The following is a 56,218-nucleotide window of genomic DNA, read 5'->3' on the forward strand; positions in this document are numbered from 1 at the left end:
CGCGGGCTGGAACGATAACTATCTGACCCGGCTCCTAACCTGCGCCCGCGAAAATAACCGAGCGGCTGCTCCCTAGATTTGATGCGTAAGCCCTGAGTTTACCGACCCGGCGTACCGGACGCCACTGGAACAACTAACCCACTGCTATGGGGTGCGCACGTTTGAGCGGGGGCTCAACTGGTTTGGCTTGCTTGGTCCCGAACCCCAGTCGGCGGTACTGCACCGACCGGACCAGCAACTGCGGGCATCTCCGCAGCTGGCCCAGCTCTTTGATGTGCTGCAAGGGCCTGCGTAGGTCTTGCTCGCCAGATGCGACTTTCGGACCACCCTTTTAACCAAGGTCAGCACTGGTAGCCATGTAACATTTGGACCAAACTTTTAACCAAGGCCGGCGGTGAAGGATAGACGGGTGGTAAAGAATTGCTGGTCACGCATCGGTGCTACGACTTCGGTTTAAGGGTTTTTGTGGTTTGTCAACTTACCCATTCACCGTTGGATTACGGGGGGGCAAGGTAGGTAAATCCGGTGTCTGCCGCGCGCTATGCACCGGATTAAGCTATGCACCGGATTAAATGGACTCTATCAAGCGCCCTGCGAGGGGTGGTAGCGGGAGCCAACGTTCAGCAAAAGGGCCCTCCGGCAAAGTGGTTAGTAGTCCAGCCGTCACGCGCGATATTTTCCACGGATTTGGGCGGTGGAGGCAACTTAAGAACGCGATGGGAGTACTACTACTGACCAGTCATTCTTTCCACTTTTTAAAGCGTCTTCCCATGTTAGCAATGGATTTCCGGGGCCCCAGAAGGGTCCGCGCCGTTCAAAAACCCATGCCCGAAATTTTGCATCCCGAGGATGCGATTGTGAAGGTTTTGCGCACGTGCATTTGCGGGTCCGACCTGCACTTGTACAACGGCAATGTGCCGGACACCCGCGTCGGCATGACGTTTGGCCATGAATTCATTGGGGAAATCGTGGAGATTGGCTCCGAGGTGACCGAGGTGAAAGTGGGCGACCGGGTGATGGTGCCGTTCAACATTGCCTGCGGGCGGTGTATCTGCTGCAAGCAGGGCATGTACGGCAACTGCTACGAATCTAATTCCGAGTCTACGGCCGGTGGCGGCTTTTTGGGGTATTCGCATACCGGGGGCGGCCACAACGGCGGCCAGGCCGAATACGCCCGGGTACCCTACGCCAATTTCGGCCCCACGGTGATTCCGGCGGGCATGGACCTCGACGACGCCGTGCTGCTCACCGACATCACGCCAACCGGCTACCAGGCCGCCGAAATGGCCGGCATTCAGCCCGGCGATACGGTGGTGGTGTTTGGCGCGGGGCCGGTGGGCATTATGGCGGCGCGGTGCTGCTGGCTGTTCGGCGCAGGCCGCGTCATCATCATCGACCAGTACGACTACCGGCTGGAATTTGCCAAGAATTTCGCCAAGTGCGAAGCCTACAACTTCCGGACCGACATGGACGACCCGGTCATGTTCCTGAAGAAAATCACCGATTGGATTGGCCCCGATGCCTGCATCGATGCCGTGGGGGCCGAGGCCGAAGGCAACGTCATGCAAACCATCACCGGGCGCAAGTTGCTGCTCCAGGGCGGCTCGGCTACGGCGCTGCACTGGGCCATCAACGCGGTGCGGAAAGGCGGCGTAATTTCCATTGTGGGCGTGTACGGCCCGACCGACAACCTCATCCCCATCGGCAACGTGCTCAACAAGGGCCTGACCATTCGGGCTAACCAGGCCTCGGTGAAGCGCCACCTGCCCCGCATGATTGACCACGTGATGAACGGCATCCTCAAGCCCAGCTTGTTAATAACCCACCGCATTCCCTTGGAGGAAGTCGCCGAAGGCTACCACATTTTTTCGGCTAGGCTTGACAATTGCATCAAGACGGTCCTCATCCCCCCCACTGCTAATCGCTAAGCCGCGCCTCATGAAAAAGACCGCACAAGATTTTGCCCACATCCCCGGCTGGGGCATCGATGCCGACCCCAAAAACGACCCCACGTATCCAAACCGGCACCGCACCGGCGAGGAACACGACGGCCGCTCCTGGGAGCGGCCCACCCAACAGGTCCTCGACCGGGAAGTGCTGCACTCCATCGAGCGGCCCGATTACACGGCCGTGGTCGGCAACTCAGTGCCCCCTTCGGGCCTGAGCGGCATGATTCGGCGCTTCGCCTTCAAGTACAGCGAAAACAGCTACCTCCACTGGCTGCCCCTGGTAATGGCCGACAAGGTGAATGTGGTGGAAGGCCTGCTGGATGACCTAGCGCATGGCACGGTGCCCAACATCTGGGCCGAGAAGGGGTACAACTCCGAATGGAAACACGACAAGAAGAGTCTTTTCATTAAGCTCGGTACCGTGGCCGCCCTGACGGCCGGCGTGGTGTACTTAATGACCTCAAATAACAAGGGTTCAAAGCCAAAGCGGGGCTAGCGCGTGGTCCGCTCGGGCGACCACCACAACCGAAACCGTGGATAGTAATCCTTGCGATTGGTGAGAAAACAGAAGCGCCAGCCCCAAAGGACCGGCGCTTCTGTTTTCATGAAGTCAGGTTTATCCGTTTAGTAAAACGAGGGTGGCTGTTGCAGAACTCTTGGCAATGACCTAAAAAGCCGACTAAGGGGGCGGCAAGCGAATGGAAAGGCCCAGGCAGGGCTCTTTTTGGCCTTCTTATAGCAGCGGGGGGATAAAATTACTCTAAGCCTACTGCCTGTTGAAATAGGTGTCCATCAATCTTGGTCGTCACGCTACTGAGTAACAGTCGCTAGGTTCAGAAACTGCGTTCATAGCTGAGGGCTGGCAGAATGGGAAACAAACTCAGCTGATAAAGCCGCCGCTGCCCCTTTGTGAAATAGCTGTCGTTCTCGCCTGAGCTGTAGTAGATGTAGTACGGATTGTGCCGGCTGTAGGCATTATAGGCCCCCACCCGCCAGATTCGTTCCCCGTACTTGACGGACTTGGTAAAGGTGGCGCCCAGGTCCAGGCGGTGGTAGGCCCGCAGCCGGTAGCTGTTTTTGTCGCCGTACACCTCGGCTTCGGGGTAGAGGTAACGGTCCGATGGGGCCCCGGCGATGAGGCCGTAGCTCTGGTCGATGACCTGGTAGTTGCCCTGGGCCAGCGTTAAGGCATTGCCAGTCCCATAGGTCCACGTTGGGTGTTGTTAAACAAATAGGGGAAAACCTCCGACCCAGGCGCACAGCTATCTGGTTTTCATGATTAGTATTCTGTTTGACAGTGTGTTACCCGGTATGTGACCAAAACGACAGTGTTAATGTTCGTTTTCGCTCGTCTTTTCCGATTGGGTTAAGGAGCGTGTAAAACTATCATCCCTCGCTACTCTTACGGCGCATTTGAACCTTATCACTAGCAGTCAAGCTAATTGGCATCCGAGTCGGAGGTTTTCCCCTGTTTGTTTAACAACACCCCTTCTACCGGGGCAATGCGCTGCTGATAAGCATCCTCGCGAGCCTGCGCCTTGGCAGCGGCTACGGCGCGCATATGCGCGAGACGGTCAGCGGGAATGCGGCGGGCGGGGCGGTACGTGCGTTTGGCTTTCATTGGGGCAGTTGGGGAAAAATGAGTGGTGGACATATCGGATTAGAACCAAGGGTCAGCCTCCCACGCCGCTAGCTCGTCGGCCGTGAGTGTCGCGGGCTGCTGCAACTCCTCATCAGCGGGGTCATAGCAGTCAGCTAATACCTCGCCGGGCGCAAGCTCAAAAGCGTCGTGATGCATGGTTTAGGGGTGATTTTGAGTTCGTTTCCCATACTTACAAAACATCATTACCACCAATTTATTTGCATTTTATACAATTATTATTTGTATTAAATACATTATTTTGTCCGTGTGAAAGTGCCAATGCTAGTCGAGTGAGCCAGTAGCATTGCGCTGCTGCCAGACCTTTTTTTTCCATTGCCCCCTGCTGTTTGAGGTGTATGGCCTGTGCAGCGAAATGGACAAGGCATCCAGAGGATGGAAGCCTATTCTGCTGGCCATTGCCGCTATGTTAGCTTCGCACCTGACAATACCTTATCCGATTCTTTCCTAGACAGCATGAGTCCTGACCCCTATAAGCAGAGCTTAACCGATGCCGCCGCTAGGCTGGTACATATTCGGGAGCTACTATTCGACGCTACTTTTCAGGTCGCCATCGCCAACGAATTGAGAGACTGGTCGGACACCGTGGAGGTGGGAGAAGTCCACACCATCTCGAAAGAGCTATTGGAAAGCTGCAGCGACCCAAATGTTCAACTGCTGACCAAGCTGCTTACCAATGTGGAGAGAACCTGCGACTCACTGCTGAATCTCAATAGCCTGGAGTTGGAAGAGGAAGACCCTGACTAAGGATGCGCTAACTATTCTCAGCGAGGTGCCGCAAGCGAAATCGTTAGTCTTTATTATTGCTATTACAGCAATTTAAAAATTTATAATTACTACTAATACAACTACTTATCCCATTTTTAAAATGCTTGCAATTCGTTAGGAGCGGATGAATTCGCGGTGTAATGTTGTGGCATCTATTACCAATCAGCCCAGTGTTACGCATGCTCTCTTCCCACCAAATCGAGACTTTAAAAGCCGGCAAAGCGGCCCATCTACCGGCCAGCCGTGTCATCATCGAGGCTGAATTGCCTTCATCGACTTATACCAACTTTCTGTACGACGAGTGCTGGCTCACGGACCAGGCCTCGCTGCCCGAGCTGCTAGAAGGCCTACGCGTAGCGGGGTCACCTGAGCTGGGAGGATTCATCTGTCATTACTATCACACTGCACTGGCAGGGCGGCTGCCGCAAACCCGTTACCTCATTGAGCAGCGGGTGCCTTTTGCCGCTGAGTTCAGCGAGTACCTATTGGCCGCCGACCGCCGCAACTATAGCCGGCCGAAGGAATGGCTTCAGTACCTGACGCAGCAGATTCACGAGGCTCAGCCCGAAGACATCAACTACTTCTTCACGGAGATAGCCGCCACGCTTCAGCATCACCTGGTGGTGCGGACAGAAACCAAAATCTTCCGCATCACGGAGCTTGAGTTTTACTATCACAGCCGAAACCACCCCGACCCTTACGTACACAGAGACGCGGAACAGCTAAAGCCTCTGCACTGGTATTTCAACAAGGCTACCAGTCTAGACCTTACGTTTGGCGACCGGGACAGCAACAGCTTTGGTGGCATTCTGCTGCGTGGGCTTCAATTGCTGAGCATTGCCCCTTCTGACGAGGTAACGCCTTCCTACCCCTACATCATGGGCCCGCAGCTCCTGACCAGAGCGCTGGTGGCCAGTTGGGGCAGCGCGCTGAACGGCGCGACGTACCTTTCCCTGGAGGAGAATCCTACCCCGACGGAAGCACCGCCTGCGGCCTGGCGCACGGCCCGCGTAGGGCTAACCTTTCGGCCTGACGAAGAAGACACAGTGCTTCCCTACGTGACGCGGCCTTACCGCTTTCTGGCCGATGAAGGCTACTTATCTCGCCTCAAGAACAAGGAAAGTATCTGCAAGCAGCAGCGCATGGATGCTGACACAGTGCGCCGCATCCTGGGCTATAAGCCAGGCTGGCTATGATTGCGGCCAGCCCAGTTGCCCGCTTCTACCTGGCCGATACCCTCGCCCAGCGGCACCCCGCTACCGCGAAGGCCCTCATTGATGCGCTGCTTAAAAGTGGGGCGACAGTCGCTACCCTGCCCGGAACCCGGGATATCTGGGCACGGGATTTTATGCCCGTGCTCACTGCCCGCGGCCATTTGATGCAGTTTCGCTACTTCCCGGATTATCTGCGTCCTAAGCGGTGGCATACAACCATCACCGATGGCGCTACGGTAGTACACCAGCTGGGCCTGCCGTTCCAGCGTAGCCCGCTTATAGTCGACGGTGGCAACGTGGTCAGCCAGTTCGGCCGGGTACTTATGTCGGACAAAGTGTTGTGCGAAAATCCCACGGTGCCCCGCTCCCACCTGCTGCGCATGCTGGCCGATGCCTTGGAAGTAGATCGGATTGACTTGATACCGGCTCACCCCGACGACTTCACCGGCCACGCAGACGGATTAGTGCAATTGCTCGATGAGCGAACGGCCCTAATCAACGACTGCCGCCGGCATGAGCCCATCATCTGGCAGCACCTGCAGAAGGCGCTACGACGCGCCGGCTTCGACTGTGTACCCTTGCCCTACAATCCCTACCAAAACGCCAATTACACGTCGGCAGTGGGCGAGTACATCAACTTCCTGAGTGTAGGAAAGACGTTGATTATTCCTATCTACCACCAAGCAGAGGATGAGTTAGTCATGCGCCGCCTGCAGGAACTTTACACCGACTTTGAAATAATCCCGCTCGATGGCAGAGCGGTGGCCAAGCAAGGCGGAGTATTTCACTGCGTGACGTGGGATAATCCCATGTAGCTGACGATTTTCAATTTCTGTTTCTGCGCTGGCTTATACTGTAGTAGTTGGCGGAGCGAGCTTATTCAGTAATGATAGGTAAGAAGGTCTGCCTGGAAGACGTCTTAGCTTAGCGGCAACAATCGCCTCCCGAACCTCACGACGAGTGTAGGATTTACTCTGTTGCAAACCCGTAGCAGCGCAGAACGCAGCAAAACAGGCCGCATCCAAGCTTAGCTGCTGCACTGCATCGTTAGAGTTTAACATATCTCCCTCCCGTTCTTGATATGCATTATCCAATTGCCGGAGAGCAGCGAAAGCGGCAGGTAAATGGTCATTGCGATGAGCTTCAGCGTATTGATTGCGAAAACGAATCGCATAGAAAGGCCAAAGATTCCCCCCCTCACCAATCTTGGCCACGGCACAGGCACCAATTTGATGAACAACTCTAACTGAGTAGCCAATGAGTCGGTACTTGGTGAAGGCAAACCTATTCTTCATATTGAGTTAGAACGACTGCGAGGTCACTTCGAGAAACAGAAATGGCATTTGACAAGGAAGGATTCCGCGAATGGTTGAGCACATTTTCTTATAAGTCTGCTCCTGAACAATACCCCTATTATTTACAGATACTTGAGGACCAGTACCAGTGGGATACAGACAGCTTATCTCTAGAGGAATTCGCAGTTGCAGACGCAAGATTATCTCAAGAGATTGATAGCCGAAAACAGGCCGGAGTGTACGATAAAAAAGACACAAACAATCTCGCTAGCTACCTATCTGCCTTCCGCAGCTATAGAGAATACCTGCTCCAGCGCGACAAGCAAAATGCTTAATGGCAGCGAAGACCGTCATTTTGGTCTAATTAAGGGAAAGCTCACTTTTTTTTGAGTTTTCGTGGCTGCTCGTTTTTCATAATAGAGCCTTCTCTTTCAACTGGTTCAGCCGAAGCTCCCGCTTCTTCAGTTGCTTCCGCCGGCCGGTTCTGATACTCGTCGCGGATGAGGTCGATAAGCTGCTGCTCGGGCACTCTTAGCAGCGCAGCCAGCGCCAGCAGCTCCTTTATGGTCAAGGTTTCGGGTTCCTTGATGCGGCGCTGAGCCGTGCGGTGGTTGATATCTAGCCCCTCCGTGAGCTGCATAATCTTGGTACCTGTCTGCAGCAGCAGTTCGGCGAGAGTACTGGCCGTAACAGTGGCAGCCCGCGCCTGGATGGAAATGAGGTGACGTGTCATGAGCAAGGCTACTTTCTGCTGGGAAGGGGAAGCAAAGGATTTTTAATGGCTCGGAATGAGCGTTGGGGCGGCTCGCCGGCCCGCACCTGGGTCAGTAGCGCTTCTACCTGCTTCGGTTCGAGTGGCTCGCGCATGGGGCCAATGAAGGTGAATCCTCCGAATATGCTCTCGTCGCCGTGCACGAAGCGTAGCAGGTAGTAGCGGTCGTCATACGGCGCAGCGTATCGCACCAGCATTACCAGCGCCGGCGGAGCAATGGCGTACTGCTCACAGAGCTTACCGGCCAGGTCTACGACGCCTAACGCAATACGGTCCCAAAAGAACTGGGGCAGGTCAAGGGCAATGGCCCACCCGTGGGCCGGGTGAACCAGCACCTCACACCGGGCCGATTGGGCCTGGTCATCAAAGAAATAGAAGGGCTCGGCTTGTTGAATACCGGGGATGCGAAGCAGGCTTTCCAATAGTACGGGGTCAGGAGTGAGAATGCAGGCGTTGTGCCTGGCTTACGTACAGGCGCGCCGTTAGTAGCAACAGAGCGGGAAAGCCGGACGGCCGACCTGCGCTTTCTCGCGGAGTAGTATCGCGTCCTCCCACCGCTCACTCTCCAGCAATGCCAGCGCGGCCCACCGGCAGACCTGCCTGGCATCCGACGCGGCAGCCATCAGCTGGCCGGCCTTCTGTCGGCGTTCGGCAGAAAAGGCCGGGTGCTTGAGTACAAGCGCCAGCCAAGCCCGGGCCTCTTTTAGCGGTAGCGGGTCAGTTGTAAAGTGGTCAATGGGAACGGAAACAGCCATAGCTATTCTATGCACAATGTACGAAGCATAATTGCACTTATTGCGAAACCAGTAGGTAGTGGCCTATTTGCCAAACATCCCGGTCGGCCACTGGCCAACCGGGATGCTGCAGGCATTACTTCATCATCTCCGACCTCATGAGCAGAACCGGGCCGGCTACCACGTCCACGGGGGAATATTGGTCGAGCGGGTAGGTTTCGTACCACAGGGCTGTGGCCAGCGGGTTAATGGGTCGCTCCTTGAATTTGCCCTCGTCGTCGAAGACCAGAATCCAGTCCTGATAAGCGCCGTGCTGGGGATGGTGCACGTCGATGTAGTCACAGTCGAGAGTCGCATACAGCTGCGCCAGCTTGAATGTCCTACCCTTCACGGGCCGGACTTCCCGGATACTGCCGTCGATGCCCAGCAACATGGCCACGCCCTCGGCCGGGAGCATGGCGTGGTGCTGGCGGGCGAAGTATTCGCCCAAGGCCTTCACGCTAGCCAGTCGCTGCCCGTCCGCGAGTTGAAAAGGGCCGTGCTCGTAGGCATGGGTGATAAACCGCTTGCCGGTGGTGCCGCACAACGCCACGATGCTCGTTTGGTCGGGCTGCTCGGCTTGCACCTGCACAAACAGGCGCGGTGGCAAGGGTTTCCAAAACGGCTGCTCCTGCTCGTCTCCGGCCAGTATCTGGCTACTGTGTAGGCTGAATAAAAGCGGTTCAGCCGCCACGGCTGCCGCCGCTGGCGGGGTAGGTTCGTCGTCCACCCCATACAGCAATGCCTCCGCCACTGGCCCAGAACCATCCTTGAATTGGTAGTGCCAAGCACCCTGCACAAAGTCGCGGGCTGCTACCGTCAGCGGCTGCCCTACCCCAAAAAGACGCACGGCCTGCCCGGGATTAAAGCGCGCCGGCGCGGTTCCGGCCGGTACTGGGTGAGTTAGACCTTTCACCCAGCGCAGGCCCTGTGGGCCACGAAACCGCACCTGCTCGCCCGCCGCCACCGAAGCAGCCTCGGCCCTATCGTCGGTGCGGTTGAGGTAGCCGTTCAACTCTGCGCGGCAGTAGGCTGCTGCCTCAGCTATGGTAGCGAACAGCGCCGCGGGGAAGCTGTCCCCGTACCGGCGGAGAACTTCAAATTGATAGCTGGCAAGATGGGTGTTTTCCATGCTACAAAGGGTATTTTGGGTGATTATTGATTCTAAATGGTCAACATTCGCCCTCTCCCCTAAGTTGCATTTTATACAAATTTTAATAGTATTTTGTACAATGTTTTATTGTCTTCTTGTGTCTCTGATTGCCACGCAAAAACTCAAAAGCCTTTCCGGCCGCGTGACCGAAAAGGCTTTTGGTAGCTCTGTGCTACAGGAAGGGCTTCTACTGCGCTAAGACGTGGCCGGGGCTAGGATGCTGATAAGCCGTTCAATAGGAAGTCGGGGGGGTGAAGGGATGCGTGCCGCCCCACGCGTGAACTTTGATACGGCGCACATCTTCGTCAGAGAGACTCACATGGCCAAGCTCGGTTTGCCCCCTGAATACATGGCAATGATTGCCGAACATATTCAGGGTGAAAGTAAAGGGAACGTGTTCGTCGAGTAGGTGCAGAAGCGGGTAGTATGCGGTTGACATGGAAACAGAGAGAAATGGTACACCTAGAATTTACAACATAAATGTCATACTTCCTCTGCTTCCCTTAGTTCTCCTGACCTTTCGGCTTGGTCGTCGTCCAGTCCATCCACTTCCGCTCAGTTTGGCAGTGGGTGCATTGCATCAGCAGTTCCGTTCCTACGGGGTAAACTTCCAGCACTTCCAAATGGGCGTGCAGCGTATCCTCTCCGCACGTCACGCAAGCCAGCAGCTCGGTGCCAGCCAGCTGCTCTTCCAGAAAATGTAGTTCGTCGTCCTGCATAGCAGCAAGGTACGAGGCTTAGCGTTCGATACCACCGCTGCTACGGCCGGCACTGGGGCTACTACGCTCCTGCACCGGGGCAGTGGCCAGCACTTTGGCTGAGCTACGCAATTCATCCAAGTGCTTGCTGCTGCCAAGCCCCGGCAGTTTCTCGGCCGCGTCGAGAGACCGGCGGAAACTCTCCGCGTTGGGCCCGACAATTACCGGGTTACGCGCCACGTCCTTCGCTACCTCGAGCAGGCTGGCCCCGGCGGCGGCCTGGCCATGGGTATTCAGCACCTTGGCCACCTCGCGGGCGGCAGCGGCAAATACGGGCTGAGCCTCGGCGTGCGTTCTGGGGGCTACGGGAGCCGGCTGTTCGGTGCTCCTTGCCGCTGAAGCCGCGGGCTGCAGCTGTATTGGCGGAGCCACCAGCTCCTTGCCTTCAGCAAGCTGAAGTACCTGCACCGAAGCGGATTTCAGGCGCTGGGCGTCGGCCAGGTCGAGCGGGGTATCCTTCATGGCCGGGTGCTTCAAAATCTTATCCGCTGCCTGCTGAAACTCGGTAATGCTTTTGCCCTGGATGGCCTTGGGGTCAAGGTTCACGGCCTCCACCTGCTGCCCCAGCCGGATTCCCTGCTCCCGGTTGCCGGGTCCGGGCATGTTGGCCACCACACTGGCTACGCGGTAGCCGGTCACCTCCAGCTCCCGCCGGGCATCCATTGCCTTCATTGCTGGGCTTAGCTCCGGGGCGGGTGTTACCGCCTGGCTGGGGTTGCGCAGTCCCTCCCCTATTGCCCCGGCCGTGGGCGTAATGATTTGCTGAAACATCTCCTTCAGCGGCTGCAGGTTCTTGGCCGCCTCGGTGGGCGGGTACTGCCGCACGATGGCCAAGTCGCGGCTGCGGTTCAGAATCTCCGGGCTGGCCCGGTTAAAGTCCACATCGTAGCCTGCTTCCTTGCCCAGCTGGGTGAAGGTGGCCTGAATGGTCCGGCCGTTGCCGTCCCGGAAGGCATGGGCATGGTTGTACTGGTCGAGGTAGTAGGCCGCCCGCTCGGCAAACTTCTCGGCCGACAGACCTTTCAGGTTGTTCTCGCGGTTGAGCTGCGCCCCGATAGCATCCAGCCGCTCAGGGATTTCTTTATGGGGCGCGTACGTCATGGTTTCACGAAAGCCGGTGACACGGGTGTCCTTGTGGCCCTGAAACTCGCGGTCGGCCCGAGTTTCGCCGGCCCACTGGTATACGCCGCTGAACAGCCGCTCGTGCACCTGCTTCAGGTGGGCGTGGTCGTACCTCCCACCCTGGATGCCGCCTTGCATGTTGAGCAGCTTCAATCGTGGAATGGAGGAATCTGACTCAGCCTGCGCCAAATCCTCCTTGTTGGTAATTCCGATCTTGTTCAGCCGCACGCCATTCTCGTCGCTGAACCGGTCATTGAGCACCGCCATTATTACACTTCGCTGGTGGGCGTGCCGGCTACCGATTTGGCCGCGTAGCGGGCCCTGAGCATCTCGTCGGTTAGCTCGATGACCTGCTCAATCGTCAGTTCGCCGTCGACGTGGCGCTGCATCAGGGCCAGGGCCTCCGGGCTGGGCGCGGGGCCGTTGCTCATCATCGTGGCAATGGCGTTGTTGCTGTCGTGCTCACGCTGCTGGCGGGCGGCTAACTCTTCGGCAGTGAGGCCGGCCGGGGCGGGCGCAAAGAAGGTCTTGCTCATGGCTTTTCAGAAATGGGAAGTGGTACTGGAAGTGGTACTATTACAACGCTTAATCGGCCTTATTCGTCGCTTTTGGGCGGTTTTAAGCCTCAGTTTTTGTCCCTGCTGCTAAGGTGTTTACATGCTTGGCCAAGGTTTCTTTCACCTCCTGGCGTACCCGTAGAAAGTTCTCCTGCACCGTGCGCGAAAGGGCGCTGGCCGGGACCTCACCGGGGCCGCCGAAACTCACCATCGGGTGCAGGGGGAACTTCTCTTCTGTGGCATCGGCCCGGGAGATTACACCCTGGAAAAAGGTGCGTTCGGTTTCCACAGTCTGGCCGACAAACTCGCCCTGTTGCAGGCCGATGGCGTCCTGCACTCGCACCAGACTGCGCTCTTGGTAGCTGGTGCTCAGGTTGGTGGAGTTGTTGCGCCGACTGGAACTCACCTGGCTCGTGCCGACGCTCGTGCTTACTATTTTCTTTTCCTCCCGGCCTACCAGCTCGGAAATAAACTTGGCCGTTTCCAGCGAGTTCACCTTGCCGAAAAACTGGTTGTTGAGGTTACTCACCATCACCTGCATCTTCTCCTTGCCGTAGGCGTCCGTCATCTGGCTCAGGTCCTGGGTCATGTACACCATCGCCACCTTGTTGCTGCGGGCCGTGGCCGGAATCACCTCCAGACCCGGCACGTAGAGCGTGGCAGCCTCATCGAGGAACACGTAGCTACGGTGCTTATTCTGCTGGTTCATCAGCTTGAGCGCCACCGTAATCACGCAGCTGACCACCGGCGAAAACGTATCCTTCAGCGTCGGGTCGTTGCCGATGCACAGCAGCTTGGGATGTTGCTTATCGTTCAGGTCGAGCGAAAAGCCCTCGCCGTTTGCCTCGTCCGGGGTCAGCACCCACACCACCTCGGGGCTGTTAATCTTGGTCAGGTTCACCTGCAGAGTGCCCAGCACCGCGCCCACCTGCTTGTCAGCGCGGGTCTGCACCGCTGAGATAAGGCTCCGGGCCTGGTCGCCGCACTCTAAATCGGTTTCCAGCATGCTCAGGACGTGGGTGTAGTCCTTGTACATGGCCGTGGCCACGACGTGCGGAATAGTGCAGTACTGCGGGTAGTGCTTCTTGTAAAACCAGATGATGCCGGTCAGGTAGGCCACTGAGCTGGTGTCGAAGAATTCCATTTTGCGAATGCTCGACGGGTTCAGGTTGTTGATGATGGCCTTGCTGTACTCCTCGGCGAAGGCTACCACCGGCATATCCGCCGGCCGCAGCGGGTTCACCCGCTCACTGCGGGTCAGGTCCCGGAAGTTGATGATGTGCAGCTGCACGGGCGGCTCCGCCGCCGGTTGGGGCGCGGGCTTGGTGAGTAGGGTCGTCAGTCGGGCCTGCAGCTGGCCCTGGAAGCTGGCCGCGTAGCTGGCGGCCTGCTGCTGCTCGCGCTCCTTGCGGCGCTCGGCCAGTACCAGGGCTTTCTGCATCGCCTCGGCCAGCACCGGAAACTTGAAGTCGTACACTAACCCGGCGAAGTTCTTGTAGGCAAACTGCTCAATCAGCGGCTCCCCTATCGAGTAAGTCTTGCCCGCGCCCGCCCCGCCCAGCACCAGGGTGCCCCGGTACGGGTTGGCAACGGTAATCCAGCCCCCATCCGCCGTGGGGAAGTAAACGGCATCCGGACTTTCCACTTTCCGGCGCTCAGTGCTCAGCCCAAAGGCCGGCTTTTTAGTCGTTGCCCACAATAGGCCTACCAATCCCCCACTGCCCAGCACGGCCACGGCCGCTCCCGGATAGCCAAACTCGATAAAGCCCGGCGAGTAGTGGTGCATGTTCAGCAGCACGTAGCCAGCTACCAGGAATAAGGCCCCGCACAGGCCCGCCACGACGCGCAGGGCCTGCCGGTTAATGAAGTTGCGCCTGGCCTGCCCGGACTTTGCCTGAGGGGCTTTCTGCACGAATACGAGCACCAGCCCGGCCAGCAGCAGCAGCGCCCGCAGGTACACCCCGGCCGGGCCGTAGAACCGGGCGGCTTTTACCAGCAGCTTGCCCCCCATACTGCTGCCGGCTTTTGCCAGCGCGTCGGTCCCGCCTTTGGTTTTGGTAAGCGCTTGGTCGGTGGAGTGCGTTATGGCCACCGCACCGCTGGCCGCCCCCTCCCCTATCACCGGGCGGGCGGCAGCTTCGGCCTTGGCAAGGCGGGCCTGGCGCTGCCGCTCGGCAATGCGCGCCGTGGTAGCCGCCAGTCGCTCCCTGGGCGTCAGGCTGTCCACGGGTACCCCTGCCGCTTGGATGAACTGCACCCGGCGGGCCTCGGCAATCTCGGGGCCGTGCAGAAGCACATAGTAGTCGCCGCCGATGATGGCCAGCAGCAGCAGAACAATGATGAGGCCCGCGCCTTGGGTGCCGGCCACCGGCCGGGGTGCTTGACTGGTCATAGGTTGAAAGTTGATTTGGTTGGGTAGGATGATGGCGAAGGGCAGAGCAGGCACGCTACATTTCAATGTCCAGCTCGGCGCTGTTGCGGCCCCTTTTCTCGCTGAGGTGTTCGGTCTTATCCTCGCGGCCGGTGCTGGAGCGCACCGCCTGCTGCACCGCGTGGAGCATGGTACTGGCCGCGTGCTGCGGCTCCGGCCGCTCGCGGCCCGTGCTCAGCAGGTGGTAGGCGTTATCAATGGGCTGACCCAACTGCGCCCGCCGCTCAACGGTGGCCAGGGAGCGGTAAAACGTTTTGTCGTACTCGCGGCCCTGGGCAATCTGCTGGACCCGCTGCGGGTCCAGCCGCTCCTCCTTCATCACACGCAGGTTGAGGGCGGCCACCCGCTCCCCAATCCTGGCTTCCCGGCCGGCATCCCGGCTAACATCTCGCTGCTTGGGCCGGAGTTTTTCGTGGGCCTGGGCCGTGTAGCCGAACTGCTTTTCAAACTGTCGGCCGGCCGCCGCCTGCCACTTCATCAGGTCGAAGCGGCTGCGGCGTCCGCCGGGGTTGAGCGTGATTTGCTGCTGCGCGTCGCGGGCACTCACGATGACGTGGATGTGCGTCTGCAGGCCCGGACGCTGCCCTCCTATCTTGGCCTTGCCAGCGCTCACCTCCGGGTCGGTGCCCCGGTAGCTGCGCTGCTGGTGAAGCGTAGCTCCCCACACCAGGTCCTGGCTGCCTAACTTTCGCCCATCCTTCAGCTGGAAGTTGCCGGCGTACTGCGCCATCACCTGCCGGGTGTAGTCCTTCAGCTTGGCCTCGTCGTTGCCGATGTGCGTCAACTCTGCCTCGCTGGGACTAATCACCAGGGAGTAGAATTTGGCCTCGCCGGCGCGGAGTCCCTTGACGTTGGAATCGATGCTCTGCACCAGTTCGGCCGCGCTGAGGTCATCGCGGCCAGCCCCGAAAAACGTGGCTTTCTCCCCGTCCCGCCCTGCTTCCTGCTTCAGGTAATTGAGCGTTTGCGCGCTGCTTCCGCTGTTGCTATAGGCTGCTTTTCCGTGAGTCGCGGGGTTGATTAACTTGATATACATAGGTGGCTCCGCGCTTAGTTCGTGGCCACTTTTACCGCCTTATCTCCGGCCTTTAGCCTACTTGCGTCCGCGTGTTGAGCGGCAGCTACCGCCTCTTTCGCCTGCCGCTCGATCATGTCTTCGTTCTGCGCCCTCAGCTGCTTTAGGCCCTCCCGCTGCTCACTTAGCTGTGCCTCGCTAAGGCCGCTCAACTGCTGCGTCAGGTTGTTGACCAGAATTTCATTCATGCGCAGCACCCGCTCCAGCGTTACCCGGCTGCGTAGCATTTCCTCCAGCATCGGTAGTAGCAAACTACGCTCCTGCTCTTGCAGATATCCGAACACCCGGTCTCCGAGCTTCTTCACCTGCTGCATAATCAGTTGGCCTTCGCGGGCCACGTCCTCTACGGGGTGCAACCCTCGCTCCGCGAAGTAGCGTACGGCTGCCCCGGTGTAATCAGCCTGGCTTATCTGCAACCGCTTAGCTTCTTTGCTCAGCAGAAAATGAGTGTCCGCAGGGACATTGACGCTCTTCGTGGCGGGGTTAGTTGGCATAGGTAGAATCAAGCTCCTGCCAGCCCTCTTTAGGTTATTTTAAACCTATAAATCAGCGTGTTATCTTATCAAACCTACATATTTCAGCTTTGCTGAAATACAAGTATCACACTTACAGATGCTTAGCAGTCTGTGTGTGATGCTCTTCTTGCTAAGACTATCTACACTACATCCAAGAGAGCTTTCAGAATTATTTGAGAACTATTTAAGAACTCCGAGTACGTGTAGTGTGGGGCATTGGGTTAGCCTTTATCCGCTGCTACTCCGGCCTGACAATACCTATTGCCCTTTCCCAACGTGACTCCTGGCCTTCCCACCTCTAGAACCGCCTCCCAGCTACTCAGCGTGTCTGAACTCTCTGTATTCACTATGCTTTCCCTCTTCCCTGCATTCAGAGAAGCATTTTTTACATAAACTTACTACTTTACGACATTACTACTTTACGACTTATCAAGCCGCAACCCTACTGAAAGAAAAATCAGCATTAAAGCCGTCACCCAATAGCGTCTTGCTACTTTACGACATTACTACTTTACTACTTTAGCCCTTATAATTCATTCGCATTGTTTACTACTTTACGACAAAGCAACTTTACTACTTATAAACATAAGCACCACACCACTTACTACTTTACAACTTTACTACATGAATACTTTACGACAAAGCAATTTTACTACTTGTTGTGAACGCTACATTACAACTTATTGCTATTACTACTTAGCAACTTTACAACTACACAACTTTACAACAAAGCCACTTTACTACTTTGCGACATTTTCGATTACATTTGCCTGACCCTGGCCTGACCACCTGGGGTATTAGCACTAGCTTACCTTAACCAGTAACCCCATGTCAAAAGTCATCAGCTTTGCCACCCAGAAGGGGGGCTCGGGCAAATCTACCCTGGCTCTTGTCCTCGCGGCCCCCTTGGCTATCGAGTACGGATTGAAAATCGCAATCCTGGATTGTGACTACCAGCAGAGCATCGTGAAAACCCGCAAGCAGCTGGACGAGCCAAGCCTAGCCATCCTGCGCGAATCGGACCCGGCGGCGGATTATCCCTACGATGTATTTCCCATGTCGCTCAAGAGCATCTTTGACTTCATCGACAATCCGGAAAACGACTACGACCTCATCATCATCGACATTCCCGGCCGGGCCGACGGGGAGGACGTTTTCAACGCTCTCACGGGCTGCGACGCGGTAATAGTGCCGCTGGTATCGGATTACCTGGACCGAGCCTCCACGGCCGAGTTTATGGGCATTCTCGAAGCACTGAAAAAAGCTGCTGACAAGGCTGAGGTGGATTTTCAGTATTTCGGCCTCGCCACGAAGCGCATTGGCGGCCGGCGGGAAGAAAAGGAGATGGACGACTACATTGACGAGCTGGGCCTCTCGCGCTTCCAGTCCTATCTGAGCCACCGCATGGTATACAGCCGCGCCTCCACGCTCCACAGCCTGCTGACCCCAGCGTACCGCAACTACGCCGGGGGTACCAAAGACAGCTCGGAGGAAATCCGGCGCGTGTGCGACGAGCTGATAGAAAAGCTAGACCTGCCGCGGCACGCATCCGAAGCAGCCGTTGAGCTGGAAGAAACGACCGATACCACCCCAACCGAAACCAAGTAATGGCTAAGTCTCCTTTTGTAAAAGCGAAAATTGAAGGCCCCCGGAAGCGCATTCCGGTTGACGAGACCTTACGCGCCGAAGCCCGCGCCGGAATGGGAGGGGAGCAAACCCGCCTGGAAGCCGAAGGCAAGGTAGCCGCCCCGGCTACGGCTGCCCCCGCAGAAGCAGCAGTGCCCCCCGTGCCGGCCGCACCTGAGCCTACGCCGGCCCCCGTGCCGGTGGCTACTCAACAGCCAGCCCCGGAGCCCGGGCCAGTTGTTGAGCAGCCGGTTGCGGCGGCTCCCACCGCGCCTTACGTACCTACCGCCCCGGTTGAGCGCCGCCCTCGCGGCCGTAAGCCGGCAGCAGTGGGCACTGAGCCAACGGGTGAGTTGAAAGGGGTGAGGATTGCAGAGTCTGTGTGGTCGGAGATTCGCAAGATTATCGTTCAGCTTCCCAAAGGGCCGGATATGCCGACGAACATCATTGGCTACCTGCACGCGGCCCACCGGCACTACGAGGCGCACCTGCGCAAGCAGGGCAAGCTCCCCGGGGTCAATTAGCGTAATTTGAAGGTCTGGTTAAGGATGATTGGCCGGTTTGGTCGCCGGCATCTCGTTTATCCTTTCAATTCAGCGCATCGGCTTCCGAAGCGCTAGGCAAGGGCAGCTCCTAACCGAGCTGCCCTTACTGTTTGGGGCAGTGGGGAAAAGAAATAGTAAGAGTAGGGCAAAACAATACTATCAGGGCAGCAGTGGCCCACGGTATCATCGCTACTGCATCCGAATGGTTATGCGGGCCTCATTCCAATCCCGGAAAGCCGTCATAAGTCGGTCAGCCACGATGGCCAGCCGTTCGGGAGCCGGTAGGGAGGCGCTGTCGGCCAGCGGCAGAATCCAGATGTGGGAGCTGCCACAGCCTATCTGGTAGCCGGGGCCCATCAATTCCCGCACGGACGGGGCGAGGCTACGCAAATCCGCCTGGTGCGCGTGGCTCTGAACGTACTGACGAAGCTTTACCAGCCGGATTTTTTCAGCTTTGTCGCGCGGCTTCTGCTCAATGGCCAGGTACGTTTCCTGCGCGGGAAAACCCGTGGCATTTGGGTAAGATTGAGATGGCTGATTCATGAAAGCAGGGTTAGGATGATACAGGCAGCTGAGCAAGGCTGGCCTGAAAGGGTAGGGGAGGGGCTACTGTTGATAAAGGAGGTCGGCCGGGGCAACGCTGCGCCACTGCCCGGTTTGCAGGTAGCGAACCTGGAACTGCCCCCGTAGGGTGCGGGCCTGGCTCACGCGGCAGGCCTCCGGCGCTGGCGAGCCCTCGGTGGCAACTGCCCGGTGGTACACCGCCCAGCAATTGTTGGAAAGAGCCTGCTGCACGTCACGGGTAGCGTGCCTAATGGTGGTTAGGGGACTGCTCATGGTAAGGATTAGAGTGCTAGTAAGAACTGTCCGCTGTGCTGCTCGCTGATGCGGCGCAAGCCTTCGCGGGCAATGGGGCGGGTTGCCCGTACCAGCTTCAGGAGCGCTTCGTAGGCGGCTGGCGTATCAATTTCCATCCCCAGACGCTCCGCGACCTCCTCGGCCAGCACCTCGCTGTTGATGCCTTTATTTAGCTGCCGCATCAGGTTCTCCACGTCTGCGATGGCGGCAATCACCCGGTTGCGGTACTCGTTCCAGGTCGGGCTCTGGATGGTAGGGGCTTCACTGGCTTTCATGATAAAGCTAGAGTCAGAGTTAGAGCTAGAGTTAAGGCTAGGGCTAGCAGCTCGTGAGCTGCCAGCCCCGCCCGGCAAACTATGCGAGCTGCAGCCAGCTTAGCTCGGCGGCCATAAACTCGCGGTCGGTGTCGTCGAGCACTGCGGCCGCCTCACTGGCCGCCGGTACGGCGGCTGGGGCCTGCAACTCGCCGGCTTCTTCCTCCGGCTCCGCCGTGGTACCCAGTATCATTTCGGCGGCGCGCTGGGCTTTGCCGGCGGCTTGCACCACGAGCTTCTTGTCATTCTTCAACCGCTCCAGCCAGTTCTGAATGTAGGCCACGGCGTTTTCTTCGGTCTGCTCGGTCGCAATGCCGGCTGCTGCGCTTAGGAAGGAAGCCCCCATTTCAGCGGTCAGCTCCTCGCGGGCGTAGCTGCTGCTTTGCTTACCCTCGCCGGCGGTCAGGTCGGCCCGGTCAAGGCGGCTCTGGTGGCCGGTGCTGTGCGTCAGTTCGTGAAACAAGGTCTGGTAGTAGCCTTCCGACGTGGTGAAGGTTTCCGGCTTAGGCATGTTCACGAAGTCCAGCGAAGGCGAGTAATAGGCGCGCTGGTGCAGGTGTTGAATGGCGGGCTTGCCGTCCCATGCCTCCACGATGCCTTCGGCAACCTCGCTGGGGGTAAATTCCTGCTTGGGGACTTCGGGCAGATTGAACTCGATGCCCTCAATGTCTTCGACCGAAAACACGGTGTAATACTTCAGGAAAGGCATTTTTTCTTCCTTGCCGGTTTCCTTGTTCTCGCGCTTGCTGATGTTGTAGTACACCACCTGATGGCCTTTAGCCCCTTTTTTCACGTTGCCGCCCAGCGCAAGTGCCTGCTTGAAAGTCATGAAAAAGGGCATGGCACCGCTGAAATGCAGCAAAAACAAGTTGATTCCGCTGTACACGCGGCCCGTGGCATAGTTGCGGGGGAGGCCATACACCGCGTTCCACGGCTTGCGCCACGGAATGATACCGCCCTCCAGCGCCGAAATAATCCGGTCCGTCACAATCTGGTACACGTCGGGACGGGTAGTGGCTGCTTTGGTGGCTTTCTTGGCGGCGGGCTTGCTGGTCTTTATCATGGCTAAAGGGCTGTTATTCCGTTTGTTTGTTATACTTATTAAACGGTATTATCGCGCAATTAGTTGCACTTTATACAATTTATTATTGCATAAAGTGCAACTAGCACTTCGATTCTTTTATTGCATACCGACCGGCTTTTTTCCCCACCGCCCCAATCGTTACCCAATCCTGTTTCCTCAGCTTCAGTGTATATTATCTCTTAGCTACGTGTGAGTTGCAATAATGCCTTAATAAGAAATTACCAGCGGCAGCGAAGCAAGAAGCAGTTAGTACGTCGCGTGAGATACTGTGATGAGGAGCAAGAAATTGGGCAAGTTTTTTATCTTTGGTTCACTTGAAGGAGAGCCTTCGGGTTCATCCTGTGTAGCCTCGGCGCGTTTACGTGGCCGGGGCTACTTCTTTTTCGGCCAGATGCGCCGGGTGGTAGTGTGAGTCATAAGGCCGGTCGTTTTTCCAAAGCGAAAAGCAGAGCAGCAGCAGCTTGCGCATGACGGCAATCACGCCCGGCTTGCCACTGGGCTGGCGGGCCCGCAGCCGGGCATAAAAGGCCATCTGCTGCGGGTTATAGCGCAGGCTGCTCACGGCCGGCAGGTACAGCGCCTGGCGCAAATGCACATTGCCTCGTCGGGAGATGCGCGTGGCCTGGGCAGCGAGGCCACTTTGGCGCTGCACCACGTCCAGACCGGCATAGGAGGCCAGTTGGCGCTCGTTCTCGATGAGCACGAAGCCGTTGGTTTCGGCTACCACCACAATAGCCGTGGTCAGGCCGATGCCCGGCACGCTGGTCAGATGGGCTAGTTTGCGGGCCAGCTCCGGCTCGGCTTCGAGTAGCGCGGCCAGGTCCTGGTCCACCGCCTTGAGTTGCTGGGCCACCAGCTGCTGGCGGGCGCTGAGCCGCTCCAGGGTACGGGTGTCGGGCTGGTAACTGTGCGCGTAGGCATGGTGCTGGGTTTTGAGCCGCGCCCCTTGCCGGGTCAGACTTTGCCGCTCCCGCGAGAGGGCCCGCAGCTGACGCAGTGCCGGCGTGGGCGGCTGCCAGGCCGGCAGGGCTCGCTCCAGGCCCAGGCGACAGAGCAGGCGGGCGTCGAGCTGGTCGGTTTTGCTCTTCTGCTCCGTGCTTTGGGCAAAATGTTTGACCTTATTGGGTAGCAACACGCTCAGGGCCTGACCGGTATCTGAGAGAAAATAGGCCAGGTTTTCGTAATACACGCCCGTAGCCTCGACCACAAACCAGAGCGGGGCGGTGGTGGCCTGCTGTTTCGTCGTCCAGGCCAGTAAGGCCGCGAAGCCGGCCGACGTGTTGTCGAAGGTGGCTTCTTTGCCGAAGCGCAACTGCTGGCTTACCTCGATACGGCCGAAACAGGCCACGAACGTGTCTTTGGCAATGTCGAGGCCCACGACATACTTCAGCGGGGCCGTGGGGGAAAGGGCTGCAGGCATACTTGAACGAGAAAAAAAGGACAGAAAAGAACCAGTCAGGTTTTTGCCGCAACTCTCCTTGTCAACATACGGGATGCGCACCGCGCAACGGCCGGGCTCCCTTCATACTGTTCAGTCTTCGGGCGAAAACGGGAAACGGAGCACAGGCTCTAACGCTCAAGGTCAGCGCCGGAACGCCGCATTTAGGGATAGTGTGTGACTCCGTTTCCTTTTCTGGCTACCCTCAAGATAGGGTACTGCAATCATACAAGGGATAGGAAGAGCTTGGTCCGAAGGATCAGTGGCGAATCCGTAGCCTTAAATAGCCCAGTTCACAGGAACACACCCATTTTATCAAAAAGGGCTTAACAAATCTAATAAATGCCACAATTGTCCGTCGCCGTGGCTTTAAAAGACAACCATAAAAAGATATAATTGACAGAAGAAAAAAAATAGGGCCCTGACCATAATTTACTACAAAAAAGCCGCATCGAAATCCGAAGCGGCTTTATTTAAATAGACAAAAAGAATCATTTAGCAGTTCGAATTCGTTATATATCCATAGCAGAAGCATATCTCACAGTAGCTTAATGTTCGAGCGAGAGCAGTGCGTATGCATCACTAACAAAAGTGGTTTTAATCTTGAGGATTGGTAGCTGTGAATGTGGCACATAGCAGCGCACTGTATCAAGTGAGCAGACGTTGACGCGTTACTTAATACTTGATGTCTTTAAGCAGTACTTTGCTTTAATAGATGCAATTCTTTTTTCATCCCTAACTGTTGCGCAGTTAACCATCTTCTCAATCTTGGCTTGCTCGTCTATTCTGTCACTTTGAAGTTGCTGATACGATTGCATACAATACTGTATCTGCTTAACTGCGTAGTCACAATAGGCTTGTTTTCTTTCTTCAACACTAATGCCAGAGTTGACAGGAGCGCCTGCATCCCACTTTTTATATGAGTCAGGTTTGCATGGAGCAGGTCTTGAGTATGGGTTTGATTGTGCAATTGAATCAAAGGTGGCAAGTAATAATGCTATCAAAAGGGCTGAAGGAGCAAGCTTTTTCATGGCCTAATCTTTTGGTAATCTAAGTCGGACAAAACAATTAATTCATAAACAGCTAAGCGCTTAGTATCTCGTTGAGTCCACTACTGTTGCTGTTGCTGCTGCATTTGGCGATACAGGTCCTGTTGTTGCTGTTGTTGTTGCTGTTGTTGCTGTTGTTGGCCTCCTTGGGTAGTTCGAGAAGCTTCAACAGCCTCCTTTATTCCTTCTTCAATTTGTTTAATTTCGGTATCCAAATCATTATGTCGCTTGACTAAATCCGCAGGATATAACTTGGAAAGTTCAACCACCGAGAAAAAAGCAGCTTTCTTAAATGGATTTTTTCCAGCACGTGCAATTTTATCAAAGGTGTAAACAATACGTTTTTCGGCAGTATCAATTGTATCAGACTGACCCAAAAGCATTGATTTCATGTCTTGTTCACCAGTTGGAACCTGATATTTAATAACCACAACTGGAGCAGTATCGCTATTATTTAAACTAACAATATTAACCCGCAATAGCCCGAAGTTGCGGAAGTACCCGGCTTTAACCCAACTATAAAAGTGTTTACCACCAGTTGTGCTGATAAGTGTGCTCTTCGGTAGAGGCTTGCCATCTACATTTGCTTCAGAAACAACAGCGGGTTTTTGGACGATAGTTGTAATGATATAAGCTTCTTTTACCAATTTCTTGTAGTCGCTTTCTTTTATATAAAACCTGCCTTGATTGCCCCAAGTGCTTCCCCAAGAGCTTACTAATCGGATTAAAGGGATACCATTGCCATTGACGTACCCATCACAGAGAACAGCGTGGTAAGAAGTCATCTCCTTAACCGTCTGGGGAGGAGACCACACATATAACCCTTGTTGATTTATTGCTTTGGTGCCGCCTTCAAATAAGCTGCTATTAACGTACATAGCCATAATTACAGGCTTCTGCTCGTTGGCCAACTGATGCTTTACCGCTAAGACATCCCCATAAGGCAACCGCTGATAATCATTAATTCTGTATGCTTTGGCCTCTTTATTAGCTGTATCTAAAACCTTAGTAAAGCAATTACTCGGAGGGGTTGTAGCAAGAGTTGACACTCCATGTTGGGCCACGAAATCTAGGGCATCAGGTATATAGATACCTGATTGACAATCTACTTTCCCGGTTTGTCTCTGCTTTAACGTATTGAAAATGTATGTAGGACTCATGATGCTGGTCAGCACCTCTCGACCATTTTTGACATAATCTTTGCCAAGTGCTCTGCGATTCTCATATGTTCTTGCCAAGGCTACCGCATAAGCAACACAGGCCCCTTGGTCTCCTTGATCCCGCACTTTTGGCAGAAAATTAAGTAAGTCTGCAGATGGTGGCAAGTCCTCCGCAGTGGACACGCTAGATGAATTTATCGGTATGTTGACTAGCCTAGCGTCTGAAGAAACAAGCGCTCCAAATGCATGAGGAGGGACCAAACTTTGTGCCTGCACCAAAGTAGGAAAAAGCAATATGAGTGGTAATATTTTCATATTGGCATATCAAACTACTTTTCTGATACTGCTCCAGTGAATATAAGCCCTGCGGTAAATTGAGAACTATTTTCCGTGGAATTTGAATAAGAAAACATAAATCCTTTACCTACGCCAGCCGGAATAATTAGGGTAGCCTCGAGACTTAGAAGGCTTGACTTCTCTTTACCAAATATCTTATTGTAATCATTTTCATTAAAGAATCCTATATTAGGTTCTAAAGAAAATGTAGTGGGTAATTTCGCAGACTGACCAGGCAAAAAACATATTTCAAATCCGGCCCCTAATCGAAACTGATTCAAATACACTGATTCGGCTGTGCCCGTTTGCTTAAAAGAGTTAAGCTTGTATGTAATTGGAGCATATACAGACCAGAAAACCATATCTGCTGAGCCATCTTTGTTGAATATTTTATGCGGGAACACGCCTATATTAATCCCCTGGTTTGATTGCTGAATCTCCTTTAATTTGGTTGCCTCATCCGCATCTGCCTGATTTTTTAAGCGAGAAAGGTTAGCCATCACAAAAACGCCTCCTTTATCCGAAGATTTACCCAACACTTCGACCAAAGTTCTGCCGGCAGCTTGAAAATTATCAGCAAATTCTCCCCCATTAAGACTGTACCCAGTTTGAACCCCCGCTACCAGCCACGGATTTACAGGGCTCCCTGTAGCCGGAGCTCCCGGTGTTGAAGGGACCATGGCGGGATGGTGCAGACGTCGGAATGATCCACCGCCTTGGGCTATGGACTTGGAAGCAAGGAGAGAGAAAAAGCAGAGGAGGTAGAATGTAGATTTCTTCACAGACAGTAGTGGTTATGTTTGAACCCAAATGCACAGCATTCTTTATGTTATCAGATTTTATTTTTTAAATCTGATAGGAGTCAAAAACTTGTCTTGCAAGCTTCTAAATTATTGGGAGAGGATCCTAGTCAGGCAAGTAACTTTCCTGCTTAAACCCTGTTTTTTCAGTTGGGCATAATCAACACCTTTGAGCCTGTTTACTATTCTCGTTATTGACCTAACGCTCGTATACCACATAATAAATTAAATAACATTTATAATTTATTATGTGGTTTCATTTAATCCTAACTCAAATAATATTAGCATCATTAGACAAATTTCACATTGACAACGACGCTTCTTCCATTACAAAACAATGCGGTATGATGAACCGATTATCTTCATCATGTCTGAGTAAGAAATATAAGAGAATCCTCCTTTCCCCCAATTACTGTAATTGTTCTTAATCAAGAAACTTCCGTTAGCAATTTTATCATTAAAACCAATAATACATACTACATGATTAGTGTTTATATCATCTGGTTTCACATATTCTTCTGGTATCCGCACCAAAGCATTATGGGTTGACCCAAATGCTTTTATTTGATTAATTGATGCTACAACAGGAACTTGTAATTTTAAAAAGTCTTTAATTTTTTCCGTATATTGTAAATCGGTAAGTACATCTCTATCAAGCTCTTCATGTTGTTTTGTGCGATAAGCTTGGGCTTGAGAAATTTGTGCATCTACCTTATTACATGCACAATAATCTTTAAAATACTTATATTCCACTGTTCCTGAGCCTGCTAATACCCTGAGAGCATGGTCGGCAGTAGCTTTTAGCCCGCATTTGCTTCTAATGCGTATTCTCCAAGGCTTTTCCATTTTCATTTTAGATGCCACAAAGCCATAAGAGAAGGCTTTAAAGGAAGAGGAGCTTTCATCAGCATTGTTATTCAAAACATTGTGCATGATGGATAGAGCTGTATAAGCTGTAGCGTACGAAGCGCACGTTGCCCCCCGTTGCCATTCTTTAGTTGGACAGTACTGTCGCAGCGAAACGCTGTCGACTTGCCCTTTAGCACTTATTGAAAGCCCCTGAAGTACTAAGCATACAATGATAGCCTTCAATCCTATGAACTCGATGGTAGCTCTTTTACCCATGTCGCTCAATCTTTAAAATCTGTTTGACAGCCTTCGTCAAAAGGCTCTCCCATAAACATACAAAAATATGTTATTATTATACAATAAATTTATGACAGTGCTTCAGCTCAGCCACTTAGGGTGCTTTTGCTGGCTGCGCAAGTAGATTACTGGCGATTCGCTAGTATCAAACGACCAGTACAAACAACATATCATCATTGGCGTTAGCATCCTCCATGCAGCATTTTGCCTCCAGATGGGCCTGTACAAGGTTTAGTTATGTTCCGCGATGTACAGCCATAAAGCCCGCAAAAATCATATAAAGAATTCCATTCAGCGAATCATCTCAACTCTAGCAACCTGTTTAGCACTTAACGAGACGTTTAAAATTCGTGCTATTGACCTAGCTCAAGGCTTTGACAAGGCTGTTTTAGATTTTGAGTATGACTCATCTCGCGACGATGAGTCCGGTCATTGCTGTCTTCAATGAGGTAGTTGCCATCCTGCATGGCGACTGCGTCGAGCGTATAACTCACCCGCTCAATATCAGGCTGGTCTGTGTGGTATGACACTTTTATCTCCGAGTGGCGGATACCATCGGTGTCGGTCGTGCTCTGAATGTCGCCGGCTTTAGCCCCGCTGCCAATAACAGCGGCCTGTAATGCCTCGGCCTGGCCCCGCTCGCCCGGGGCAATAGCTGGCTCGTTCACTTTGATGATTAACTGCTTCTCGCTGCCCTGCGCACCAGCCATGGCTTCGATACTGGGTTTCGCGGCCACATCTAAGCTACGGTCCCGGTTATGGGGCTGGATGACGGCGGCTTCGGCAGCTGCCTGGCGCGCTGTCTGGTCTGCCTCGCTCTCCACTACCCGCACGCCGGCGTACTGCTCCCGTCCGGCCTCGGCGCGGGCGTTGGTATTGGTTACGATGGCGTGAATGATGGCAATATCGGGCTGGTCGTTGCGATACGTCATGTCGAACTCCGCCCGCCGGATACCCTGCTCATCCACCGTGCTGCGAACCTCACCCGTCCGGATCGAGTAGCCGGAGCTATCCAGGATTTCCTTCCAAGCTTCAGCGCGGCCGGTGGTGTTGGGCTCCAACTCGTCAATTCGCCAGGTCGCTACCTTCTCATCCAACGGGGCAGCAGGTAAGCCAGCTGCTGCCGGGCGCTCCGCGTAGCGGGCCTGGTCGCGCAACTCGGCCTGCTCGGCCTCATCTACTTTGCGGCCGGTAGGAGGGGGGTTATCGTTGATGTATTCCTTCAGCAGCACCAGACCCGCATCCCTGGCGTGCACGAACTGCGCCGTGTGGGCTGCTGCCTCCTGCTCGGTGCGGTAAGAGCGGAATAGTGTTTCCTCATCCTTGTGGCCGGCGGCGGCGGCCGCGCCCAGCACCGCCTGATTGAAGCGACGGTCCTCCGCCTGGCGCTCAGCCTGGGTTTCGGGGCTGTTATCGCGCACCCGCTGCTGGCGCTGCTGCTCGTCGTACTGGCGGCGGGTTTCCTGCTCGTCGCGCTCCATCGCGGCGGAGCGGGCGTACTCCGCCTGCCGCTGGTGCTGGCGCTGCTCGCGTTCAGCGGCGCGCTGCTGCTCGTCAAGCTGAGCCTGGGCGCGGATTTGCTCTGCGCTCATGCCCTGGGCGGTCAGCTCCAGCTCCCGGTTCCAGTCCTTGGCCTGCGGATAATCGACCCGGATAAAGGCTTCCTGACCGCGCTCCTGCTCGGGCCGCAGCTGCTCGCGCTGGCGGTATAGCTCCTGACTGATTACTTCGAGCTGAGCGGTGTCGGCCTTGGCTACTGACAAGCGCAGGACGGTTTCCCGCTCAGTGCTGCGCTGCACCTCCAGCGCAATGGTAGGGCCTGCTTCCTGGGTGCCGTTCATGCGGGCTACCCGGTCGGTCAGCTGCTGCACCTGCGCTGCCCCGCTCTCGGCGCTGTCGTGGTGGTAGCTCACTTTCAGGGCCGTGTGGTACTTGTCTGACGTAGCATGCCACTCCACCGGCCGGCTGGCTTCCTTATAGGCTTCTTGGTCAGCCACGGGAACCAGCGGCCGGGCCGGGTGCAGCTCGTTCATGTAGTTCATGTTGAACTGCCGCCCACCGGCGTCGCGGTCATTAGCCAGCACGATTTCCTTGGGTTCCTGCTTGTCAATCACCCGCTGAATCAGGGCTACCTGCGCTTCGGTGGGCGTGCCGCTAGTGGCAATGTAGAGGGTATTCCGGGAATCCTGCGCGTGTTTTAGCTGGTAGTGGGAGAGGGAGTCGATGGCCGACTCGGACACCACTACCCGCTCGACCGGCATATCCTTGCCCTGGGTTGGGTGCGAAACCCAAATACCGTTTTTGGGCAGCGGCAGCAGGTTTTTGTAGTGCTCGTTCTTCTGCTCAATGCTGGCCAGGCCCTGTTCATTGTAGAGCGGAAAGGCGGTGTTCTTGTGCTCGTTCTGCTGCGCGGTGAAGATGCGCCCCTGGAAGGCGGGGCTATCAATCGTGCTATCGGTAATACCCCGGCCGTGCAGGTAGGTGCGGTCCGTCAGCTCCTTGTTCACGCCCAGCACCTCGGCGATGAGGCGCGTTTTGCGGTCTTCCTGCTGCTGGCGCTCGTGGTCCGGGTCGCCCACGGGCAGGGCATTGAGCCGGCTCACGTCCACCGGGGCAGCGTAGACGCGGGTTGGGGCAGGCCCGTCATTCAGATACTCGCGTAGCTGCTGCCGAACCTGCCCCAAATTCAATCCGTGGCCGTTGCCGCCCCGGGTTTTCGCAAAATCAATGACGCTACCCATATCCCGGTCGTCGCCGGTATTCAGGTACACCTGATGGTCGGCTTTGCGGGTAACGATGAGCACCTCCCCGTCTTTTTCGAGCTGGTGCCAGTCGCCGCGCCTGCCTTCCTTTTTGACTTGATAGCCCTGCCGCTCGGCGTAGTCAACCAAGTCAATGTTACGCTTGAACCGGTCAAGCTCGGTGGGGTCGTTTTCTCGGATAGGGGCATTCATCGCGGGGAACTTACAAGTGGTCGTTGATGACCAGTAGCTCCGGGCGGGGAAAGAGAGGCGGTGGGTGAATCCGCTTCGCTACCCAGAAAACTATCCGGTCGAGGTTACGGGGCTGGGGCTTCCGATGCGCCGGCGGCGTGTTCGGAGCCGGGCAGGGGAGGGGTGCCGCTATCAAAGCATTTAAGCTGCTTTTGAAAAGTGGTCAGGGCCTCCTGGCTGGGAAATAGAAAGCGAGGGCTCACGCTATTGGGGGGAATCCTGATTAGCTCGGTAGCTACATCAAGGCTTCGGAGCAGGCGTTGCAGCAGGCGGGGCTCTTCCCGTTTGAGGGAGCTGTTTTTCAGGCCTACAATGCTGGTATAGGGTAATTCGTGCTGCTCGCAGAACGATTTCAACTCCCCCTTGGCGAGCATTAAGAGGCGGAACTGGGCGTAGCGTAAAACATCGGCATAGGGAACGGTCAGGTTTAGGTCAGGAAAGCCCAGCGGGGCCGAGATGTGTGGAGATGGTACCATGCGGGAGGTGGATTTGTGAGGTGTGAAGAGGTGTGTAAGTAGACCTAACGAGAGGCATAGTCTACAAAGACACGAATTGAAGCCATTCGCTGCAAATGGCTAACACAAAACCCGCAATGATACCCCGCACTCGGACAGCAACTCGGGGGAGCTGACCCGGCCGAAATCCGGTTGACCGTACCTAACGCAGAAACTTTTCAGAGGTTTTAAAGAATCATAAAAGAATTGTATCAGAAATTTATCAGAACTCTTTCAGAATACCATCCGTAAGCAGGGCTCATATGAAAATGGCATTTATCGTTGTGCTTACCCTGTTTTTGCTGGTTGCGCTGTCTTGCTTTGCTTGGCGGCGCATCAAGGGTAAGAGCAAGCCGGTTGACCTCGTGGCCAAGAGCAACCACCAGTCGGTGTGGTCTTTTCACTATGGCCCGGCAACTATTCTTCCTCCCCGGGAGCCTGCCGCGCAGCCCCCCCCGCCGGCCGCCGACGGCAATGTGCTGGCCAAGCTCATGCCCGATGAGGACTTGCGGGTAAAGGAAGATCAGGCCCGGGCAGCGGCAGCAGCTCGCGCCGAGGCGCTGCAGAACGCCGACTCCGAACGGGCGCAACAGCCAGCCAAGCAGCCGGACGAGCCGCAAACTACCCTTGAGAAGGCTGCCCCAACGGCACCACTCAAGTCCTCCCGCCATACGCCCGGCGCCAAGGTGAATGTGCTGGAGTTGCTCGGCACCGACAAAGCAACGGCCGCAGAGCAGCCGGTAACGACGACAACTGAAGAAGCATTAGCAGCCACAGCAGAAGCTACCGTATCGCAGGCACTCTACTCCAACCCGCTGACGGAAGCGACGCGCACCAAAAATGACGAAGCCAACCGCAAGGCCGCCGTGGAGCTAAAGCGGCGCAACCGGGCCGCCCTGAGAACCGGCACCGACGGCCAGAAAGCAGCCTTGACGGCCCTGATAAAGGAAGGCACTGCGCCCGACTAACCCTTTCCCCTACGCATTCCTCGCCCTGCTTTTGGGGAGATAAGCACCCTACTACCATTCCCCCTTTTTCATTATTCCTATGCTTAACAAACCCCTCAATCTGGCGGCTAACTTGGTGGTAGCCGGCAAAGCCTACCGACCGTCTAAGCTGGAGCAGCGCGGCTACGCCCTACTGACGGTGCTGGCCCTTTCTACGGGCGCGGCCCAGGCGCAAAGCGCCGAAGCAGCCCTCACGCAGGTCAAGGAAAAGGTGATTGGCATCGTGCAGGTAATCTTCGCCATCATCCTGATTATTGGCCTGATTCGGGTGGTGATGAAGTTTATCCAGGGCTCGCCCGACGCGCTGGGCTCGTTGGGTTGGCTCGTGGGCGGGGTGCTGCTCTGGTTCGGCTTCCAACTCTTCAAGGACGACCTAGTGAGTGCCGTTGGCGGCAGCGAGGGCGGCGGCTTAACCAACTAGGCCTTTCTCATGCGCTCCTATAAATCCATCGAGCGACCCGCTCAGGTGCTGGGCATGAACCTGCAGGATCTGGGGCTACTGGTCGGCCTGTTCATCGGCTCGGTGCTGCTGCTGGGCTTCCTAGGCATGGCCGTCAAGATTCCGCGCATGGTCTACCTGGTAGTCATTCTCTCGGAAGCGGGGCTCATCCTGGGCCTTCGCTACCTCACCCGCACGCAGGCTCCCGGCTTCCTGATGGGCTGGCTCTCCTACACGTTCATCCAGCCCCGCCGCCTAGCGGTGGGCTCTCTCCCTATCCCTGCTCATCATGGCAAAAAAACCAAAAACAGCCGCGTTTGACGCCGTGATGCCGGTACATTCCTTTGAAGAGAATAAGGTGGTCTTCAAGGATGGTCGCGTCGCCGTGGGCTTCGTGATTGAGCCGGCCGAGATGGAAAGCTGGACGGTTGACGACTACGAAGCCTTCCAGACCGCGCAGGTGGGCGTGCTGCGCCCGCTGCCGGTGGGCACCATCGTGCAGAAAACGGATGTGTACTATGACCGGCCCTACCGCGAGGACAAGACGCAGCAGACCTATTTCGAGGGCAAAATGAACAAGCACTTCTTCGAGCGTCTGGTGCTTTTCCAGAAGTCCTACCTGTTCCTATCCTTCGCCCCGGTAGCGGTAAAAACGTCCCGCACCAACGCGGTGAATGCGCTGGTGGCCCGCGCCGGGGAAGCGCTGATGAAGAACCCCTTCGCGCAGCTCGTCCAGACCCTGGAGGTGGCCGAAGCCAGCGCCGTGGAATTCATCCAGGGCATCAAAAACCTGGGCGGTGTGACGTTCGAGCGCCTAAGCAGCCAGCAGATACACCAGCTGTACCTACAGTACTTCAACCTGAACTTCGACGGGCAGCCCACCCGGCAGGAGCGCGAGATTGGCAACGACATGGGCTCCCTCAGCGTCGGGGAGCACCGGGTCAACATCCTTTCGATGGTGGGCCAGGGCAGCGAGGCCCACCCGGCGGTGAAGAATAGCTATGGCGTCACCGCGCCCATGCTCTACCCGCTCACCCACATTCTGCAGTGCCCGCACATTCTGACGCAGGCTATGCTCATTCAGGATACCCGAGCCGAGCTTAGCTCGCTGGATACTGACCGCAAGCTGAACGCCTCACTCTCGTTTCTCTCCACGCAAGACAATGCGCTGCGGGCGGCTGAAGTCGAGGAGTTCACGGCCGAAGTGCGGGCCGAAAACAAGCAGATTGTGGGCCTCCATCTGTCCTTGCTGCTGTGGGATACCAACGACAATAGCCGCCGCGAGAACGTGGAGCGGGCCACGGCCGCCTTCCGCTATATGTTCGGCACGGAAAGCGTGGTCGAAAGCTACCTGGCTTTGCCCGTGTTCTTCGGGCTGCTGCCCGGCAACGCTTACCAAGTGCCCGACCGCTGGCTGACCTGTTCGTCGGACCGGGGCGCCTGCTACACCCACTGGACGGCCACCTACAAAACCGACCCGGTAGGAGAGTACCTCACCGATCGATTCCGCAACCTGGTGCAGGTAAACCTCTTTAACACGGCCCTGGACAACCAGAACGCCATTGTCATCGGGCCCTCGGGCTCGGGCAAGAGCTACACCTTCGGCAACCTGATTGTGCAGCGCTTCGAGAAGGGTGCCCGGCAGATTATCATGGACGTGGGCGGCACCTACCGCAACGTGCTGCAGTCGCTCAACGGGGAGGACTTCGATAACACCTACTTTGAATACGACCCCCAGCGGCCCATCGAGTTCAACCCCTTCGTGGTGCCGCGCGACGCGGCGGGCAAGTGGCTCTACAACGACGAGAAAACCAACTTCCACCTGGCCCTGCTCGCGGCCCTGTGGAAGGGCGGCAAGGATACCGCGCTGGACAAGTCGGAGCGCACCATTCTCTCGCGCTTTCTGATTGAGTACTACGCCCGCCTAAACGAGAGTGAACGCCTGAACCAGAAGGACGAGGAGTTTCCCGGCATGGAAAGCTTCTACCGCTTTGTGGAGCAGTTTGACCACGAGATGCAGAAACCCGTGGCCCAGCCCGGCGACGGGGTGGAGCCCGACCCGTTGGATGGGGCCCGCCGGCAGTACCAGAAAAATCTGAAGTACATCGACATGCACCAGTTCTTCCTGGTGCTGGGCCAGTACATCACCGGCGGCCGCTACGAGCGGGTGCTCAACGCCCAGCGCGACGTGGACTTGTCGGAGTACCGACTCATCTGCTTTGACCTGGCCAAGGTCCAGGCCGACCCCGACCTCTACCCGGTGGTGGCCATGCTCATCACCGAATTGAGCCTGGACCTGTTCCGCAAGTTTCCCGACGACATCAAGTACATCGCCCTGGACGAGGCCTGGACCATGCTCTCGGGGGTGCTCTCGGAGTTTATAGAGTCCATGTACCGCACCATCCGCAAAACCAACGGCTCGGTGACCATCATCACCCAGGGCATCACCGAGATTACCAGCAGCAAAATCGGGCCGGCCATCATCAACAACTCGGCCACCAAGATTATCCTGCGCCACGTCAACCTCGACTCGCTGGCGCAGCTGCAGGCCCCGCTCGGCCTGACCGGCCACGAGATGGATTTGATTAAGTCGGTGCGCTCCACCGAGGCACTGCGCGAAATATTCATCAAGCAGGGCGCCAAGGGCAAGATATTCGGGGTGGAGGCCTCGCCCCAGCTCGATGCTATCCTGACCTCCAAGCCGGTGGAGCGCAACTACCTCAACAAGCTTGTCAAGTTCTACCAGCAGACCAACCTGAAGCCGGTGCTGGACCGAAACGGCCGGCCGAAGCTGGACGCGGACGGCAACCCGCAGTACGAGCCCGTGAAGGTGCAGCGGCTGGACTACGCCGTTGACCAGTTTGTGGAGGATAAACAGGCCCGCAAGGGCGTCCTAGCCCAATGAGTAGCCTGTACCTAATGGTCGCCTACGGGGCCGACCCGGGCTTTCTGAGCGCCTGCGACCAGACCCTGCAAATCGTGCTGCGCGCCTGCCGCTACATCACGCCCACCTTCATGCTCATTGCCTTGCTCTACACCATTGGGCGCGGCTTTATCTCGGGCAACGGGCTGGCCATGGACTGGGGACCCATCATCAAAGCCGTATGGATATTCTTCCTGCTCTTCTTTTATAAGGAGCTGATTGATACGCTCAGCTCGGGCATTGCCGGGTTCACCCGCATGTTTGCCACGCCCGACGGCTCCACGGCCGCTTCGGCACTGGGCGCGACCATCAGCACCTCGGAAACGCTGTCGCAGAAAACGGTGGTGGAGCAAGGGGCGCAGGAAATAGCCAACCTGCTCAAAACCATCACCTCGTTCAGCCTGACCAACATTCTGCTGCAGCTGGTGACCGGGGAAGTGGTGCTGCTGATTCGGCAAATCATGCAGTTCATCCAGCAGTTCATTCTGGGCTTCCTGTTCGTGTGCGGCCCCATATCCCTGTGCCTGTCGGTAGTGCCGGCCTTTGGCCAACTGGCTATCAAGTGGCTGCAGAACTTCCTGGCCGTGCAGTTCTGGGGCCTGTCGTTTGCCCTACTGGATTTGCTCTACACCTTCTACACTGCTTCCAACACCACTTTCGGCGGGGTCTTCTCCGCCCCGGTGGCGGCAGAATCAGATACCCGCCAGCTGATTGTCTCGGTGGCCTTCATCATGCTCTATCTCATGGTACCCTACCTGACGAGCCTGTTTATCGGCTCCTCAGCCGCGCAAGGGTTCGTGGGCTCCGTAGTGGGCATGGCCACTTCGGCGGCAGCGGCGGCGGCCGGCGTTTCGGCCGGCATGGCTGGCGGCGGCCACGGCGTGTCCGGGGCCATCGGCCGGGCTATGAGCAGCGGCGGCACCTCGGGCGGGAGTGGCTCCGGCGGGGGCACGGGCGGCGGCTCAGCCGACCCCGGCCCGGCCCCAAGCGGCGGCAGTTCGGCCTCGGCAGGCCTGCCCTCCATTACAATGTCCGATGCCCTCAATCCTTCCTACCGGCAACGGCCTTCCGGGCTGTGGACGGCCTAACCAATCCCCTCCTTTCCGATGAACTATCCCACCCGCTACCTGGCCCTGCTGACCCTGGGCTTGGCCACTGCCTGTCAATCCAAAGAAGAAAAAGCCAACGCGGCCCTCGCCGACGCGCTGGAAGCGCAAGCGGAAAGCCCTGCGGAGCAGGCCCGTATGGCGGCGCAAAAAGCGGCTTACGCTCTGCCACCGGCCCGGCCAGCCTCGGCGGTAGATGTGCGGGCCGGCGTGGAGCAGCTGCTGCCGGCCGAAGGCTACCTGGAGCTGATGTCGGTGAAAGGGCAGGCCCTGCAGCCCATCACTATTAGCCTGCCGCCCATGTGGCGCATCGGGGTGAAGCCAGGCTACCCCAAGGTAGGCCCCGGCTACAAGATTCCGTTCGAGGCGGTACTACGCTGGAAGCCCACGGGCTACGTGGAGACCAAGCCTAAATCAGCCTTGCTGGTGCTGCAGACGCCGAAAGACTCGCTGATGCGCTTCTACATCTCGGAGATGAGCGTGGGCAGCAAGGTCGTGCAGGTGCGGCCCAGGGAGCCCATCACGGTGCAAGGGGTGCTCTACACCTACCTCGACCGGGATAATGCTCAGCGGCTGCTGGTATACCCCTACCAAGACAAGCAAGTGTATCTGCCCCTGGCCAACTAGGGGCAGTGGGGAAGAAAGCCCTGGCCTTAAAAACCGCCTCCTGTTGACTTAATCAGCCCTTTTAATGGACTCCGCCAAAAACCTAAGTACCTCATTCTCCACCATGCGCAACCTGGCGATGGGGAGCGTCCTGGCCCTGCTGCTCGTGTCGCTGGCGGCGGGCTTTCTGGTGTACCGCGCCTACGAGAATAGCGGCCGGCGCGTGTACGTGGTAGGCCAGACCGGCTCGGTGGCCGCGCTCTCCGCGCCCACCACCGAAACCCACACGCCTTACGAGGCCCGCAACCTGGTGCGCAACTTCATGCAGACCATGTTCGGCCACGACCAATACACCTACAAAACCAACCTGGACGCGGCCCTGCCCCTGATTGAGGGGCGCGGCGGCCGGCGCATCTACGACGGCTTCACGCGGGGCCAGGTGCTGCAGAACTACGAGCGGTACGCCGCCCGCAACGTGGTAACGGTGGACAGCGTGAGCATCGATATGAACCACCGCCCCTGGTCGGGCCGGGTGTACATCAAGCAGCGCATCTTCATCGGGGGCGAGCAGAAAGAGCCCCTACCGCTCGCCGCCAAGTTCAACCTGACCGAAACCAACCGCTCCGATGCCAACCCTTACGGGATGCTCATCACCAACTTCGACTACATCCCCTACAATCCGCAGGTGTCGCGGGAGGAGCTACAGGCCCTGAAGGAGCAGGAAGCCGACCGGCAGCGGGCCCTGTTGGAAGCCCAGCGCAGCGCCGGGGCCCTGGCTCCCGCCGCTGGCGACGCGCCTGCCCCGACAGCAGCTCCGGCTGCGCCCGCAGCGGGCAACTAATTCTATCCTTTCTCCAAGCGCATCGCACTATGTTTTCCAAGCTTTTGCTGGCCTTGAGCCTGCCCCTGCTGCTGGCGTCGGCCACGTCAGCCCAATCCTCCACTGCCGTGCTGCGGCCCACCGCGGCACCCCCAACGGCTCCGGCTCTGATGGACGTGGCCGTGTCAGACAGCTCCACTACCTACCTCGTTTTCGGCGGTCCCGTCTCGCTGGTCGACGTGGGCATGGCCAATAACTACCTGGTGAAGATTGAAGCCAACGCGGTGTTCGTGCGCGCCCGCCGCAAATCCGCACCGCCCACGCCCATCCTCATCCGCTACGGCTCCAAGTACTGGATGGGCCGCCTCGTGTACGTGAACCGGCCGGTGCTGCAGCTCTACGACTTTCAGAAAGACGGCGCGCTGAGCGTGAGTAGCGGCACCAGCGAGGGCACGGCGGCCGGCGCGGCCCCGGAGAATGAGCTGGCCCTGGATAAGGAGCGGGAGAAGAAAGCGGCAGTTGAGGGCAAGCTCAGCCAGCTGCGCAAAACCAGGGAAGAGCACCAGGCCGTGGCGGTCGTCGACAACGACCTGGTACTGTCGCTGGCCAACGTGCGCAACGACAAGGATTTTACCTACCTGCGCTTCAAGGTCATCAACCACTCAGCCATTGACTACAACGTCGACTTCACCGACTTCCAGCTGGTGGAAAACGCCCATAAGAAGTTCTTGGCCCGCAAGAAGAACGAAGCGCGCCGGCCGCTGGCTCCCTCGGGCGGCTTAGCCAACCAAGTGGTTACGGGCCGCACCACCGGCTACCTGACCTATGCCATTCCGCTTTACGCGGCCACTGACCGGGGCTACCTGGAAGTGACCCTACGGGAGCTGAACGGGGCGCGGGTACTGGTGTTGCCGGTGCCTTCGCGGGTCATCAACAGAGCCTCTACCATCTAACGCCGCTGCTATGGAACCCGTAAATCCCCACACCCAACCCCCAACCATGGGCTCAGCGGCGCACGACGACGCGGAGACCTTTGGCCCGCAGCGGCCTGCCCCCGCCGGCCAGTCCAAAGCTACGCCACTGGAAACGCTGCGCAACAACTGGCTCCTCTTAACCGGCCTGCTGGTGCTGCTGGTCGGCATGGGCCTGTTTCTCTGGCTGCGCTCGGCCACTCAGGCTGCGCAGCAGAAGAAGGAAGTCGTAGCGGCGGCCTCGGAAAACATCGAGCCCGAGATTAAGGCGGCCCCCACAGCAGCGGCAGAGCCAGTTTCGCCCTCCGCGCAGATAGAGCAGCAGCGCCGACTGGAGCAGGAGGCGCAAAGCACGCCCACCCGCCTCAACACCGACGAGGTCGCGGAAGCCTTTGTGGCCGATACGCTGGGGCAGGCCCAGCGGCGGAAGCAGCGGGCGGCGGCCCTCACGTCGTCAGCGCGCCGCCGGCAGGAGGAAGCCCGCCTCGCTGCGGCCGACGTGGATACCATTGAAGCCACGGTGCAGGACCCCGCAACGCGCTCGTACCATGCCCAGACGCTGGTGGTGCCCCGGCGGCGGCCGGGCCAGGTAGCTGGCAGCGTTGCCCGCCGGACCAGCTCCGGCGCGGCGCGCCGGGCGCGGGCCGCGCTGCTGCCGGCGACCGACACCGACGGCACACCGTTTGAAACCGACCCGGATGTGCTGGCCATGCTGAGCACGTCTCCACCCGAAACCCGCGCCGCCTACGAGCGCATGACCGGCAAGCGTTACCGTGACCCCAGGGCCGTCGCGCAGAGCCTGGCCAACCGCGCCAGCGCGCCCGGCATGGATGGCTTCAATACCGTCAAGGTCGCGGGCTCCGCCCGGATGATGGCCCAGAGCAGTCAGGCGGAACTGGTGCCCGACGTCTTTTTCAAGTGCGTCATCAACGGCGAGCAGAAGGTGCGAACTGGCTCCGTGGTGCTGCTGCGGCTGCAGGAAGATGCCGTGGTGTCGGGTGTAACCTTCCCGAAGAACACCGTCTTCGCCGCTGTTGCCACCGTGGGCACCAACAATGTGATGCTGGAAGTCAACCGCCTCGGGCCCAACCGGGTCGCGGCCAGCATCTACGACTACAACTACATGCCCGGCATCATGATTGACCCCGTGAAGCGGGTAGCCAAAGATGCCAGCCTCACCGGCCAAGACCTGCAGCAGCAATCCATGCAGGAGGTCAGCACCGCCATCGACCGCTCCGCCTCAGCGGCCAACTCGATGGTGGGCGTGGGCGGGCGCGTGGCCATGGGCGTGCTCAGCCGGCCCAAAACCCGCACCAAGCTGCGGGATGTGCTGCTGCCCGACGGCTACCCCATCCTGATTACCACGGCTGCCGCCGGCCAGATGGGGCCGGCCACGGCGTCGGGACGCTAATCCTTTCACCCATTCCACGACAATGAAAAAGACTCTTTTTCCGGCCCTGGCGGCCGTTGCGCTGCTGCTGGCCCCGGCCGGTCAGGCCCGGGCGCAGATGGTGGTTAACGACCCGCTGCACATGGGCGTGCAGATTGGCGAGTTTGCCAAGCGCCTGCAGCAGTGGTCCTCCACGGTGCAGAACTACCAGGTAGTAAAGGATGCCCGCCAGATTGCCGGCGTCACGAAGGACATCACTAGTGAAGTTCGCAGCCTCACTCAGGAAGGGCTCGACCTGCAGAAGCAGGTGCAGGCCGACCTGCGGAAGGTGCAAAGCATTCAGGACTTGCGGCTCTCCAACCCGCAGGAGCTGTTTGCGCGGGCCCTGGCCATGTCCGGCCGCAGCCAGACCAACCAGATGATGCCCGTATACGCCAAGGCCCAGCGCCTGCGACAGGCCCTGCAGCTGACCAACCCCATGCAGGACGTGAATACGATGTACGACGTGTTCTCGCGCTTCGGCACCAGCTCGGCCGACCCCAATGGCAATATGACCAGCGACCAGTACCAGGCCAAGCGCGAGGAATCCACGGTTTCCCTGTTTGCGGCCGAAGAGATGATGGCTAAGCGCAAGTTGGCTATGGCTGTGAACTACTACAAAATTGCCGACGAGATGACCGCGCAAAGCGTGGAAATGCAGGCCACGCTGAAGAATCCCGGCCGCTATGCTATGACCGAGGGGGAGCGGATAGCCGCCCTGAACTCCTCGAACGACAACCTGATTAAGGCCATGCAGCTGCGCGAGCAGGGCGACCGGCTATTTATGGAAGCCTCACAGGCCGGCCCCGCCCATCAGGCCGCCGAAGCAGTATACGCCTCGACCCTCAGCCGTAACGCGCTGATTAAAATGGACCGTGCACGGCCGCGCTAGCATCTTATGAAAAAGCTCCTGTTAGTGGTGCTTCTGCTCGCGGGGGTCGGCATTCTGCCGGTCTCCGCCCAGCGGCACGTCAAGCACCTGGCCTCCTGGGGGGCACACCTCGGTCGCTCCGAAACCGGCGACTACTACGAGCTGAGCTATACGCCCATGCTCACCAACCACCTGGCCCTGCGCCTGAGCGGGGGCTACGAGCACGGCACCCTGACTACCCGCGGCGAATACTCGGTGTATCAGGGCCGGGTTCTGCTCTCGCCCCAGCTGTTCCGTCTCGGGGAGGTGGCCTACGTGCACCTGCTGGTGGGTGCGGGCGCGGGCTACGAGTGGGCCAACCAGAACGGCACCGGGGAGATGATGTCCGGTGCGAAAGAGCCGCAGCGCTTCACTTACGGCCCTCAGGTAGGAGCCGAAGCGGATTTCTTCTTCGGCAACCGGCTCTCGCTCGTGGCCACGGGCACCAAAGGCTACCTGTTCAATAATCCGCTGGTCGACCAATGGCCAGGCTTGGGCAGCATTGGCCTGCGGTATCACTTTCGCTAATCACTCCTTCTAACCTATGAAACAACTTGCCTATCTACTGCTGAGCTACGCGGCTCTGGTCACGAGCTGCTCAAAAGACAACGATGTCACGCCCTCCGGCCCGAAAGAGTATCAGGTAGAATACAAGGTTACCTCCAATGCGTCAACCTCGGACTACCTGAGCTACACCAACGAAAGCGGCGGTAATACGACGCTCAGCAACACACCGCTGCCGGTGAGCTACAAGTTTAAGCGGACCATGAAGCAGGGCGACAACCTGACCATCCTGGCCAGTATCGACGGCGGTACGGCGGCCTCGGAAATCACCTGCGCTATCCTGCTGGATGGCAGAGAGGTCAAGAAGGCGACTGGCCGGGGCATCGACGCGCAGGCCGTACCGGTGTATGTAATCGGTGAGTAAATTTTCTGTTTCGCCCCTGATAATGACAAAGCCTAACCAGTGACTGGTTAGGCTTTGTCATTATCAGAGTAAAGCATCAGCTAGTTGCCGCAATCGCTAGGACACTTATGCGAGTTTGAAAAAAGCTGCTATCAAACAGTTCTTCTTTAATGCTCTGGACAAGCTTAGATGCTTCTTCGGCATTTGAGACATTCTTATACATGTATGATTTCCGTATCAACCAGTACTCGTTCTGTTCTGCTTCAGAATCAAGTTCATTTTCTGTTAGAGCCAACCCATCAGAATGGCGGATACCAATACGTAAGGTCTCGTATTCATCGAAGTAGGCCGTAATCGTCCAATCGGCCTCAATCCTAAACAACGACACGGTATCACCCCAGAAACAATTGCTGGTACCGCACCGCTGCTCTGTGGTAAAATCCAGATGCTCAATCAAGCCGTCGGCTATTTCGTTACGGTACGTATCGAGTCTGACCCGCGTGTAATCACGTCCATAGTATTTGTGTGCAAAAATATGGTCATACCTCCATCTTAAGTCTGTGGCATTCACGTCCTGCCGTTGTATCCAGTTTTGCAATCCGGGTTCAAGATAAAGATGCTCATGTACATGCTGATGTTCACTGCTTGACTGAAGAGAGGAGGGCTGAGTGACTAAGCGATTTAATTCCTCACTCACAGCCTGTTCATCATTCATGCACAAAAGATGCCGCATGAAATTCATAACTGTCGGCCTACGTCTTAAAAGCAGCCGCCAGTTATTGGCATCATCCCGTATATCCAAGCCTGTTAGCCAATTCCAATCAGGAGCTTGACTGATAACAGCACGAATCAGTAAGTGGGTTTTCTTATAATGTTCGCTTGTACCCTTTACTGAAAACAAGTGTGCCGCCAGTGACGCTCGATGCTGGAAATCCTCAATGGTGAGTTCATCAAGCAATAAGAACGTGATATTCCCCTGAAAAAGAGGATGCTTTTCACTTGCTACTAGTATCGGCTCCCAATCAGTGTTGTCCTGTATCAGCCGTGCTTTGAGTTGCTCCTCCCCCAGCTGAGATTTGATAAAGGACGAACGCTCCGCTTTTGCTATCTCATCGCACTCAGCAGATAGCAGGAATTCATAGATGTTACCAGCGCCCTTTGCCAACTTACCGACTATTCGCATAACGGCAACCATCGCATCAACACTACGCATGTCGGGGTCCACGCTGATGTTCCAAATCACCCGCAACCACTGGCGTAGCGCTTGCTGGTCAAATGATTCGGTTTCCAGGTAGCGCATTACCGCGTAAAACAGGATGCGTTGTTGCTGGGTGATGGAAGCGGCTAGTAAGTGCCAGTTATTGGGTTGTTCGCCCCAAGACTCTTTAATGGCTATGCCAATCGCATCGTAATGGTCAGATAATTTATCCAACAGCCGAGCTGCAGCTTTCACGCGTCCAGGTTTCGCTAGAAGTGCTCTGTAGAGTGCAAAGCCCTTATAAATCTCATTGTTCGGGCCGTTATCCAATGCGGACGGCAACGAAGTCTCTTCTGCAACCGGGTTAGGTTCCACAAAATGCATAGCCAGCAAAAAGCGCTGCCAAAACCGCATATAGGCTGCATCGACTGTATTGTCAACCCTGGCATTTCGCCAGAAAAGGTCGGTCCAAGTCGTATCCAGCTTCATGGTGAAGGCCTCAACGAAAGGAATACTGCGACCATCCAAATCAACAAGTTCAGCAAACTCCCCGCGCTCTGGATTGATTTCGGCTCGCAACCAGTCGATAAAGTCAGCTTTAAAGTTCTCGAAGCCTGTGAGTTGCTTGCCCCGGGCGTTCATTTTGATGTACAGCTCATCCGAAAGCCCGAAACCGTCAAGTGGCAGTACATAGAACGACAACTGCTTTAGTGCAGGAAACAAGTCTGTTGCAGCTGCCTCGGCGTACCTCTTGTGTATGGCATCCAGCATTTCTAACATGGCCTGGACGGTTGGGTCCTGCTGGTAGCTGCTGTAAAACCAGGCAAGGTTGCGAATCGTCTGGCTGGGTTTGGTAGCTGGGTCTATGTCTACGCTTGTGAGCTTGGCGCAGAAGTCACGGGCTGTGCTGCGGGTTGCGTAACTAAACTTGCCCAACCAGGCATTAAGCCTGTCCTTATCATCACCAGTCAGTTCACGGTTTCCGATGTACCAGTAGAGCAGAAACAACGTTGTCAGGCGCTGCTGCCCATCAAGTGGTACGAAGTATGGCTTCTTGTCCAGAAGTTGGACAGAGCCATATACAAAGTCGAGTGTTAGTTGATTGTTTCCGCCCAATGCTCCGAACAGAGCCGACAGAAACCGGCTTCGCACAGCTTCCTCCGACTTTCGGCCTTGCGCGTAATCGCGCTGAATCATGGGCACCTGCACGCCAGCAAAGCGGATAGGCTCCTGCGCCGCCATGCCTATTTCACCAGCCAGCAGCTCTTCCAAGTTATACTTTCTCATCTTGCTTATTGGTCGGCTTGGTGGGCAAAAACTCGTGTAATTCGGTGGCTATTTGATTGCGGTGAGCACGAATGTCGTCGATGCCCCAACTGGTTCGGTGGATACCTTTCTTGTCGTGATACTTCAGGAAGGCATTCTTAGTAGCAGGCGGGATAAAATTCCCTGCCCCATCATTTTCAATGATTATTCTCCGCTTGGTTACAAAAAGGGCGTTCCCATAGGAGCGATTGGTACTCGCATCCAGCAGGGTCAAATTACCAATGTTGTTTTTCGTTAGCTCGTCATTCACTTCTTCCCCCGCCAGTTTGATAATATCCTGCTGGATATCCTGGAATACCTCCCGGTCCTCACTCTTTTGTGCTGCCCGAAAGTCTTCAATGCGCTGAACCAAGTCAGCATCATTACTGAGTTGGGGCAAATCGTGCAGTGCCGCTTCTAGCCAGCTAATTTGGTCTTGCAGCACGATAAGCGGATTTTCCGAGGATGAATCAATGTGTTCGATGTCCCACTTTTCAAGCTTGAAGGCCTTAAAAGGGAATCGTGTGAAGCCCAGGGAAGAGTGGCGCTGCCGGATTACTTCCTGCAGGTTGAAGAGCAACAGCACCCGGCGAACTAACTCACGGTTGTCATAGCTCACATTCAGGTAGGCTTCACCGTCATTAGCATCTTGGGCCCATTCCACTACACCGACTGATTTATCGACCAGCTTAGCCGCAATCTTAGCTTTTAAGCGCTTAGTAATGTCACTCTTGGTAGGTGCATCGTAAAGAGCCAATAAGTCTTCTACGCGCTCCCCACAATGAATCAAAAAGCCTATATAATGGTACCACTCAGGATGCAGGTACCACTCCAGCATCTGATTGAAGCGCGTGACCACCGTTCCCCATTCCTGCTTGATAAACTCATGCGAGGGGTCAACATTGGCTCGCAAGTAGTAAAAGCGGAAGGTGGCGTGGCCATCCGTACCCGTCTTCTTATCTAGTTCAGGGTTCTTCTGCCGCTCCTGTTGACGAATAACCTCGAAAACGAACTCAATACGGGCGCTGGCATTGTTTGCTCCTTTGTTCAGGAACCACCACAGGTCATCGTTTTGCAACGCATTTTCTATGCGGTCCCATTCGCCGGCAATTTCGAGTTGTTGCAATTTCCCTAACTCATTGGCATCCTGACCAAAGTTTCGGGTCTGCAGAAACAAGGCTTTGATTAGCTCAGCGTTAGTTAAAGGTATCTTACCAAGATTGATGCGGGTGAAGCTTTCGATGGGATTTTCGTCTTTAGCTAGCTCATACCAGATGACCTTTACCATGCCCTGTACATTGGGATGCTCGGGGGTTCCTACCAGAGTCCCGATTATCGTATCACGGGCTGGTCGCTGTGGCCCTCTGCTTTCAAACCACTCCCGGATATAGCTATAAGCCTGGGAGATGTAATGAGAATCAATACTATTCTCATTGCCTTCGCTAATGTGCTCCAGGAAGCGGTTGGTATCGTTCCGCGTTTCATACCGTAGCGTGAATATATCATTGCCATAGGCACTGGCAAAGGACTCATCTTGCGGCAGATGCACCCGCGTTAGGTACACAAACAGGATTTTCAGGGTTGTGAGCCGTTGCTGCCCATCAACAATTTCCCAGCTTTGCTTTGGGTCACCTGGCTCAGCTGCAGTCGCAACTTCAGGGCAGGGCCGAACTACAATAGGCTGCAAGCAATAGAACTCCCCAGGGTTCTTGTTCTTTTTGTTAGCAAATTCAGATATGTCATTTAATAGGTCAACTACTTGTTGTTTATCCCAGCGGTAGCCGCGTTGATAAGACGGGATAAAGAAATCTTTCCCAAGTAGTTCGCCTATGGAATAGAGTCGTACAGCGTTTTCCATGAAGCACAAGGCAATTGCGTGAAGTTGATTAGGAAGCGTTTGGGTTTGGCAGGTTGATGGCTTAAGACTCTCCTGGGCCACTATGTAGTACAGCCTGAAACTGCAGCAGCATGAATCTGCTTAACCTGCATCTTTAATGACGCAGGGGCTAGTACTTGCACCTGGTCGCCGAGAGACAGCAACTCCATCAGCAGGTCATGGGTGTTGTAGACAGTCAACTGAATCAGTAGCTCCTCATCCGTATCCACCAACACACGCTGTGAACTGTGTAGTGGGAATGACTTGAGGTATTGGCCCTGCGTTGGTTTCAGTGCCAGAACAATTTCCGCCGGTGGCTCATGGTCCGGGCGAATAATGCCGAAGCTGTGAGCGTAGTACACCTCGGGCTGAAAGTTCGCAGGAGGCTCAAATGAATGAGTTGTCGATTCCAGCGCCTGGATGCGGTCTAGTCCGAAGCACCGAAGGACGTCCCGAACTGGGTCGTGTGCCAGCAGATACCATCGGCCTTTGAATTCTTTGAGCAACAGCGGGGAGACAGTCCGGGTCGAGGGCTCATCGTCCCAGAACTTGTGGTACTGAAAAGATACTTGGCGGCGTTGCTGCACGGAACGCACCAGTGGCTGCAGCCATTCCGTGCCCAGGGGGCGCCGAGATTCCCACTGCACAAACGGGCTCAGTGCCGTTGGCAGCCGCAGGAATTCCTGTAGCTCAAATGCGTCGTGCAGCCGCTGGTAGCCTTCCGGCAGCGGGTCCGTCGAGGTAATCACGTAGCCGCCTGCTCGCCGGTCATGCGCAATGGTAACGCCGAAGCGCTCCGCGATTTTGGGTAAGTCGCGCTGGAAGGTGCGCTGCGAATAGTTAGCAGCCAGGTCCTGCAGCGAAGTCTGTTCCAACAAGTAGTTGCGTAGTTCCTCAAAAGGGACAGCCCGGCGAAGGCTCTGCAGGCGCAGTACCAGAAGTAGCTGACGAAGAAAGTGGGCGTGGGTGGTCACGAAAAGGATAGGAGCTACCGTGCGATAGATGAAGTAAGCAGGCTATTCGTTTGGCATAATTGACGGGATAAAGAATAGCATAGCGTCATCAGAAAGCCATAAATCTGCATGAGGCAGAGTGCAAGATAAGGATTGGCAATGAAGCACGAACAGGCATTTATATATTGCTGTCCCTACCAAGTCACATGGTTTCCAGCATCTGCAGAACTCTTTCCTTTACCCACCATGCCCCCCATCGCTCAAGCTGCTCAGAGGCAGCCCCGTAATGCCGTTGTGCCTGCTGCCATCCTTCTTCACCGGCCGCTACCAGCTCAGCTAGGCTGAGCCCTTGATTCTGATATTGACTGGCCACGGAAGCCACATAGAGCGACACCGCAGCGGGAACGGCAGGGTTGGCTGCAGGTAGCTTGTGCACCTTAGTACTAGGCTTTGTGATTCGAATAGCGCGTAGCATGGACTTTAGCTAAGTCAGAATGATTCGCCGGCCTACGAGTAGCAGCCGGATGCGTTCGCCGAGCGCGGGCTCAAGCCCATGTCCAAACACGACTTCGGCTTGGCGGCCAGTCTGGTCCATTAGATACTCCAGAATCTGCGTTAGCTCATCCATTTCCAACTCAGCAGACATCCCGCTTTGTATAGCCAGCAAGATTCGTTGGGCAGGCAGGGAGCCATCACCCAGCATTGTGGAACTGTTCCACAGCTGCGGGCCCGTCACCTCAGCGCGGCTCTGGCCTTCCCCGGTTGCCATCCCAAACTGTAGAGAAGTTGCGTCGCTCATCACTTCCCACACGTCTTGGTGGTCCACGTTGATTTCGCCGGTATACGTCAGAATATGCTGCAGGACTGTCAGCAGACTGCTTTCTGTGGTGGGCGTCAGCGCCTGCACAGCGGATAGGTCAACTCCCTCCTGCTTCCAGTACGTCAATAGAGCCGCTGCTTGGGTTGGAAGCTCAGGATGAGACAGAATGGGGTAAGCTTGCATGAGGGGCCGGGCTGATTCCTCACTAAGTTGCGAGCCCACAGCGACAAAACATGTCGTTCTCATCCAACTCGAAATTTCAGGCCGTTTACGAGCTGAATATTCGGGATATCTTCGATTTGCATTGACGCATTCTTTGAACCTTATTAAGCTGAAATACTAACTAGAAGGCGCTAATCCGATGACCGACTAATCCTCTTTAGAGCAAGAAAGCGAACTGGCTGCTTTGCTCAATGATTATCACCAGCGGTATCCAGAAGCTGAAAGCCCCGCCTCGTATATGATGGGTTTTGGCCCAGAGCAGTTGTGCGCCATTCTGCGGAATGCTGATGGCCGGGAGATTGTCTTCAGCTACCCTGGCCTGGACCAGGGGGTACTGGATGGCTGCGCCTATCGGTATAAGGATACCCTGCAAGCAGGCACATCCGGCAACCCCATCACCCTGCAGGAGCTACTGTATGCCCGCGGTCTACCCTGCCAGGACAATACGGTGAAGCTCGTCCGGCACCGGGATGGCAGTGGTGGGCTGGACTTGCACGACTTGTACCGCAACCACCGCCCCGCCTTCCTTGATTACCAGCGCCAGCAGGGAAATCCTGTTTTTGACAAATGCGAATTCATTGTGGCCTGCCTGGGTGAGGCAGGCAGCCGGTCCCGCTTCGTGGGGGTTTTCCAGGTGCTGGGTATTGAGCGGAGAACGGAAGAGCATCTGTACTACAACCTGGTTGAAGTCCCCGGCTTTGACGACCTGAAAGAGCGGGTCATCTTCGATTGGGGCCGTGCCGCGCTCAGCTGGCATCAATGGCTACGCCCGGAAACAGGCAGAACCGTGCTGGAGATTCAGCCGAAGCCGTTCAGCCAGCCTTTTACCGACTACCTGGATTTCACCCTCTCGTTCGCGGAGCTGGCACAACTCGTTACCAGCCAGTCGCCACGCGACGAGTGGTACCGCATGCTCTCGGCAACGGCCGGCGTGTATTTGATTTTGGACCAGTCCAGTGGGAAGCAATACATCGGCTCCGCTTCGGGCACGGAAGGTATTTGGGGCCGGTGGAAGGACTACGTGGCCACGCGTGGCCACGGGGGCAACGCGGAACTAGTAAAACTCTTAGCGGCTGACGCGCAGCACGGCCGGCATTTCCAATTCACGGTTCTGATGACCCTGCCCAAAACCATGACCCGGCCCGAAGTCATCAAGCGCGAATACCTCTTTATGAAAAAGCTCGGCTCCCGCGCCCACGGCCTTAATCAGAAAGCGTCCCATGAATAATAAAGCAACCATTACTACCCACGCAGGCCTAACACTCGACTTGGCACAAATCAAGTGCTTCAAGCTGTCGCCGTTTCTTATGGATGGCAACGACACGCGGCAACTGCTGGTGGAGTACAAAACCCGGCCGGTGTATGTGCTGCACCCGGGCACCAAGCTGTGGGAGAAGGAGTACCTGGCCGATGTCATTGCCTACGACTTCCCAAACTATGAATCCGCGCAGGCGCACTTGCGCGAGTGGGAGGAAATCTGGCATGACTACCTAAATGGGCAGGATTAACGTACCTGGGGCAATGGCGATAGTGTGGCACGAGCAGCTTCTTAGTTCGCTTGCATTGCCTACGGTCCGTCGCTGATGGTTCGTAGGCGATTTATTTTATGCTGGTTTGAGACTTTACCAAGAATGTGAACCTAAGCCCATCCGTGAAAATGCTACTCCTATCTTGTGTCTTTTCTTAGGATCCGCATCTCGTTAATATGGAAGAGGCTGAAGTAATCGCCGGTTGTGAACACCTCTTGGGGTTGATAAAGGAGCGCGACCGCAAGCTGCTGGTGTTGAAGTATGTCAACTTCCTGGATTGGTTCGGGATGGGTCTCCGCCGCAACCCCGAGCGGGTTGCCATCATCGACACCTTTTTACAAGCCAACAACATCACCGTGTGGTGCAAGCGCGAGTCGCAACGCTCTATCGCCCATTTTGACCGCCGGACCACCGACCGAATCACCTTCCGCCTCGAAGGGGCAGCCAAAACCATGCAGAACGGCCAGGACCAGATAAGCTACGACAACGCCGGCACCATTGAGGTCGTCAAGCAGGACAGCGGCATTACGCTCTATCCTCACCAGAAGGAGGCCTTGCAGCATCTGAATGATAAAATCACCAAGTCCGGGAAGGTGCCCTTTGCGGGCTTGCTCGTCTTGCCAACTGGCGGCGGGAAAACCCTGACGGCGGCCCATTGGCTGTGCACCAACCTGCTTAACCAGAACAAGAAAATCCTCTGGATTGCCCACCGGCACGAACTCCTGGACCAGGCCAAGGCGACGTTCCATGAACGGCTGGCTTTTCAGGACATTCTGCGTACCAAGCCGTCGTTCAACTACCGCATCATCTCGGGCATTCACGACAAGCCGGTGCACATCCGGCCCACCGATGACCTCATCATTGCCAGCAAGGACAGCCTGAACGCCGGCTTCAAGTACCTGCTGGATAAATGGCTGGTCAACCAGGAAGAAGTGTTTCTCATCATCGACGAGGCGCACCACGCGACGGCCCGCACCTACAGAAAGCTCATCGAGAGCATCCGCGGCAGCGTCAAGCAATTTCGGATGATTGGCTTGACGGCGACGCCCTTCCGTACGGTCGAGGAAGAGCAGGGGCTGTTGGCCAAAGTGTTCCCGGACGACATCATCTACAAGATTGACCTACGTAAGCTCATCACCCGCGGCATCCTATCCGAGCCCGTCTTTGAGAGTGTCGAAACCGACTTCAACGTCCTGAGCCTGTTCAACAAGCAGGAGCTGGACAAGCTGAACTACTTCGACATTGGCAGCATCGGCGAGGGAACGGCCAAAACTATCGCCCAAAACGACCAACGCAACTGGTGCATCGTCAACCGCTACTGCGAGAACAAGGACAAGTACAAGCAGACCCTGGTGTTCGCACTCAATCAGGACAACGCCATTGCCCTGAAAAAGCTGTTTCAACTCAAGGACATCCGCTGCGAGTACGTGCTCTCCTCCATTCGGGACCAAGCCACCGGCGTCACCATTTCCAGCAAGGGCAACAAAGAGATTATCCAGCGCTTCCGGGCCGGGGAGCTGGACGTGTTGATAAACGTCAACATCCTAACGGAAGGCACGGATTTGCCCAATGTCCAAACCGTTTTCCTGGCCCGGCCGACCATCTCGCCGACCTTGATGACGCAGATGATTGGGCGGGGGCTGCGCGGCGAAAAGGCCGGCGGCACCAAGGAAGCTTACATCGTCAGCTTCATTGACAACTGGGAGGACAAGGTTGCCTGGGTCAACCCCGAACGGTTGATAATCGAGGAGAACACCGACTTCAGGGACACGCAGAAAAACACCCAAAAGCAGCTGGTCCGGCTCATTTCTATCAGCAAGATTGAAGAGTTCGCGGTGTTGGTGAACGACCACATCGACAAAGCCGACAAGGAGAAGTTGGAAAACATGCCCTTCATCGAGCGCTTGCCGCTCGGCATTTACCACTTCTCCTTATTAAGTCAGTTCGAGGAGGAAGCCCGGGAGAAGAACTGCGAGGTTCTCGTGTACAGCAACCTCAAGCAGCCCTACGCCGATTTGATGCATGCACTCCCCACGCTGGTAGCGGGACTGAAGGCCCCGGTGGCGGATTACCTGTCGGAAGCGCAGCTGCAGGACCTAAGCGCGACCATCGAGAGCCAGATTTTCTTCGGCCACGACTTGTACCCGGGGTACAGCCCGCAAGATGTTAAGGACATCGTGCAGTACTACTACCAAAGCGAATCGCTGCCGAGCTATATCGAGTTGCAGGACCGGGCCAAGTTTGATGTAACCAACGTGGCCAATGATATTCTGGCAGGCGACTACAGTCGTTCGCAGGAAGAAGCCTACAAAAGTCAGTTGTGGGACGAGCACGAATCACAGTGGAAAACCTTTTTTGGCCACGACAAACGCTACTTCCTACATGAAGTTGATTTGGCCATCCGCCGCATCAGCAACCCCGACCTCTACCAGCGCCCCACCATCATCCCCACCGACCGGAAGGAGCTACGCCGACTAGAGGAACTGCCGATGGGGGAAATCCGGGAGCAGAACCCGGCGTACTGGAAATGGCTCAGTGACCAGGTGTACGAGAAACATCGCGATGGCGAAGGGTACTACCAGAGTGCCGAAGGCGATTACCGAAGCAAAAACAAGCTCGACTTTCAACTGGACCACATAACGGCGATAAGCAATGGGGGCCTTACCACTTTTGAGAACCTGCAACTGTTGACCCGAAAGCAAAACGCTGTAAAAGGAGCCCGGTGAGAATATAAGACCATGGGCTCCAGCGCCTTCGTAAAGACCACGTCCTGGTTACCCGTTTCAAACGCCAACAAATTGAATGGAAGAAGATAACTACCTCCAGAATCTTAGCAAAGCTATTGGGTTATCGGTTGACCGACTGGTTAGCATTCAGTCTAACCTGGGCCTATCCGTTTCGGCCGCCGTTCCTGCAGATATTATCTCTTGCATCATGGAGAAGGTCGAAGAAGAAAGCATTCAAATTCTCCCCGACCTGTGCTTAGGAGAGGTAAAATTCTATGACGAGCACAAAAATTTCTTCGGTGTCATCCACCAGATAGCTTCTGCATCTGATTCCTGTCCAGAATCCGTAAAGTTTTATGATACTGATTCTGTAAGTAACTCCTTTCCCGATGGATGTCTGGTGCTATTTAGACTGAAACGCACGAGTGATAAAGCGAAAGCGCACGAAGTAGTCCAGTTAAAGGAGGCATCGTATAGTAAGTTGTTGGCTGCGCTGCAAGAGTTGCTTTCTCACAAGTCACAATGCATTCCTAGGTTACTGGGAGCCCCGCAGTTCAAAGCAGGTGCCATAATCAGCACATCACTACGCAAACAACTATTGACAACACTGCAAGAAGGCGTAGTTGATAAGTCAGTATCAGAACGGGACATAAACCAAGCGTGGCAGGGATTAGAGCGTTTGCGTGCTGAAAATGAAGACTTTCTCGTTTTTCTTCAAAACTTAATGCAACGCAGGCAACCTACCCTTAGAGGAATAGTAGCCGCGTTGCACAAGCGTAAGCTACACATAGAGGGTGACCTACAAAACCAAATAAGGGAAAGCCTGCTTTTGGAAATTGAACGGGACCGCTACATTAAGCCATCTGAACTACAAGGAATTATGTCTTCTCTCAAGTGGCTGGGGGCAGGCAAAGGCGAAATAATGAGGGTAACCGCTGGTTCTATCATAAGCCAGTTAGGCTACGAGTTAGGCTCCCTAATTAAGACTAGGGGCGATGAAGGCGACTTACTACTTGAAGTATTTATTTTAACCCACTTAGAATCTGTGAGTTCTTATCGTTCACAACAGAACGGAAGGGACATCTATGATATTGGCATTATACTCAAGCAATCAGACTTCAGTTCTGATAAACAAGCTCTCCTAGCTACTCTGGAAGCTCACGTGTTAGCGGATAGAACCCGGTATTCGTCCTCAGTGATTCGGGCTCTTTACTCATTAACGGGCAATCCCTCTGCACTGGAATCAGTAGTAGTGAAGACTACTAGCGATTTCGAGAGGCTCTGTCGCGAAATTCCAAACGCTTCTGGCGGACTAATCACAATAGGAGTCAAAGCGCATATCAAATCCGTAGCTCTCAGATTACTGGGTGAAAGTTCGTATCCAAGCCCAGGACTGAAAGATTTAGGTAAAATTATTTCTGCCTGCCAGCAAGTAGAAGTAGGCCTGACTGTTGAAGAAGTTTCTATAATCGCCAATGCTGAAAGCAAATGGTCTGTAGACACTTTTATAGAGTATATAAGATTCTTGGAAAGTAGCCAAGCGGAAGAGCTACTGGCTGAATTTATACGAGAGCGTTTCCAATCTAAGGACTTCAGGGATAAACAGTATTCATTGCTGAAAATCCTGATAGAGCTACAGCATATACCATTGATAGCAAAGCTGTGTTTACAGGCTTGGCCCTGTGAACCGGGTTACTCTCAGCATAATCTGTGCGATGAGGTCTTATCAAAGGATCTCAACCTGTTCCAATATGTTGACGATAAGCTACTGGCTGCTATTACAGTTGAAACTAACTATGAACTATTACAGCTGAGTATTGAACAAAGGTCAATTCGCATTGTACAAGCACTTTTGGCTAACGCGGTTTTTGACAAGCAGGAGTCGCTTCATGAATTTGCTGATTGGTGTCAGCAGAACAAATCCTCTGTTGAGTACTGTGTAGATATTTTATCCGAAACAAACGCTTTTCAAGTACCAGGCCGGGCAAAGGACAATATGGGCTATATGTGCTTGTTTGCTTGGTATCACATTGAATCAGCCACGATAAAGCGTTTGGTTGATAACTGTGACGATATTAGACGCGAATACCTTATCAAATATCTGCTCTACCGTGTTTACCAACGAGGAAAAGGAGCCGGAATGCCGCACATCAAGGGTATTGAGGTGCTCCGTACTATAACAGAAGGCATTAAAACAACGGCACTCTCATTAAATCTCATCTGCTTTTTCATAAAACGCGCTCCACAGTCTGGTGATAATTTATTGGGATTGCTCAACTCATTTATTTACAAAGAAATTGAACAGGAAAAAGCTGGCGATTACTCCTCATTTAAAAATGCATTCTTAATTAAGAAATTATCCAGGAAGTGTAGTGGGCGCAAACTACAGTCTGATAGCACATTCCGCGAGTGGAAACAAGGCTCCGTCTCCCGTGTGTACATCGACCGGTCCCGCTATCGGGTGACCGAGCACTTGGGTATATTTTGTGAAGGTCGTCCCTGGAAATCGCTTACTGCTTACGATTCCGAGCAGAACCGTTCCACTACCGTACACATTCACTATTGTCGGGGCTGTGCATGCTATGAGCCGAACATGGACCCGCAACTTAGGGGCCATTTCTCGGACTGGACAATAAGCGAAGTTCTGGCGGTTCTAGGTTACTCTATCGACCGCCTAGTTATAAGTACGATTGCGGGATGGGCCAACAGGATGAATGAGATTCTGGACCACTTGCAATGCCGGACATGCAAATCTGTCCTGCGGCCCAAGGCCATGGATTTTGACACTCTTGGTTACTATGCCGTTCCGATATTCTATTGCCTGAACAACTCCTGCGCAGATTACCGGCAAGAAATCAGGTTTACCCATTGCATCAAGTGTCATGGCTTGATTGATAGCAGAGACTGTAAACCATGCAGTAACGGTTGGTTAATTTGTCCTGACTCATCTTGTAAGGGGTGTTGTCCCACGCATAGTGGTAAAAGCTACACCCCGGTCAAGGTCCAGAGGAATGAAATGCCTGACTTTTAAACTTACCAAGAAAAGCGATGAGTCGCTGTTCCCGCCTGCCTCGTTTGGCAAGATGCCCTGGGCTTATTACAGTCCCTTGATGGAAGTAGGTATACTTCGGTAGGCAATCCTAATAGAAAGCGGACGCATTTAATAGTTCAGGTACGATAACCCTTAATTATCATCCCTACTCTCCTTTTCTGGATGTTTGGTTTTAAGTTATGATAACCTTCACTTATCATAACTTATCTTTGCCATTGAAAAAGCGCGGCTTCTTTACCGTTTCAGATGCTTCTATATAAGGTGTCGCCTTATGGTCCAAATCAACTCGCTCCGGCACTGCCTTAAATTCACTCCATGAGCGAAGACCTTTCTCTCGTTGCCTCTTCACCCGCCGGCCAGTCGGTCGGCGCGCAGTTGGCTCGGGCCTCAGCCAAAGTCGCGGGCTTTCTGGAAGTCGGCCTGCAGGGCGCGGCCAATACAGAGCGGGCCTACACGTCGGACCTAAAAAGCTACGTGACCTTTTGCGAGCAGCATGGCTTCGTCGCCGTGCCGGCCGACGTGGATACACTCACGGAGTACGTCGCCTACCTGGCTTCCGAGAAACCGGTATCCGATACAATGGGCGGTGGGGGAAAAAAGAAGCGAAAGGGCCAGCAGCCGCTCACTCGTCCCCACTCGCTGGCTACCATCAAGCGGCACCTAGCCGCCATCCGTAAAGCGCACCAGCTCGCCGGCCACCGGCTGCCGGCTACCTTGGATGCGCTCAACATTGTCATGGAAGGCATTGCCCGCACCCTGGGCAAGCGGCAGGATCAGGCCCCAGCGTTTACCGTCGAGGAGCTGAAGCAGGCCATCCGCCGCATGGACCTGGAGACATCGGCCGGCCTGCGGGACCGTGCCCTGCTGCTACTCGGTTTTGCGGGGGCATTCCGCCGCTCCGAGCTGGTGGACCTGAACATCGAGCAGCTAGATTTCACGGAGCGGGCCTTGCTGGTGCACCTGGCCAAAAGCAAGACCAACCAATACGGCGCCGTGGAGGACAAAGCCATTTTCTACGCGCCCAACGCGGACTACTGCCCCGTGCGCTGCCTGCGGGCTTGGCTCCATTTGCTCGGTCGTACGACAGGAGCGCTGTTCGTAAAGATTCCGCGGGCGGCTCCGGGCCAGATGGCCGTGCCTTCAGACAAGCGGCTTTCCGACATCTCCATCAACAAGCTGGTGCAAAAGCGCCTTGGCCCGGATTACTCAGCTCACTCCCTGCGGGTATCCTTTGTGACGGTGGCTGTGCTCAACGGGCAATCTCACAAAGCCATTAAAAACCAAACCAAGCAAAAAACGGATGCCATGATTGAGCGATATACGCAGCTCAACAACGTGGTGTCCTACAATGCTGCTCAGGCGTTGGGGCTATGACAAATTGCATAAATAGTCACCAGGCCTGCCACTACCCCCACCTCGATAAGGTGCACCAGTACAAATTGGACAAGTAACTTGGATTGTAATGTTAGTGGGCCTTGAGAGCGACGAAAGTTATTACAAACAACAATGTCAGTTAGTACTGAAACCTTTAAGG

56 protein-coding genes are annotated in these 56,218 nt (G+C 55.6%); 26 read left to right on the forward strand and 30 right to left on the reverse strand.

Going from position 1 to position 56,218, the window contains the following annotated elements:
- Window positions 1–151 precede the first annotated feature (151 nt).
- From CHB83_RS23940 to CHB83_RS21135, 3 genes are all read left to right on the forward strand, one after another.
- The gene (locus CHB83_RS23940; protein ID WP_179225595.1) at window positions 152–295 is read left to right on the forward strand and encodes a hypothetical protein; all 144 of its coding nucleotides are present in this window, start codon (window positions 152–154) and stop codon (window positions 293–295) included.
- A gap of 475 nt (window positions 296–770) precedes the next feature.
- On the forward strand, window positions 771–1,928 hold the full coding sequence (locus tag CHB83_RS21130) for a zinc-dependent alcohol dehydrogenase (RefSeq protein ID WP_089334159.1): 1,158 nt from the start codon (window positions 771–773) through the stop codon (window positions 1,926–1,928).
- A gap of 10 nt (window positions 1,929–1,938) precedes the next feature.
- Window positions 1,939–2,445, forward strand: a complete 507-nt coding sequence (locus CHB83_RS21135; RefSeq protein ID WP_089334160.1) for a hypothetical protein — start codon at window positions 1,939–1,941, stop codon at window positions 2,443–2,445.
- 337 nt (window positions 2,446–2,782) lie between these two features.
- On the opposite strand, the gene CHB83_RS21140 is transcribed toward CHB83_RS21135, so the two are convergent.
- From CHB83_RS21140 to CHB83_RS23945, 3 genes are all read right to left on the reverse strand, one after another.
- On the reverse strand, window positions 2,783–3,040 hold the full coding sequence (locus CHB83_RS21140; RefSeq protein ID WP_089334161.1) for a hypothetical protein: 258 nt from the start codon (window positions 3,038–3,040) through the stop codon (window positions 2,783–2,785).
- Between the two features lie 347 nt (window positions 3,041–3,387).
- Window positions 3,388–3,570, reverse strand: coding sequence for a hypothetical protein (locus CHB83_RS21145; protein ID WP_089334162.1), 183 nt, complete (start codon window positions 3,568–3,570; stop codon window positions 3,388–3,390).
- Between the two features lie 39 nt (window positions 3,571–3,609).
- Window positions 3,610–3,747 (reverse strand): hypothetical protein, encoded by a 138-nt coding sequence (locus CHB83_RS23945; RefSeq protein ID WP_179225596.1) that lies wholly within the window; start codon window positions 3,745–3,747, stop codon window positions 3,610–3,612.
- A gap of 318 nt (window positions 3,748–4,065) precedes the next feature.
- Between CHB83_RS23945 and CHB83_RS21150 the strand changes: the two genes are divergently transcribed.
- The 3 genes from CHB83_RS21150 to CHB83_RS21160 all read left to right on the forward strand — a co-directional run bounded on the left by CHB83_RS21150 (window position 4,066) and on the right by CHB83_RS21160 (window position 6,406).
- Window positions 4,066–4,356, forward strand: a complete 291-nt coding sequence (locus tag CHB83_RS21150) for a hypothetical protein (protein WP_143437230.1) — start codon at window positions 4,066–4,068, stop codon at window positions 4,354–4,356.
- 200 nt (window positions 4,357–4,556) lie between these two features.
- Window positions 4,557–5,573, forward strand: coding sequence for a hypothetical protein (locus CHB83_RS21155; RefSeq protein ID WP_089334164.1), 1,017 nt, complete (start codon window positions 4,557–4,559; stop codon window positions 5,571–5,573).
- Window positions 5,570–6,406: an agmatine deiminase family protein gene (locus CHB83_RS21160; RefSeq protein ID WP_089334165.1), complete on the forward strand. Its 837-nt coding sequence runs from the start codon at window positions 5,570–5,572 to the stop codon at window positions 6,404–6,406. Before CHB83_RS21155 ends, CHB83_RS21160 begins: the two co-directional genes overlap by 4 nt.
- A gap of 33 nt (window positions 6,407–6,439) precedes the next feature.
- On the opposite strand, the gene CHB83_RS21165 is transcribed toward CHB83_RS21160, so the two are convergent.
- Window positions 6,440–6,886, reverse strand: a complete 447-nt coding sequence (locus tag CHB83_RS21165; RefSeq protein ID WP_089334166.1) for a hypothetical protein — start codon at window positions 6,884–6,886, stop codon at window positions 6,440–6,442.
- Window positions 6,887–6,927: 41 nt separating this feature from the next.
- On the opposite strand from CHB83_RS21165, the gene CHB83_RS21170 reads away from it, so the two are divergent.
- A complete protein-coding gene (locus CHB83_RS21170; protein WP_089334167.1) occupies window positions 6,928–7,221 on the forward strand; it encodes a hypothetical protein in 294 nt (97 codons plus the stop codon).
- Window positions 7,222–7,262: 41 nt separating this feature from the next.
- Here CHB83_RS21170 and CHB83_RS21175 read toward each other — a convergent pair whose 3' ends face one another.
- The 10 genes from CHB83_RS21175 to CHB83_RS21225 all read right to left on the reverse strand — a co-directional run bounded on the left by CHB83_RS21175 (window position 7,263) and on the right by CHB83_RS21225 (window position 16,021).
- Window positions 7,263–7,619 (reverse strand): hypothetical protein, encoded by a 357-nt coding sequence (locus CHB83_RS21175; protein ID WP_089334168.1) that lies wholly within the window; start codon window positions 7,617–7,619, stop codon window positions 7,263–7,265.
- An 8-nt stretch (window positions 7,620–7,627) separates the two neighbouring features.
- The gene (locus CHB83_RS21180) at window positions 7,628–8,080 is read right to left on the reverse strand and encodes a hypothetical protein (protein WP_089334169.1); all 453 of its coding nucleotides are present in this window, start codon (window positions 8,078–8,080) and stop codon (window positions 7,628–7,630) included.
- A gap of 60 nt (window positions 8,081–8,140) precedes the next feature.
- Complete coding sequence (locus CHB83_RS21185) at window positions 8,141–8,413, reverse strand: hypothetical protein (protein WP_089334170.1); 273 nt, start codon at window positions 8,411–8,413, stop codon at window positions 8,141–8,143.
- Between the two features lie 115 nt (window positions 8,414–8,528).
- Window positions 8,529–9,563: a hypothetical protein gene (locus tag CHB83_RS21190; RefSeq protein WP_089334171.1), complete on the reverse strand. Its 1,035-nt coding sequence runs from the start codon at window positions 9,561–9,563 to the stop codon at window positions 8,529–8,531.
- A 524-nt stretch (window positions 9,564–10,087) separates the two neighbouring features.
- Window positions 10,088–10,303: a hypothetical protein gene (locus CHB83_RS21200; protein ID WP_089334173.1), complete on the reverse strand. Its 216-nt coding sequence runs from the start codon at window positions 10,301–10,303 to the stop codon at window positions 10,088–10,090.
- Window positions 10,304–10,321: 18 nt separating this feature from the next.
- Complete coding sequence (locus CHB83_RS21205) at window positions 10,322–11,731, reverse strand: Fic/DOC family protein (RefSeq protein ID WP_089334174.1); 1,410 nt, start codon at window positions 11,729–11,731, stop codon at window positions 10,322–10,324.
- Between the two features lie 2 nt (window positions 11,732–11,733).
- Entirely contained in the window at window positions 11,734–12,000 is a 267-nt protein-coding gene (locus tag CHB83_RS21210) for an antitoxin VbhA family protein (RefSeq protein ID WP_089334175.1), read from the reverse strand.
- Window positions 12,001–12,082: 82 nt separating this feature from the next.
- Entirely contained in the window at window positions 12,083–14,413 is a 2,331-nt protein-coding gene (locus tag CHB83_RS21215) for a TraM recognition domain-containing protein (protein ID WP_143437231.1), read from the reverse strand.
- Window positions 14,414–14,468: 55 nt separating this feature from the next.
- Window positions 14,469–15,488: a DUF5712 family protein gene (locus CHB83_RS21220; RefSeq protein WP_089334177.1), complete on the reverse strand. Its 1,020-nt coding sequence runs from the start codon at window positions 15,486–15,488 to the stop codon at window positions 14,469–14,471.
- 14 nt (window positions 15,489–15,502) lie between these two features.
- Window positions 15,503–16,021 carry a BfmA/BtgA family mobilization protein gene (locus CHB83_RS21225; RefSeq protein WP_089334178.1) on the reverse strand — a complete coding sequence of 173 codons (519 nt, stop codon included), beginning with the start codon at window positions 16,019–16,021 and terminating at the stop codon, window positions 15,503–15,505.
- A gap of 849 nt (window positions 16,022–16,870) precedes the next feature.
- Here CHB83_RS21225 and CHB83_RS21230 point away from each other — a divergent pair.
- Window positions 16,871–17,650 (forward strand): ParA family protein, encoded by a 780-nt coding sequence (locus CHB83_RS21230; protein WP_089334179.1) that lies wholly within the window; start codon window positions 16,871–16,873, stop codon window positions 17,648–17,650.
- Window positions 17,650–18,192: a hypothetical protein gene (locus CHB83_RS21235; protein WP_089334180.1), complete on the forward strand. Its 543-nt coding sequence runs from the start codon at window positions 17,650–17,652 to the stop codon at window positions 18,190–18,192. Before CHB83_RS21230 ends, CHB83_RS21235 begins: the two co-directional genes overlap by 1 nt.
- A gap of 210 nt (window positions 18,193–18,402) precedes the next feature.
- On the opposite strand, the gene CHB83_RS21240 is transcribed toward CHB83_RS21235, so the two are convergent.
- The 11 genes from CHB83_RS21240 to CHB83_RS21285 form a co-directional block, all read right to left on the reverse strand.
- Entirely contained in the window at window positions 18,403–18,756 is a 354-nt protein-coding gene (locus CHB83_RS21240; protein ID WP_089334181.1) for a hypothetical protein, read from the reverse strand.
- Window positions 18,757–18,819: 63 nt separating this feature from the next.
- Window positions 18,820–19,050 carry a hypothetical protein gene (locus CHB83_RS21245; protein ID WP_089334182.1) on the reverse strand — a complete coding sequence of 77 codons (231 nt, stop codon included), beginning with the start codon at window positions 19,048–19,050 and terminating at the stop codon, window positions 18,820–18,822.
- 8 nt (window positions 19,051–19,058) lie between these two features.
- Window positions 19,059–19,346, reverse strand: a complete 288-nt coding sequence (locus CHB83_RS21250) for a hypothetical protein (RefSeq protein ID WP_089334183.1) — start codon at window positions 19,344–19,346, stop codon at window positions 19,059–19,061.
- Between the two features lie 79 nt (window positions 19,347–19,425).
- Window positions 19,426–20,448 carry an ArdC family protein gene (locus tag CHB83_RS21255; protein ID WP_089334184.1) on the reverse strand — a complete coding sequence of 341 codons (1,023 nt, stop codon included), beginning with the start codon at window positions 20,446–20,448 and terminating at the stop codon, window positions 19,426–19,428.
- A 379-nt stretch (window positions 20,449–20,827) separates the two neighbouring features.
- Entirely contained in the window at window positions 20,828–21,889 is a 1,062-nt protein-coding gene (locus tag CHB83_RS21260) for an IS110 family RNA-guided transposase (RefSeq protein ID WP_089334185.1), read from the reverse strand.
- 689 nt (window positions 21,890–22,578) lie between these two features.
- Window positions 22,579–22,938 carry a hypothetical protein gene (locus CHB83_RS23650; protein ID WP_143437232.1) on the reverse strand — a complete coding sequence of 120 codons (360 nt, stop codon included), beginning with the start codon at window positions 22,936–22,938 and terminating at the stop codon, window positions 22,579–22,581.
- Between the two features lie 80 nt (window positions 22,939–23,018).
- On the reverse strand, window positions 23,019–24,431 hold the full coding sequence (locus tag CHB83_RS21265; RefSeq protein WP_089334186.1) for a C1 family peptidase: 1,413 nt from the start codon (window positions 24,429–24,431) through the stop codon (window positions 23,019–23,021).
- Window positions 24,432–24,445: 14 nt separating this feature from the next.
- Window positions 24,446–25,234: a hypothetical protein gene (locus tag CHB83_RS21270; RefSeq protein ID WP_143437233.1), complete on the reverse strand. Its 789-nt coding sequence runs from the start codon at window positions 25,232–25,234 to the stop codon at window positions 24,446–24,448.
- A gap of 345 nt (window positions 25,235–25,579) precedes the next feature.
- Window positions 25,580–26,185: a C1 family peptidase gene (locus CHB83_RS21275; RefSeq protein ID WP_089334188.1), complete on the reverse strand. Its 606-nt coding sequence runs from the start codon at window positions 26,183–26,185 to the stop codon at window positions 25,580–25,582.
- A 566-nt stretch (window positions 26,186–26,751) separates the two neighbouring features.
- Entirely contained in the window at window positions 26,752–29,352 is a 2,601-nt protein-coding gene (locus tag CHB83_RS21280; RefSeq protein WP_089334189.1) for a toprim domain-containing protein, read from the reverse strand.
- A 104-nt stretch (window positions 29,353–29,456) separates the two neighbouring features.
- Window positions 29,457–29,867: a hypothetical protein gene (locus CHB83_RS21285; protein ID WP_089334190.1), complete on the reverse strand. Its 411-nt coding sequence runs from the start codon at window positions 29,865–29,867 to the stop codon at window positions 29,457–29,459.
- A gap of 281 nt (window positions 29,868–30,148) precedes the next feature.
- On the opposite strand from CHB83_RS21285, the gene CHB83_RS21290 reads away from it, so the two are divergent.
- The 12 genes from CHB83_RS21290 (at window position 30,149) to CHB83_RS21345 (ending at window position 41,024) form a co-directional block, all read left to right on the forward strand.
- Entirely contained in the window at window positions 30,149–30,853 is a 705-nt protein-coding gene (locus CHB83_RS21290; RefSeq protein ID WP_089334191.1) for a hypothetical protein, read from the forward strand.
- 79 nt (window positions 30,854–30,932) lie between these two features.
- Window positions 30,933–31,313 (forward strand): DUF4134 domain-containing protein, encoded by a 381-nt coding sequence (locus tag CHB83_RS21295; RefSeq protein WP_089334192.1) that lies wholly within the window; start codon window positions 30,933–30,935, stop codon window positions 31,311–31,313.
- Between the two features lie 9 nt (window positions 31,314–31,322).
- On the forward strand, window positions 31,323–31,652 hold the full coding sequence (locus tag CHB83_RS21300) for a hypothetical protein (RefSeq protein WP_089334193.1): 330 nt from the start codon (window positions 31,323–31,325) through the stop codon (window positions 31,650–31,652).
- Window positions 31,621–34,236, forward strand: coding sequence for a TraG/VirB4 family ATPase (locus CHB83_RS21305; protein ID WP_089334194.1), 2,616 nt, complete (start codon window positions 31,621–31,623; stop codon window positions 34,234–34,236). Before CHB83_RS21300 ends, CHB83_RS21305 begins: the two co-directional genes overlap by 32 nt.
- Window positions 34,233–35,342, forward strand: coding sequence for a hypothetical protein (locus tag CHB83_RS21310; RefSeq protein ID WP_089334195.1), 1,110 nt, complete (start codon window positions 34,233–34,235; stop codon window positions 35,340–35,342). Before CHB83_RS21305 ends, CHB83_RS21310 begins: the two co-directional genes overlap by 4 nt.
- Window positions 35,343–35,360: 18 nt before the next feature.
- Window positions 35,361–35,987 carry a hypothetical protein gene (locus CHB83_RS21315; protein ID WP_089334196.1) on the forward strand — a complete coding sequence of 209 codons (627 nt, stop codon included), beginning with the start codon at window positions 35,361–35,363 and terminating at the stop codon, window positions 35,985–35,987.
- A 64-nt stretch (window positions 35,988–36,051) separates the two neighbouring features.
- Window positions 36,052–36,807, forward strand: coding sequence for a hypothetical protein (locus tag CHB83_RS21320; RefSeq protein ID WP_089334197.1), 756 nt, complete (start codon window positions 36,052–36,054; stop codon window positions 36,805–36,807).
- A gap of 29 nt (window positions 36,808–36,836) precedes the next feature.
- Window positions 36,837–37,739 (forward strand): DUF4138 domain-containing protein, encoded by a 903-nt coding sequence (locus CHB83_RS21325; protein ID WP_089334198.1) that lies wholly within the window; start codon window positions 36,837–36,839, stop codon window positions 37,737–37,739.
- 10 nt (window positions 37,740–37,749) lie between these two features.
- Window positions 37,750–39,168, forward strand: coding sequence for a conjugative transposon protein TraM (gene traM, locus CHB83_RS21330; RefSeq protein WP_089334199.1), 1,419 nt, complete (start codon window positions 37,750–37,752; stop codon window positions 39,166–39,168).
- 22 nt (window positions 39,169–39,190) lie between these two features.
- A complete protein-coding gene (locus tag CHB83_RS21335; protein WP_089334200.1) occupies window positions 39,191–40,078 on the forward strand; it encodes a hypothetical protein in 888 nt (295 codons plus the stop codon).
- Between the two features lie 6 nt (window positions 40,079–40,084).
- On the forward strand, window positions 40,085–40,624 hold the full coding sequence (locus tag CHB83_RS21340) for a hypothetical protein (RefSeq protein WP_089334201.1): 540 nt from the start codon (window positions 40,085–40,087) through the stop codon (window positions 40,622–40,624).
- A gap of 16 nt (window positions 40,625–40,640) precedes the next feature.
- A complete protein-coding gene (locus CHB83_RS21345; protein ID WP_089334202.1) occupies window positions 40,641–41,024 on the forward strand; it encodes a hypothetical protein in 384 nt (127 codons plus the stop codon).
- Between the two features lie 76 nt (window positions 41,025–41,100).
- Here the strand turns inward: CHB83_RS21345 and CHB83_RS21350 are convergent, their stop codons facing one another.
- The 5 genes from CHB83_RS21350 to CHB83_RS21370 form a co-directional block, all read right to left on the reverse strand.
- Window positions 41,101–43,488 (reverse strand): DUF262 domain-containing protein, encoded by a 2,388-nt coding sequence (locus CHB83_RS21350; RefSeq protein WP_089334203.1) that lies wholly within the window; start codon window positions 43,486–43,488, stop codon window positions 41,101–41,103.
- Window positions 43,475–45,364, reverse strand: coding sequence for a GmrSD restriction endonuclease domain-containing protein (locus tag CHB83_RS21355; protein WP_089334204.1), 1,890 nt, complete (start codon window positions 45,362–45,364; stop codon window positions 43,475–43,477). Before CHB83_RS21355 ends, CHB83_RS21350 begins: the two co-directional genes overlap by 14 nt.
- A gap of 80 nt (window positions 45,365–45,444) precedes the next feature.
- Window positions 45,445–46,356: a helix-turn-helix transcriptional regulator gene (locus tag CHB83_RS21360; RefSeq protein ID WP_179225597.1), complete on the reverse strand. Its 912-nt coding sequence runs from the start codon at window positions 46,354–46,356 to the stop codon at window positions 45,445–45,447.
- Between the two features lie 181 nt (window positions 46,357–46,537).
- Window positions 46,538–46,771 (reverse strand): hypothetical protein, encoded by a 234-nt coding sequence (locus CHB83_RS21365; protein WP_143437235.1) that lies wholly within the window; start codon window positions 46,769–46,771, stop codon window positions 46,538–46,540.
- A gap of 48 nt (window positions 46,772–46,819) precedes the next feature.
- On the reverse strand, window positions 46,820–47,338 hold the full coding sequence (locus CHB83_RS21370) for an FtsZ/tubulin family protein (protein ID WP_179225598.1): 519 nt from the start codon (window positions 47,336–47,338) through the stop codon (window positions 46,820–46,822).
- A 277-nt stretch (window positions 47,339–47,615) separates the two neighbouring features.
- Between CHB83_RS21370 and CHB83_RS21375 the strand changes: the two genes are divergently transcribed.
- The 5 genes from CHB83_RS21375 (at window position 47,616) to CHB83_RS21395 (ending at window position 56,058) form a co-directional block, all read left to right on the forward strand.
- Window positions 47,616–48,605, forward strand: coding sequence for a GIY-YIG nuclease family protein (locus tag CHB83_RS21375; protein ID WP_089334208.1), 990 nt, complete (start codon window positions 47,616–47,618; stop codon window positions 48,603–48,605).
- Window positions 48,598–48,885, forward strand: a complete 288-nt coding sequence (locus tag CHB83_RS21380; protein ID WP_089334209.1) for a hypothetical protein — start codon at window positions 48,598–48,600, stop codon at window positions 48,883–48,885. Before CHB83_RS21375 ends, CHB83_RS21380 begins: the two co-directional genes overlap by 8 nt.
- A 197-nt stretch (window positions 48,886–49,082) precedes the next feature.
- The gene (locus CHB83_RS21385) at window positions 49,083–51,632 is read left to right on the forward strand and encodes a DEAD/DEAH box helicase family protein (protein ID WP_089334210.1); all 2,550 of its coding nucleotides are present in this window, start codon (window positions 49,083–49,085) and stop codon (window positions 51,630–51,632) included.
- 208 nt (window positions 51,633–51,840) lie between these two features.
- Window positions 51,841–54,663: a hypothetical protein gene (locus CHB83_RS21390; protein WP_143437236.1), complete on the forward strand. Its 2,823-nt coding sequence runs from the start codon at window positions 51,841–51,843 to the stop codon at window positions 54,661–54,663.
- 336 nt (window positions 54,664–54,999) lie between these two features.
- Window positions 55,000–56,058 carry a tyrosine-type recombinase/integrase gene (locus CHB83_RS21395; RefSeq protein WP_089334212.1) on the forward strand — a complete coding sequence of 353 codons (1,059 nt, stop codon included), beginning with the start codon at window positions 55,000–55,002 and terminating at the stop codon, window positions 56,056–56,058.
- Window positions 56,059–56,218: the final 160 nt, after the last annotated feature.

The sequence above is a fragment of the Hymenobacter mucosus genome (genome assembly GCF_900188255.1).
Lineage (GTDB): Bacteria > Bacteroidota > Bacteroidia > Cytophagales > Hymenobacteraceae > Hymenobacter > Hymenobacter mucosus.

Excerpts from the sequence above, each read along its gene's own strand:
- CHB83_RS21155 (WP_089334164.1), top strand. The coding sequence starts at position 4,557 with ATGCTCTCTTCCCACCAAATCGAGACTTTAAAAGCCGGCAAAGCGGCC.
- CHB83_RS21355 (WP_089334204.1), bottom strand. The coding sequence starts at position 45,364 with ATGGAAAACGCTGTACGACTCTATTCCATAGGCGAACTACTTGGGAAA.
- CHB83_RS21295 (WP_089334192.1), top strand. The coding sequence starts at position 30,933 with ATGCTTAACAAACCCCTCAATCTGGCGGCTAACTTGGTGGTAGCCGGC.
- traM (WP_089334199.1), top strand. The coding sequence starts at position 37,750 with ATGGAACCCGTAAATCCCCACACCCAACCCCCAACCATGGGCTCAGCG.
- CHB83_RS21340 (WP_089334201.1), top strand. The coding sequence starts at position 40,085 with ATGAAAAAGCTCCTGTTAGTGGTGCTTCTGCTCGCGGGGGTCGGCATT.
- CHB83_RS21320 (WP_089334197.1), top strand. The coding sequence starts at position 36,052 with ATGGACTCCGCCAAAAACCTAAGTACCTCATTCTCCACCATGCGCAAC.
- CHB83_RS21370 (WP_179225598.1), bottom strand. The coding sequence starts at position 47,338 with ATGCAAGCTTACCCCATTCTGTCTCATCCTGAGCTTCCAACCCAAGCA.
- CHB83_RS21235 (WP_089334180.1), top strand. The coding sequence starts at position 17,650 with ATGGCTAAGTCTCCTTTTGTAAAAGCGAAAATTGAAGGCCCCCGGAAG.
- CHB83_RS21160 (WP_089334165.1), top strand. The coding sequence starts at position 5,570 with ATGATTGCGGCCAGCCCAGTTGCCCGCTTCTACCTGGCCGATACCCTC.
- CHB83_RS21130 (WP_089334159.1), top strand. The coding sequence starts at position 771 with ATGTTAGCAATGGATTTCCGGGGCCCCAGAAGGGTCCGCGCCGTTCAA.
- CHB83_RS21385 (WP_089334210.1), top strand. The coding sequence starts at position 49,083 with ATGGAAGAGGCTGAAGTAATCGCCGGTTGTGAACACCTCTTGGGGTTG.
- CHB83_RS21220 (WP_089334177.1), bottom strand. The coding sequence starts at position 15,488 with ATGTATATCAAGTTAATCAACCCCGCGACTCACGGAAAAGCAGCCTAT.
- CHB83_RS21300 (WP_089334193.1), top strand. The coding sequence starts at position 31,323 with ATGCGCTCCTATAAATCCATCGAGCGACCCGCTCAGGTGCTGGGCATG.
- CHB83_RS21230 (WP_089334179.1), top strand. The coding sequence starts at position 16,871 with ATGTCAAAAGTCATCAGCTTTGCCACCCAGAAGGGGGGCTCGGGCAAA.
- CHB83_RS21245 (WP_089334182.1), bottom strand. The coding sequence starts at position 19,050 with ATGAGCAGTCCCCTAACCACCATTAGGCACGCTACCCGTGACGTGCAG.
- CHB83_RS21350 (WP_089334203.1), bottom strand. The coding sequence starts at position 43,488 with ATGAGAAAGTATAACTTGGAAGAGCTGCTGGCTGGTGAAATAGGCATG.
- CHB83_RS21285 (WP_089334190.1), bottom strand. The coding sequence starts at position 29,867 with ATGGTACCATCTCCACACATCTCGGCCCCGCTGGGCTTTCCTGACCTA.
- CHB83_RS21305 (WP_089334194.1), top strand. The coding sequence starts at position 31,621 with ATGGCAAAAAAACCAAAAACAGCCGCGTTTGACGCCGTGATGCCGGTA.
- CHB83_RS21260 (WP_089334185.1), bottom strand. The coding sequence starts at position 21,889 with ATGCCTGCAGCCCTTTCCCCCACGGCCCCGCTGAAGTATGTCGTGGGC.
- CHB83_RS21390 (WP_143437236.1), top strand. The coding sequence starts at position 51,841 with ATGGAGAAGGTCGAAGAAGAAAGCATTCAAATTCTCCCCGACCTGTGC.
- CHB83_RS21275 (WP_089334188.1), bottom strand. The coding sequence starts at position 26,185 with ATGCACAATGTTTTGAATAACAATGCTGATGAAAGCTCCTCTTCCTTT.
- CHB83_RS23945 (WP_179225596.1), bottom strand. The coding sequence starts at position 3,747 with ATGCATCACGACGCTTTTGAGCTTGCGCCCGGCGAGGTATTAGCTGAC.
- CHB83_RS21345 (WP_089334202.1), top strand. The coding sequence starts at position 40,641 with ATGAAACAACTTGCCTATCTACTGCTGAGCTACGCGGCTCTGGTCACG.
- CHB83_RS21165 (WP_089334166.1), bottom strand. The coding sequence starts at position 6,886 with ATGAAGAATAGGTTTGCCTTCACCAAGTACCGACTCATTGGCTACTCA.
- CHB83_RS21200 (WP_089334173.1), bottom strand. The coding sequence starts at position 10,303 with ATGCAGGACGACGAACTACATTTTCTGGAAGAGCAGCTGGCTGGCACC.
- CHB83_RS21325 (WP_089334198.1), top strand. The coding sequence starts at position 36,837 with ATGTTTTCCAAGCTTTTGCTGGCCTTGAGCCTGCCCCTGCTGCTGGCG.
- CHB83_RS21335 (WP_089334200.1), top strand. The coding sequence starts at position 39,191 with ATGAAAAAGACTCTTTTTCCGGCCCTGGCGGCCGTTGCGCTGCTGCTG.
- CHB83_RS21395 (WP_089334212.1), top strand. The coding sequence starts at position 55,000 with ATGAGCGAAGACCTTTCTCTCGTTGCCTCTTCACCCGCCGGCCAGTCG.
- CHB83_RS21205 (WP_089334174.1), bottom strand. The coding sequence starts at position 11,731 with ATGGCGGTGCTCAATGACCGGTTCAGCGACGAGAATGGCGTGCGGCTG.
- CHB83_RS21290 (WP_089334191.1), top strand. The coding sequence starts at position 30,149 with ATGAAAATGGCATTTATCGTTGTGCTTACCCTGTTTTTGCTGGTTGCG.
- CHB83_RS21250 (WP_089334183.1), bottom strand. The coding sequence starts at position 19,346 with ATGAAAGCCAGTGAAGCCCCTACCATCCAGAGCCCGACCTGGAACGAG.
- CHB83_RS21225 (WP_089334178.1), bottom strand. The coding sequence starts at position 16,021 with ATGCCAACTAACCCCGCCACGAAGAGCGTCAATGTCCCTGCGGACACT.
- CHB83_RS21215 (WP_143437231.1), bottom strand. The coding sequence starts at position 14,413 with ATGACCAGTCAAGCACCCCGGCCGGTGGCCGGCACCCAAGGCGCGGGC.
- CHB83_RS21145 (WP_089334162.1), bottom strand. The coding sequence starts at position 3,570 with ATGAAAGCCAAACGCACGTACCGCCCCGCCCGCCGCATTCCCGCTGAC.
- CHB83_RS21135 (WP_089334160.1), top strand. The coding sequence starts at position 1,939 with ATGAAAAAGACCGCACAAGATTTTGCCCACATCCCCGGCTGGGGCATC.
- CHB83_RS21380 (WP_089334209.1), top strand. The coding sequence starts at position 48,598 with ATGAATAATAAAGCAACCATTACTACCCACGCAGGCCTAACACTCGAC.
- CHB83_RS21170 (WP_089334167.1), top strand. The coding sequence starts at position 6,928 with ATGGCATTTGACAAGGAAGGATTCCGCGAATGGTTGAGCACATTTTCT.
- CHB83_RS21240 (WP_089334181.1), bottom strand. The coding sequence starts at position 18,756 with ATGAATCAGCCATCTCAATCTTACCCAAATGCCACGGGTTTTCCCGCG.
- CHB83_RS21280 (WP_089334189.1), bottom strand. The coding sequence starts at position 29,352 with ATGAATGCCCCTATCCGAGAAAACGACCCCACCGAGCTTGACCGGTTC.
- CHB83_RS21185 (WP_089334170.1), bottom strand. The coding sequence starts at position 8,413 with ATGGCTGTTTCCGTTCCCATTGACCACTTTACAACTGACCCGCTACCG.
- CHB83_RS21150 (WP_143437230.1), top strand. The coding sequence starts at position 4,066 with ATGAGTCCTGACCCCTATAAGCAGAGCTTAACCGATGCCGCCGCTAGG.
- CHB83_RS21265 (WP_089334186.1), bottom strand. The coding sequence starts at position 24,431 with ATGAAAATATTACCACTCATATTGCTTTTTCCTACTTTGGTGCAGGCA.
- CHB83_RS21315 (WP_089334196.1), top strand. The coding sequence starts at position 35,361 with ATGAACTATCCCACCCGCTACCTGGCCCTGCTGACCCTGGGCTTGGCC.
- CHB83_RS21175 (WP_089334168.1), bottom strand. The coding sequence starts at position 7,619 with ATGACACGTCACCTCATTTCCATCCAGGCGCGGGCTGCCACTGTTACG.
- CHB83_RS21255 (WP_089334184.1), bottom strand. The coding sequence starts at position 20,448 with ATGATAAAGACCAGCAAGCCCGCCGCCAAGAAAGCCACCAAAGCAGCC.
- CHB83_RS21190 (WP_089334171.1), bottom strand. The coding sequence starts at position 9,563 with ATGGAAAACACCCATCTTGCCAGCTATCAATTTGAAGTTCTCCGCCGG.
- CHB83_RS21210 (WP_089334175.1), bottom strand. The coding sequence starts at position 12,000 with ATGAGCAAGACCTTCTTTGCGCCCGCCCCGGCCGGCCTCACTGCCGAA.
- CHB83_RS21375 (WP_089334208.1), top strand. The coding sequence starts at position 47,616 with ATGATGGGTTTTGGCCCAGAGCAGTTGTGCGCCATTCTGCGGAATGCT.
- CHB83_RS21310 (WP_089334195.1), top strand. The coding sequence starts at position 34,233 with ATGAGTAGCCTGTACCTAATGGTCGCCTACGGGGCCGACCCGGGCTTT.
- CHB83_RS23650 (WP_143437232.1), bottom strand. The coding sequence starts at position 22,938 with ATGAAAAAGCTTGCTCCTTCAGCCCTTTTGATAGCATTATTACTTGCC.